The sequence below is a fragment of the Rhodococcus sp. 66b genome, from assembly GCF_002076325.1.
Taxonomy (GTDB): Bacteria; Actinomycetota; Actinomycetes; order Mycobacteriales; family Mycobacteriaceae; genus Rhodococcus_F; species Rhodococcus_F erythropolis.
In genome coordinates this window covers 329760-387430 of the sequence record NZ_MUZB01000003.1, presented here as the reverse complement: position 1 = coordinate 387430, position 57671 = coordinate 329760, and the positions used below count along the sequence as shown (strand labels likewise).

General features: G+C 62.7%; 56 protein-coding genes (2 of these 56 cut by a window edge). 26 read left to right on the top strand and 30 right to left on the bottom strand.

Going from position 1 to position 57671, the window contains the following annotated elements; translation table 11 throughout:
* The 5 genes in view from B0E55_RS07515 to pdhA are tightly spaced (at most 24 nt apart) and all read right to left on the bottom strand, a layout consistent with a single transcriptional unit that may run on beyond the window.
* A protein-coding gene (locus B0E55_RS07515) for a Glu/Leu/Phe/Val dehydrogenase family protein (RefSeq protein ID WP_069146759.1) crosses the window boundary here: on the bottom strand, positions 1-336 show its start. The gene continues 771 nt to the left of window position 1, outside the view; the window shows 336 of its 1107 coding nt (coding positions 1-336); its start codon is at positions 334-336; its stop codon lies off the left edge, out of view.
* A gap of 24 nt (positions 337-360) precedes the next feature.
* Positions 361-1770 carry a dihydrolipoyl dehydrogenase gene (lpdA, locus tag B0E55_RS07510; protein WP_198538401.1) on the bottom strand — a complete coding sequence of 470 codons (1410 nt, stop codon included), beginning with the start codon at positions 1768-1770 and terminating at the stop codon, positions 361-363.
* Positions 1771-1784: 14 nt separating this feature from the next.
* Positions 1785-3008 carry a dihydrolipoamide acetyltransferase family protein gene (locus B0E55_RS07505; protein WP_080909394.1) on the bottom strand — a complete coding sequence of 408 codons (1224 nt, stop codon included), beginning with the start codon at positions 3006-3008 and terminating at the stop codon, positions 1785-1787.
* The gene (locus B0E55_RS07500; protein ID WP_080909393.1) at positions 3005-4009 is read right to left on the bottom strand and encodes an alpha-ketoacid dehydrogenase subunit beta; all 1005 of its coding nucleotides are present in this window, start codon (positions 4007-4009) and stop codon (positions 3005-3007) included. The genes B0E55_RS07505 and B0E55_RS07500 overlap by 4 nt, the downstream gene beginning before the upstream one ends.
* A gap of 2 nt (positions 4010-4011) precedes the next feature.
* Positions 4012-5139: a pyruvate dehydrogenase (acetyl-transferring) E1 component subunit alpha gene (gene pdhA, locus B0E55_RS07495; protein WP_080909392.1), complete on the bottom strand. Its 1128-nt coding sequence runs from the start codon at positions 5137-5139 to the stop codon at positions 4012-4014.
* 154 nt (positions 5140-5293) lie between these two features.
* On the opposite strand from pdhA, the gene B0E55_RS07490 reads away from it, so the two are divergent.
* From B0E55_RS07490 to B0E55_RS07480, 3 genes are read left to right on the top strand one after another with little or no spacing between them, the layout of a single operon-like run.
* Complete coding sequence (locus B0E55_RS07490) at positions 5294-5764, top strand: Lrp/AsnC family transcriptional regulator (RefSeq protein WP_080909436.1); 471 nt, start codon at positions 5294-5296, stop codon at positions 5762-5764.
* 46 nt (positions 5765-5810) lie between these two features.
* Positions 5811-6635: a DUF692 domain-containing protein gene (locus tag B0E55_RS07485; protein ID WP_019746169.1), complete on the top strand. Its 825-nt coding sequence runs from the start codon at positions 5811-5813 to the stop codon at positions 6633-6635.
* The gene (locus tag B0E55_RS07480) at positions 6632-6958 is read left to right on the top strand and encodes a hypothetical protein (RefSeq protein ID WP_019746170.1); all 327 of its coding nucleotides are present in this window, start codon (positions 6632-6634) and stop codon (positions 6956-6958) included. Before B0E55_RS07485 ends, B0E55_RS07480 begins: the two co-directional genes overlap by 4 nt.
* Here B0E55_RS07480 and B0E55_RS07475 read toward each other — a convergent pair.
* From B0E55_RS07475 to leuS, 8 genes are all read right to left on the bottom strand, one after another.
* Positions 6947-7741 carry a family 1 encapsulin nanocompartment shell protein gene (locus B0E55_RS07475; RefSeq protein ID WP_020909834.1) on the bottom strand — a complete coding sequence of 265 codons (795 nt, stop codon included), beginning with the start codon at positions 7739-7741 and terminating at the stop codon, positions 6947-6949. The genes B0E55_RS07480 and B0E55_RS07475 overlap by 12 nt on opposite strands.
* Complete coding sequence (locus B0E55_RS07470) at positions 7738-8796, bottom strand: Dyp-type peroxidase (protein WP_044480584.1); 1059 nt, start codon at positions 8794-8796, stop codon at positions 7738-7740. The genes B0E55_RS07475 and B0E55_RS07470 overlap by 4 nt, the downstream gene beginning before the upstream one ends.
* Positions 8797-8864: 68 nt before the next feature.
* Positions 8865-9821, bottom strand: a complete 957-nt coding sequence (locus B0E55_RS07465; protein ID WP_020971457.1) for an SMP-30/gluconolactonase/LRE family protein — start codon at positions 9819-9821, stop codon at positions 8865-8867.
* Positions 9822-9854: 33 nt separating this feature from the next.
* A complete protein-coding gene (locus B0E55_RS07460; RefSeq protein ID WP_080909391.1) occupies positions 9855-10811 on the bottom strand; it encodes an alpha/beta fold hydrolase in 957 nt (318 codons plus the stop codon).
* 1 nt (position 10812) lies between these two features.
* A complete protein-coding gene (locus B0E55_RS07455; protein ID WP_021332592.1) occupies positions 10813-11187 on the bottom strand; it encodes a nuclear transport factor 2 family protein in 375 nt (124 codons plus the stop codon).
* Positions 11188-11252: 65 nt separating this feature from the next.
* Positions 11253-11933, bottom strand: coding sequence for a hypothetical protein (locus tag B0E55_RS07450; protein ID WP_080909390.1), 681 nt, complete (start codon positions 11931-11933; stop codon positions 11253-11255).
* Between the two features lie 63 nt (positions 11934-11996).
* Positions 11997-13502, bottom strand: coding sequence for an MFS transporter (locus B0E55_RS07445; RefSeq protein ID WP_020909838.1), 1506 nt, complete (start codon positions 13500-13502; stop codon positions 11997-11999).
* 279 nt (positions 13503-13781) lie between these two features.
* Entirely contained in the window at positions 13782-16628 is a 2847-nt protein-coding gene (leuS, locus tag B0E55_RS07440) for a leucine--tRNA ligase (protein WP_080909389.1), read from the bottom strand.
* A 101-nt stretch (positions 16629-16729) separates the two neighbouring features.
* Between leuS and B0E55_RS07435 the strand changes: the two genes are divergently transcribed.
* Both B0E55_RS07435 and B0E55_RS07430 read left to right on the top strand, forming a co-directional pair.
* Positions 16730-17224: an SdpI family protein gene (locus B0E55_RS07435; protein WP_024487923.1), complete on the top strand. Its 495-nt coding sequence runs from the start codon at positions 16730-16732 to the stop codon at positions 17222-17224.
* Between the two features lie 5 nt (positions 17225-17229).
* On the top strand, positions 17230-18189 hold the full coding sequence (locus tag B0E55_RS07430) for a DUF1648 domain-containing protein (protein WP_241896028.1): 960 nt from the start codon (positions 17230-17232) through the stop codon (positions 18187-18189).
* On the opposite strand, the gene B0E55_RS07425 is transcribed toward B0E55_RS07430, so the two are convergent.
* Positions 18158-18853: a FadR/GntR family transcriptional regulator gene (locus tag B0E55_RS07425; protein WP_020909842.1), complete on the bottom strand. Its 696-nt coding sequence runs from the start codon at positions 18851-18853 to the stop codon at positions 18158-18160. The two genes, B0E55_RS07430 and B0E55_RS07425, sit on opposite strands and share 32 nt — an antisense overlap.
* A gap of 162 nt (positions 18854-19015) precedes the next feature.
* On the opposite strand from B0E55_RS07425, the gene B0E55_RS07420 reads away from it, so the two are divergent.
* Positions 19016-20185, top strand: a complete 1170-nt coding sequence (locus B0E55_RS07420; protein ID WP_080909387.1) for an MFS transporter — start codon at positions 19016-19018, stop codon at positions 20183-20185.
* Between the two features lie 4 nt (positions 20186-20189).
* Positions 20190-21170: a bile acid:sodium symporter family protein gene (locus tag B0E55_RS07415; RefSeq protein WP_003942582.1), complete on the top strand. Its 981-nt coding sequence runs from the start codon at positions 20190-20192 to the stop codon at positions 21168-21170.
* Here B0E55_RS07415 and B0E55_RS07410 read toward each other — a convergent pair.
* The 3 genes from B0E55_RS07410 to B0E55_RS07400 are packed head-to-tail and all read right to left on the bottom strand — an operon-like array spanning position 21163 to position 22791.
* The gene (locus B0E55_RS07410; RefSeq protein ID WP_046379710.1) at positions 21163-21381 is read right to left on the bottom strand and encodes a hypothetical protein; all 219 of its coding nucleotides are present in this window, start codon (positions 21379-21381) and stop codon (positions 21163-21165) included. The two genes, B0E55_RS07415 and B0E55_RS07410, sit on opposite strands and share 8 nt — an antisense overlap.
* A gap of 55 nt (positions 21382-21436) precedes the next feature.
* Positions 21437-22042, bottom strand: coding sequence for a YqgE/AlgH family protein (locus B0E55_RS07405; RefSeq protein WP_020909845.1), 606 nt, complete (start codon positions 22040-22042; stop codon positions 21437-21439).
* Positions 22043-22095: 53 nt separating this feature from the next.
* The gene (locus B0E55_RS07400; protein ID WP_080909386.1) at positions 22096-22791 is read right to left on the bottom strand and encodes a TetR/AcrR family transcriptional regulator; all 696 of its coding nucleotides are present in this window, start codon (positions 22789-22791) and stop codon (positions 22096-22098) included.
* Positions 22792-22925: 134 nt separating this feature from the next.
* On the opposite strand from B0E55_RS07400, the gene B0E55_RS07395 reads away from it, so the two are divergent.
* Genes B0E55_RS07395 through B0E55_RS07380 form a run of 4 tightly spaced genes read left to right on the top strand, consistent with a single transcriptional unit; the run spans position 22926 to position 27497 of the window.
* On the top strand, positions 22926-23867 hold the full coding sequence (locus B0E55_RS07395) for an NAD-dependent epimerase/dehydratase family protein (protein WP_080909385.1): 942 nt from the start codon (positions 22926-22928) through the stop codon (positions 23865-23867).
* A 54-nt stretch (positions 23868-23921) separates the two neighbouring features.
* Entirely contained in the window at positions 23922-24545 is a 624-nt protein-coding gene (locus tag B0E55_RS07390) for a TetR/AcrR family transcriptional regulator (protein ID WP_080909384.1), read from the top strand.
* On the top strand, positions 24529-26166 hold the full coding sequence (locus B0E55_RS07385) for an acyl-CoA dehydrogenase family protein (protein ID WP_080909383.1): 1638 nt from the start codon (positions 24529-24531) through the stop codon (positions 26164-26166). The genes B0E55_RS07390 and B0E55_RS07385 overlap by 17 nt, the downstream gene beginning before the upstream one ends.
* Positions 26167-26189: 23 nt before the next feature.
* Positions 26190-27497, top strand: coding sequence for an MFS transporter (locus tag B0E55_RS07380; RefSeq protein WP_080909382.1), 1308 nt, complete (start codon positions 26190-26192; stop codon positions 27495-27497).
* Here the strand turns inward: B0E55_RS07380 and B0E55_RS07375 are convergent.
* Positions 27481-28932, bottom strand: coding sequence for a CCA tRNA nucleotidyltransferase (locus tag B0E55_RS07375; protein WP_029256806.1), 1452 nt, complete (start codon positions 28930-28932; stop codon positions 27481-27483). The genes B0E55_RS07380 and B0E55_RS07375 overlap by 17 nt on opposite strands.
* Before the next feature lie 111 nt (positions 28933-29043).
* On the opposite strand from B0E55_RS07375, the gene B0E55_RS07370 reads away from it, so the two are divergent.
* Genes B0E55_RS07370 through B0E55_RS07350 form a run of 5 tightly spaced genes read left to right on the top strand, consistent with a single transcriptional unit; the run spans position 29044 to position 37442 of the window.
* Complete coding sequence (locus tag B0E55_RS07370) at positions 29044-29631, top strand: NUDIX hydrolase (protein WP_019746192.1); 588 nt, start codon at positions 29044-29046, stop codon at positions 29629-29631.
* A complete protein-coding gene (locus tag B0E55_RS07365; RefSeq protein ID WP_020909854.1) occupies positions 29628-31982 on the top strand; it encodes a DUF6049 family protein in 2355 nt (784 codons plus the stop codon). The genes B0E55_RS07370 and B0E55_RS07365 overlap by 4 nt, the downstream gene beginning before the upstream one ends.
* Positions 31979-35998: a lipid II flippase MurJ gene (locus tag B0E55_RS07360; protein ID WP_080909381.1), complete on the top strand. Its 4020-nt coding sequence runs from the start codon at positions 31979-31981 to the stop codon at positions 35996-35998. Before B0E55_RS07365 ends, B0E55_RS07360 begins: the two co-directional genes overlap by 4 nt.
* Positions 35999-36045: 47 nt before the next feature.
* Positions 36046-36672 (top strand): RNA polymerase sigma factor SigM, encoded by a 627-nt coding sequence (sigM, locus tag B0E55_RS07355; RefSeq protein ID WP_080909380.1) that lies wholly within the window; start codon positions 36046-36048, stop codon positions 36670-36672.
* Positions 36673-36725: 53 nt separating this feature from the next.
* Complete coding sequence (locus B0E55_RS07350; protein ID WP_080909379.1) at positions 36726-37442, top strand: hypothetical protein; 717 nt, start codon at positions 36726-36728, stop codon at positions 37440-37442.
* Positions 37443-37453: 11 nt separating this feature from the next.
* On the opposite strand, the gene B0E55_RS07345 is transcribed toward B0E55_RS07350, so the two are convergent.
* Positions 37454-38020 carry a helix-turn-helix domain-containing protein gene (locus B0E55_RS07345; protein WP_020909857.1) on the bottom strand — a complete coding sequence of 189 codons (567 nt, stop codon included), beginning with the start codon at positions 38018-38020 and terminating at the stop codon, positions 37454-37456.
* 98 nt (positions 38021-38118) lie between these two features.
* On the opposite strand from B0E55_RS07345, the gene nox reads away from it, so the two are divergent.
* The 4 genes from nox (at position 38119) to B0E55_RS07325 (ending at position 42150) form a co-directional block, all read left to right on the top strand.
* Positions 38119-39330: a 4,4'-dithiodibutanoate disulfide reductase gene (gene nox / locus B0E55_RS07340; protein WP_080909378.1), complete on the top strand. Its 1212-nt coding sequence runs from the start codon at positions 38119-38121 to the stop codon at positions 39328-39330.
* 131 nt (positions 39331-39461) lie between these two features.
* Entirely contained in the window at positions 39462-40469 is a 1008-nt protein-coding gene (gene trxB / locus B0E55_RS07335; protein ID WP_020909859.1) for a thioredoxin-disulfide reductase, read from the top strand.
* A gap of 38 nt (positions 40470-40507) precedes the next feature.
* Complete coding sequence (trxA, locus tag B0E55_RS07330; RefSeq protein ID WP_003942530.1) at positions 40508-40831, top strand: thioredoxin; 324 nt, start codon at positions 40508-40510, stop codon at positions 40829-40831.
* A 128-nt stretch (positions 40832-40959) separates the two neighbouring features.
* Entirely contained in the window at positions 40960-42150 is a 1191-nt protein-coding gene (locus B0E55_RS07325) for an N-acetylmuramoyl-L-alanine amidase (RefSeq protein ID WP_020909860.1), read from the top strand.
* A 20-nt stretch (positions 42151-42170) separates the two neighbouring features.
* Here B0E55_RS07325 and B0E55_RS07320 read toward each other — a convergent pair whose 3' ends face one another.
* The 4 genes from B0E55_RS07320 to rsmG form a co-directional block, all read right to left on the bottom strand.
* Entirely contained in the window at positions 42171-42854 is a 684-nt protein-coding gene (locus tag B0E55_RS07320; RefSeq protein ID WP_080909377.1) for a hypothetical protein, read from the bottom strand.
* Positions 42855-43109: 255 nt separating this feature from the next.
* Positions 43110-44150 (bottom strand): ParB/RepB/Spo0J family partition protein, encoded by a 1041-nt coding sequence (locus tag B0E55_RS07315; RefSeq protein ID WP_019746202.1) that lies wholly within the window; start codon positions 44148-44150, stop codon positions 43110-43112.
* Position 44151: 1 nt separating this feature from the next.
* The gene (locus tag B0E55_RS07310) at positions 44152-45156 is read right to left on the bottom strand and encodes a ParA family protein (RefSeq protein ID WP_020909862.1); all 1005 of its coding nucleotides are present in this window, start codon (positions 45154-45156) and stop codon (positions 44152-44154) included.
* 81 nt (positions 45157-45237) lie between these two features.
* Complete coding sequence (rsmG, locus tag B0E55_RS07305; RefSeq protein ID WP_019746204.1) at positions 45238-45918, bottom strand: 16S rRNA (guanine(527)-N(7))-methyltransferase RsmG; 681 nt, start codon at positions 45916-45918, stop codon at positions 45238-45240.
* A gap of 719 nt (positions 45919-46637) precedes the next feature.
* Between rsmG and B0E55_RS07300 the strand changes: the two genes are divergently transcribed.
* The gene (locus B0E55_RS07300) at positions 46638-46901 is read left to right on the top strand and encodes a hypothetical protein (protein WP_080909376.1); all 264 of its coding nucleotides are present in this window, start codon (positions 46638-46640) and stop codon (positions 46899-46901) included.
* Between the two features lie 176 nt (positions 46902-47077).
* Here B0E55_RS07300 and B0E55_RS07295 read toward each other — a convergent pair whose 3' ends face one another.
* From B0E55_RS07295 to rpmH, 7 genes are all read right to left on the bottom strand, one after another.
* Positions 47078-47569, bottom strand: coding sequence for a DUF6301 family protein (locus tag B0E55_RS07295; RefSeq protein ID WP_019746206.1), 492 nt, complete (start codon positions 47567-47569; stop codon positions 47078-47080).
* Positions 47570-47825: 256 nt separating this feature from the next.
* The gene (locus B0E55_RS07290) at positions 47826-48152 is read right to left on the bottom strand and encodes a hypothetical protein (RefSeq protein ID WP_080909375.1); all 327 of its coding nucleotides are present in this window, start codon (positions 48150-48152) and stop codon (positions 47826-47828) included.
* 122 nt (positions 48153-48274) lie between these two features.
* Positions 48275-48838 (bottom strand): Jag family protein, encoded by a 564-nt coding sequence (locus B0E55_RS07285; protein WP_003942504.1) that lies wholly within the window; start codon positions 48836-48838, stop codon positions 48275-48277.
* Between the two features lie 20 nt (positions 48839-48858).
* Positions 48859-49965 carry a membrane protein insertase YidC gene (gene yidC, locus B0E55_RS07280; RefSeq protein WP_019746208.1) on the bottom strand — a complete coding sequence of 369 codons (1107 nt, stop codon included), beginning with the start codon at positions 49963-49965 and terminating at the stop codon, positions 48859-48861.
* A 4-nt stretch (positions 49966-49969) separates the two neighbouring features.
* The gene (gene yidD, locus B0E55_RS07275) at positions 49970-50350 is read right to left on the bottom strand and encodes a membrane protein insertion efficiency factor YidD (RefSeq protein ID WP_007729147.1); all 381 of its coding nucleotides are present in this window, start codon (positions 50348-50350) and stop codon (positions 49970-49972) included.
* Positions 50347-50727 (bottom strand): ribonuclease P protein component, encoded by a 381-nt coding sequence (gene rnpA, locus B0E55_RS07270; RefSeq protein ID WP_019746209.1) that lies wholly within the window; start codon positions 50725-50727, stop codon positions 50347-50349. The genes yidD and rnpA overlap by 4 nt, the downstream gene beginning before the upstream one ends.
* 26 nt (positions 50728-50753) lie before the next feature.
* Positions 50754-50897 (bottom strand): 50S ribosomal protein L34, encoded by a 144-nt coding sequence (gene rpmH, locus B0E55_RS07265; protein WP_003942540.1) that lies wholly within the window; start codon positions 50895-50897, stop codon positions 50754-50756.
* 780 nt (positions 50898-51677) lie between these two features.
* Here rpmH and dnaA point away from each other — a divergent pair.
* The 5 genes from dnaA to B0E55_RS07240 form a co-directional block, all read left to right on the top strand.
* A complete protein-coding gene (dnaA, locus tag B0E55_RS07260; RefSeq protein ID WP_003942491.1) occupies positions 51678-53240 on the top strand; it encodes a chromosomal replication initiator protein DnaA in 1563 nt (520 codons plus the stop codon).
* 584 nt (positions 53241-53824) lie between these two features.
* On the top strand, positions 53825-55009 hold the full coding sequence (gene dnaN / locus B0E55_RS07255; protein ID WP_007729165.1) for a DNA polymerase III subunit beta: 1185 nt from the start codon (positions 53825-53827) through the stop codon (positions 55007-55009).
* Between the two features lie 44 nt (positions 55010-55053).
* Entirely contained in the window at positions 55054-55962 is a 909-nt protein-coding gene (gene gnd, locus B0E55_RS07250; RefSeq protein ID WP_080909374.1) for a phosphogluconate dehydrogenase (NAD(+)-dependent, decarboxylating), read from the top strand.
* A complete protein-coding gene (recF, locus tag B0E55_RS07245; RefSeq protein WP_020905610.1) occupies positions 55963-57192 on the top strand; it encodes a DNA replication/repair protein RecF in 1230 nt (409 codons plus the stop codon).
* Positions 57185-57671, top strand: the 5' portion of a protein-coding gene (locus B0E55_RS07240; protein ID WP_003942471.1) for a DUF721 family protein. The gene runs 59 nt beyond the window's last position; 487 of the gene's 546 nt are visible here — the first part of the coding sequence; the start codon lies at positions 57185-57187; the stop codon falls past the right edge of the window. The genes recF and B0E55_RS07240 overlap by 8 nt, the downstream gene beginning before the upstream one ends.

Sequence of the window (57671 nt, the reverse complement as noted above, 5' to 3'; positions counted from 1 at the left end):
TCCCTCGAGCTTGTCGATGTTCTCCGCGTGAATGTCGAGGATACGAGACCAAGTCGCCGAGTCGATCCGATTGCGCGGTGCGGGCAGTGCTATCACCGACTTCCCGCCACCCATCGGCAGGTCGGAGACCGCCATCTTCAAAGTCATTGCGCCGGACAACTTCCCGGCGTCCGCCAGCGCGTGACCGATCGAGGGGTAATGCGCCGCCCGCGTGCCACCCGACGCCGGTCCCAAACGGGTGGAGTCGATTCGGATCACAAAGGTCGTGCCGGTCTCCCGATCATGTCGGGTGACGGTCAGTTCACCGTCCCAGCGCAGTTCGTCGTCGATGCTCATTGCAGATCCTCTTCTGGTCATGGTTCAGCTGTGCGCGTGCAGTGGTGTTCCCGCGAGTGCGAGCATGGCCTCGCCCAACGCCTCGTTCTGGCTGGGGTGTGCGTGGATGAAACGCCCCACCTCATCGGGAAGTGCTTCCCAGGCGACGGCCAACTGCGCCTCACCGATCAGTTCACCAACCCGGTCGCCTACCAGGTGGACGCCGACGACGGGACCTCTGGTTCCGCTGCGAATCACTTTGATTCCCCCGGTGGTTCGCAGGATCTGACTCTTGCCGTTACCCGCCAGGTCGTAGACGACGGTGGAGATGTCGCCGTACTGCGTGCGCGCCGCCTCTTCGCCGAGTCCGACTGATGCAACTTCGGGATGTGAGTACGTCACGCGAGGAATCAAGTGTTCGGCGACCGGTATCGGATCCTTCCCGGCGATCTGTTCAGCCACAAAGTTTCCTTGTTGGAAACCTCGGTGCGCCAACGCAAGACCGGGCACGATGTCGCCGACCGCGTACACACCGTCCACGGACGTACGGAGGCGTTCGTCGGTAACGACAAAACCCTTGTCGAGGCTGATTCCGTTTTCTTCGAAACCGTTACCGTCCGTGCGGGGTCCGCGGCCGACGGCGACCAACAGTAGTTCGGTATCGGATATCGTTCCGTCGCCTAGTTCGACGCGGACCGAATCGGCTGCTTCTTTCGCGGAAACGATCTTTGTGTCTGTCTTACAGACGATTCCGCGTTTCCGGTAAGCCCGCTCCAGCTGCTTCGACGACCACGGGTCCTCCGCGGCGATCAGTCGCGGGAGTGCCTCGACGATCGTGACTTCGGCGCCGAACGAGCGCCAGAGGCTCGCGAACTCGACGCCGATGACACCGCCACCGAGCACTGTCGCGCTGGTGGGCACCCGGTCGAGTTCGAGCGCCTGGTCACTGGTGAGGATCCGGCGGCCGAGTTCTATGCCGGGCAGTTCCCGCGGATACGAACCGGTGGCCAGAACGAGTGATGTTCCGGTATAGCGGGTTCCGTCGACGTCGATGCTTCGCCCACCGACGTACGTTCCGTATCCGTTGACGATAGTGATCTTGTGTTGCGCCAACAAACCTTGCAGACCGCTGTACAGCCGCTCGACTGTCCCGTTTTTGTAGTCGTGCACCTGCGCGACGTCGATGCCGTCAAAAGATGCTCGGACTCCGAATTGCTCACTGGTGCGTGCCGAATCGGCGACCTCGGCGGAATGCAGCAGCGCCTTGGTCGGGATGCATCCGCGGTGCAGGCACGTTCCGCCGACCTTGTCCGCCTCGATCAGCGTGACCGACAATCCGAGTTGGGCGGCGCGGATGGCGCAGGCATAGCCGCCCGATCCTCCACCGAGGATCACGACATCAATGTGCTGTTCTGCAGTTGTCATCGGAGCCTTGGTCATCGGAGGCTTGGTCATCGGAGGCTTGGTCATCAGAGCCTTCCCAGGACGCGGATCGGGTTCTCGATGTAGTCACCGAACAGCCTCAGGAATCCGCCGGCTTCGCCTCCGTCACAGACGCGGTGGTCGAAGCTCAACGAGATCTGAGTGACCTTACGGACGGTCAACTCGCCGTTCACCACCCACGGCTTGTCGATGATGCGCCCGATCCCCAGAATTGCCGCCTCGGGGTGATTGATGATCGGAGTCGATCCGTCAACCCCGAATACCCCGTAGTTGTTGAGCGTGAACGTGCCGCCGGTCAGGCGGGCGGGTTCGAGTTTGCCGTCGCGCGCAAGGTCGGTGGTCACCCGAAGTGCTTGTGCGAGTTCGACGGTGCTCAGGGCGTCCGCATTTCGAATGACCGGTACCATCAATCCCTTCGGTGTCTGTGCGGCAATTCCCAGGTGGATGCGGGCGTGTCGAACGATCTCGCCTCGAGCAGTATCGACCGACGAGTTCAGTTCGGGGTACTGCGCCAACGCCGCGATGGTCAGCCGAGCCAGGAGCGCCATCAGGCTGATCTTGTCGGAATCGGGCAGTGACTTGTTGATCTCGGCTCGCGCCGCCAACAGTTCGGTGGCGTCGACGTCGACCCAGGTTGTCGCGTCAGGGATCTCACGGCGGCTGGTGGACAGCTTGTCGGCCACCACCTTGCGAAGCCCCTTGATCGGGATGCGTTGGTCGCTCACGTGCGACGTTTCCGTCTCCGGGCCGGTGCTCGACCCGGCCTCGACGTCAGCGCGCGTTATCACCCCGCCGGCACCGGATCCGGAGAGCAAGGAGAGGTCGATATCGTTGTCAAAGGCCAGTTTACGAACGATTGGTGAGATCACGCGTACCGCCGAAGGAGTCCGACGTCGGCGTCTCGGTGCATCCTCGCTGGTGCCGTAGCCGATCAGGACATTGCCCGAACCCGCGCGTTCCTCTTCACGGTAACGCTCGTGGTTGGCCGAAACGACCGCGTCGACACTCTCGCCACCACTCACAGTGATCAACGGCGTGCCCACCTTCAAGGTGTCGCCGTCCTTGCCATGTAATTCGACGACGGTCCCGGCGAACGGGATAGGCACGTCCACAGCAGCTTTCGCAGTCTCGACCTCGACGACGATCTGATCGATGGTGACCACGTCGCCGACCTTGACGTGCCACTCCGCAATATCGGCCTCGGCCAGACCTTCACCCAGGTCGGGGAGCATGAATACCTGATTGCTCATGCCGTCACCGCCCAACGGGTGTCCGGGGCGTCGTTCCACTGCAGACGGTCGACGGCGTCCAGGACCCGGTCGACGCTGGGCAGGTGGTGACGCTCGAGCTTCGGCGCGGGGTAGGGGATGTCGAATCCGCTGACCCTGAGCACCGGAGCGTGGAGATGGTGGAAGCATCGCTCCTGCACGCGAGCAGCAATTTCCGCAGCAACACCGGCAAAGCCCTGCGCTTCTTGGATGACGATGCAGCGTCCGGTCTTTCGCACCGACGCGGTGACCGTCTCGTCGTCGAACGGAACTATCGAGCGGATGTCGATCACCTCGATGTCGCGGCCCTCGGCCGCAGCGGCCTCGGCGGACTTCAGTGCAACCTCCACGGACGGACCGTAGACAACGAGCGTCGCGTCACGACCGGGGCGCCGGACGACGGCGCACCCGATCGGCTCACGTGCGGTCAGTTCGACATCTGCACGGGAGAAATACAGCTTCTTGGGTTCGAGGAAGATCACCGGGTCGGGGTCCTCGATCGCCGAACGTAGCAGTGAGTACGCATCTTCCACCGTGGATGGCGCCACGACCTTCAGGCCGGGGGTGTGCGCGTAGTAGCCCTCGCTGGAATCACAGTGATGCTCCACCCCGCCGATACCGCCGGCAAAAGGAACACGGATGACTATCGGAATCGACAGTGCACCCTTGGTGCGGTTGCGGATCTTTGCGACGTGGGAGGCGATCTGCTCGAATGCCGGATAGGCAAACGCGTCGAACTGCATTTCCACGACCGGACGAAAACCGGCCATGGCCATGCCGATTGCGAATCCGATGATGCCGGACTCGGCGAGGGGAGTGTCGAAGCATCGGTCGTCGCCGAAGTCGCGGGTGAGGCCGTCGGTGACGCGGAAAACGCCGCCCAGGGTGCCGACGTCCTCACCGAAGACGATAACGTTGTCGTCCGCAGCCAGAGAGTCACGTAGCGCGGTGTTGAGGGCCTGAGCCATCGTGAGCATGGGCATGGTCAGTGTCCCCCTGTGTCAGCGGCTTCGGCGGCAAGTTCGGTTTCGAGTTGGGCTTGTTGCTCACGCAATTGCGGTGTCTGCTCGGCGAAGACGTACCGGAACAGATCGAGCGGATCGTGCGGGCGGTCGACGTTCATGCCGGCGCGAAGTGTGGCGGCCTCGGCTTCTGCCTCTGCGGTCAGTGATTCCACGAACGCGTCGTCGATCAGATCGTGTGCGCGCAGATACTTTTCGAGACGCGGCAACGGATCTCGCCCGAGCCAGCTTTCCACCTCGGCACTGTCGCGGTAGCGGGAGGCGTCGTCGGCATTGGTGTGTGCGTCGATGCGATAGGTGTGTGCCTCGACGATCACCGGTCCGTTTCCGCTGCGGACGAAGCGCGCCGCCTCGTCCATGACGGCCATCATCGCAACAGGATCGTTGCCGTCGACCTGCTCGCTGCCGATCCCGTAGCCGACGCCCTTGTGCGCCAACGTCGGTGCTGCGCTTTGACGTGACAACGGGACGCTGATCGCAAATCCGTTGTTCTGCACCAGAAAGACGACCGGCGCCTTGAAGACGGCGGCGAAGTTCAGCGCTTCGTGGAAATCACCCTCACTGGTGGCCCCGTCACCGCAGAGCGCGAGCGCGACGGTGTTCAGGCCCCGTCGGGACTCCCCGTAGGCCACCCCCGCTGCATGCAGCAATTGCGTTGCCAGCGGGGTGCACTGCGGCGCACTGCGCAGCGCTACCGGGTCGTACCCGCAATGCCAGTCACCGGCAAGCATGCTCAGAATCTGCACCGGATCGACACCCCGGGCGGTCAACGCCATCGAATCCCGATAGGTGGGGAAGAGCCAGTCACTCGGCTCCAGACTCATCGCTACCGCGATCTGACATGCCTCCTGCCCTCGCGAGGACGGATACACGGCCAGGCGCCCCTGTTTGGTCAGCGCCGTCGCCTGCTGGTCGAAGCGTCTGCCCAGGAACATCTTTCGATACATCTCGATCAGGCGATCGTCGCTCGGTTTTGCGTAGCGGGCCTCGCTGCGCGTCAGTTCTCCCGCAGGGTCGAGGTACTGCACTGCGGAATCGGCCGGCAGGAACTTTTGATACCGCAGTTCCCCCAAGGGCTCGACAAGAGTCACTTCTACCTCCAGAAGACGTTGTGTCCATCAGTATTCGCACTTCGGCGACGTAATGGCAGAAGGCGTCGAAAATTCAAGACAAACGGCCTATCATGAGGATTCGGGCAGCAATATGTCCATCAACCGACTCGACTACCGAAGCAGGAATGGACAGATGGCCACCGAACCGCACGCTCTCGATGCGATCGACCGCCGCATCATCGCCGAACTGGTCGCAGACAGTCGCACCTCCATGCGTGCACTGGCCGAGAAGGCGCACATATCTCGCGCTCACGCCTACGTCCGCATCGAAAGGCTCGAGGACGCCGGAATCATCACCGGATTCACGACGCGGATCGCCCATGAGAAGGCCGGACTCGGCTCCTCGGCGTACGTGGCGCTCTCGATCAGGCAGCACTCGTGGCGAGGTCTGGCTGCGTCGTTGAAGGCACTGCCGTTTGTCGAGCACTTCTCCCTCCTCGGCGGCGACTTCGACGTTCTGGTGCTGGTTCGAGCCCCGGACAACCAGGAACTACGCCACACCGTTCTCGAAGAACTCCAGGGACTCGACGGGGTTCTCTCGACCAAAACGTGGCTGATCTTCGAAGAAGGCAACGGTCCGGGACCCAACTGGTTGCCCGGCTGATCCGTCTATAGTCGCCGTTAGCAGTTGCACACGGGAGGTGACTCGAATGACCCTGTACGGCCTGGGAATCGGTTGGCGTCCCGAGGTATCCGGAATCATCGCGCAGCTAGACGGCCTGGCATTCTGCGAAGTCATTGCCGAATCCATCGGAACCGAGATACCGCCGCACCTCGGTTCGCTGGGAGTTCCGGTGATCCCGCACGGAATCTCGCTCTCCCTTGGCGGGGCCGAGGCGGTAGATCAGGCTCGGGTCGATCACCTTGCGCATACAGCCCAGCTACTGGACGCCCCCTTGGCGAGCGAGCACATCGCATTCGTGCGGGCGGGCGGCATCGAGGCCGGGCACCTGCTCCCACTACCACGCACCTACGAAGCCGTCGACGCCTTGGTACGCAACATCACCCGGACTCAGGACGGTCTACCGGTGCCGTTTGCCGTCGAAAACGTTGCCGCCCTTTTCGACTGGCCCGACGACGAGTTGACCGAAGGGGAGTTTCTCTCGGAGATCGTCGACCGCACCGGGGCTCTGCTGGTTCTCGACATCGCGAACGTCTATGCCAATGCCCTCAACCGAGGGCGTGATCCCTGGGCCGAGCTGAGCCGGCTACCACTCGAGCGAATCGCATACTGCCACATCGCCGGTGGCAGCATCAGCGACGGCAAATACCACGACACGCATACCGATCCTGTGCCCGAAGCCGTGCTGGAACTCCTTGCGCAGTTCACCGCCGCCGGTCACCATCCCGCGATCATGCTCGAGCGCGACGGAAACTATCCGCCGGCACTGGAATTGCTCGACGAGCTCGATGCCATCGCCGACGCAGCGGGTCTGGATCGCATCACCGCGGGCACCGATTGGTCACGCACATGAGCACGCTCGGTGAGCGTCAAGAAGCGCTTATTCGCGCTCTGGTGGCGGGTGGCGAACTACCCGAAGGCTTCGACAAAGACGATGCTGCCGTTGTCTCGACGGCACTGCTCCGAAAGCGCGCAGGAGAAGTGGCGCACCACCTTCCGGTCGTGCGCCACACTCTCGGCGATCGCTATCTTCGGTTGTTCACAGCGTGGGCCGACGGACGGCCGAAGACGTCTTCCCACGCGGACGCCCAGGCTTTTGTCGCCCACCTCCAGGACATCGGCGAACTGCCTCGCTCGCCCTGGCATCAGAGGTTTCGAAGGCTCTTACGCAAGTGAGACAACGGCTTCGCTGGTGTACATGAGGAACGTCATCGATTCCTGGAAGTACAGCTCGACGGAGTTCGCATCGTGCGAGAGGTAACCGATGGACAGGTCCTGGCCCAGATGCAGTTCGTAGTCACCACCACGCGTCGACAGCAGGAAAGCGCCGTCGATGGCCGGGGCCCAGATGATCTCGCCGTCGAGAACGCGTCGCAGGTGCTCGCGGATGGGGTAGCCGTGATCGGAGGTCTCGTTGATCGCGGTGAACGCGTCGGCGTTCAGGAGCAATGAGTACGGTCCGTTGACACCGGCCAGGCGCAGCGACGTGATCGCCTGGCTGATGGCCTCCGGGTAGTCCTTGGCGTCGATGGGGAGCTTCAATTCCGGGTTGGAACCGCTCGCCCGCACGCCGGTGATGCTGGCTGCGGGGTATCCCTCGAAGATGGCGCGGTCCTCGGCGAACGCGATCTGCTTGGCGGCATCCTTGACCGGCTGCCAGTCGGAGTCCTTGGCGCCGCGTTCGACGTCGTCGATGGCCTGACGGCTGACGGTGAACGGGACCCGCAGTTCGATGACCGGCTGCGACTGACGAGCGTGTGCGATGACGCCGTCGGCCAAGGGATTGATCGGCACCTGATGTCCGAGCGGGATGGCCGCAAGATCGTCACCTGACGGGCCCTCCACGTCCACCACACGACGACCGGCGACGTGGCGCTTGAAGGTACGGCTCGCCTCTTCTTCGATCTCGGCCCAGGCTGCTGCCGAAATGGGTGCTAGGTCGCGGTGCAGGTTTGTCATTGCTGGGCACTCCTTTTGAGGCTGCCGATTCCGAGAGAACCGTCAGAGATGGGCGCTGTGAACGTCGCTTCGGGAACGAGCCTGGTCGGCGCGTCCGGGGGATCGTCGAGAAAGTCCGCCGTCGGAACGAAGAAATTGATTCCGGTGACGGCGGTCGAGAAATCGAGAATGCGGTCGTAGTTGCCGACGGGATTCCCGATGAACATGTTGGTCAGCATCTGCTCGGTGACCGTCGGCGACGCCGAGTAACCGATGAAGTAGGTTCCCATTTCAGCGGAGCCGACGTGGCCGAACGGCATGTTGTCGCGCAGAATCTGGATCTGCTCACCGGATTCGTCTTCGATGACGGTGAGCGCGGTGTGCGAGTTGGCCGGTTTCGTGTCGTCGTCCATCTCGAGATCTTCGAGCTTGGAGCGTCCGATGACGTTCTCCTGCTCCTCGACGGGCAGTGAGTTCCACTCCGACATGTCGTGGAGGTACTTCTGGACGATGACGTAACTGCTGCCTGCGAAGTCCGGATCCTCGTCACCGACGGTGACCGCGACGTATGCGGCCTGCCCGGACGGGTTCTCGGTGCCGTCGACAAAACCCATGAGGTCGCGTTGTTCGAAGTACTTGAACCCGTGGACCTCGTCGATCACCGACGCGGCGCCGGCCAACCTGTTGGTCACAACCGTGGCGAACTCGAAGCACAGGTCCATCTGACGGGCCCGGATGTGGAACAACAGATCGCCCGGTGTGCGGGGAGCGTGGTGTTTGTCACCGGTCAACTCGACAAAAGGATGCAATTCTGCCGGCCGTGGACCCTCGAACAGACGGTCCCACGCATCCGAACCGATGCCGACGACGGCGGCCAAGCCACCGGCGGGAACCCGGAAACCGATCGAGCGTTGCAGTCCGGAAATATCGGCCAGAACGTCGTGAACTGCCTGCTCACCACCCTCGTCGATGGTGAAAACCAGGAAGATCGCAGCTTCGGTGAGCGGGGTCAGCAACGGCTGCGGTATCGCGGGAAGGGCCACTTCGGCCTCGTCGATCTCACTCGTTTCCGCCATGCAGACCAGTATGGACGATTCCGGCAGTCCCGGCATCAGTAGTGGGTAAGACGAGTGAAGGTGTCGCGTTACGGTGTCGCGGCCTGGGCACCCGCATCGAAGCCAGCCGGAATCTCGAAGATCTTTCCGTCGAACCCAGCGCGGTAGAGATGCCCGCTCGCGAATCCGGAATTGCCGCGCCCATAGGTCAACACACTCGACGCCTGCAGTCCGCTGGTGAGCGAGCAGTACTGGCCGGGTCCGTCGATCCGCCACACCTCACCACTGATGTCCGTGGGAACGATTGCGCGATCTCGCGAGTCCAGGGTCAAACCATCTGGAGCAGAGAAGGTTTCGAGACCGCCGAGATCGACCAACGATTCCGAATACCCTGGATTGTCGACGGAGATGCGGCTGACACCCGGGTTTGCGAACGTGCGCGAGACGTAGAGCCAGCGATTATCAGCGCTCAGGGCTGCGCCGTTCGCACTCGGGAAAGTCGCCCACGCCGGGTCGACGGCACCGCCTGGACTGACCTTACCGATCAACGAACCGAAATCGTTGGTGGCATAGATCGTTCCGTCGTGCGCGACGGCGAGGCCGTTTGCAGCGCTCAGACCACCGGCGATCGGCGTCACGGCACCCGAGTTCACGTCCACCCGCGCGACCGACGCAGCACGCGTCAGATCGCCGATCAGCACGCCGGCGTTTGCTCCGGTTCCCACCAGCAGTGAACCGTCCGGGCTCCACGCGAGTGCGCCCGCACCGCCGGGAACCGTCGCGATCGGAACTGCGGCCTGACCAGGCGCGTCGACGCGGAAGATTCGACCACTCACCAGGTCTGTCGTGTACAGGCGACCCTGCCCGTCCACGGTGACACCCTCGAGGGCTGCGCCCGGAATCTGGGCGCTGAGGATTGCGGGGGACGATCCAGGGCAGGGCGGCGCGGCCGCGGCACCGGACACACCCAGAGCCAGAAGCGAACCGGCAACAAGAGCACCGGTGATACCTACCCGAATACCGCGATCGAAGATCCTGGTGCGCATCTGCGCAACGCTAGACCTTCGGCCCGATTTCGCCTAGAGCGACCGAAGGAAAGAGATCAAAAGTTCATTGACCTCGGAAGCACGTTCCTGCTGTACGAAGTGCCCCGCGCCGCCGAGAAGGTGCACACCCCGCAGGTCGGGGACGGTGTCCTTCATGCGGTCCAATGCCTTGGGGCCGCTCATCGCGATGACCGGATCCTCGGCGCCCGCGACGAAGAGCGTCGGGACGTTCACGTGCGCGCCGTCCAAATCCGCACTGCGTTCCCAATTGGCGTCGTACGCCCGGTACCAGTTCAAACCACCTGTGAAACCCGTTGCAGTAAAGGTCTTTACATAAACATCCAGATCGTCCTCGGTGAGCCACGACCACGGCAATGCAGGCGCCTCGGGCAGTACGTCGAGGTAGCCGTTTCCTTCGGCCGGGTTCTTCCAGACGTCGAGGTACCGGTAAGCCCCGGAGAGGGCATGGAAAAGCCGTTGAAGGAACTCACGTGGACGGGCGTCGAGTTCGCGCTCCGCGACACCCGGTTCCTGGAAATAGTGAATGTGCAGAAAATGCTTGCGCGCCATCGCGGCGTAGATGGTCGAGGGTTTTGCGGGAAACCTGTCGGGCGCATAGGGGACCGCCAACGAGACAAGCCCCGCAACACGATCGGGATGGCGCAGAGCGGTGGTCCACGCGACGGGCGCGCCGAAATCGTGGCCGACGACCACCGCTTTGTCGATTCCGAGAGCGTCGAGTAGGTCGATCAGCCGGTTCGCGACGGCATCGTTGGTGTAGTCCTCGACCGCTTCGGGGCGGGTAGTGCCGCCGTAACCGGGCATGTCGAGTGCGATCGCCCGAAAACCCGCTTCCGTCAACGCTGCCGACTGATGCCGATAGCTGTGCCCGAGGCCGGGAAAGCCGTGACACATAACCACAGCTGTCCCAGAACCGGAATCGTCAATCTGCCAACGGAATCCGTCGACATCGATCGTCTTGACCGTCATGTCAGGCGGTGATCATGTCTTCCTGGTTCCAGAATGCACGCATCGACAGGATCTTTCCCTCGTCGTCGAAGGTCATGACGTCGATGGGTGCGATGGTCAGGGTCTGCTCGCCGAGCTTGGTGATCAGCGAGAAGTGGAATGCCGCTTCGTTTCCGGCGATGCGGAGGGTCTGAAGGTGAGCTTCCTGGTCGAAATTCTCGATCACGGAGTAGAACTCAAGAATGGACTCGCGGGTGGTGCGCACGTCGGTACCAACCGGGTCTTCAACGGTTGCACCCTCGGCATACAGGGCCACAACCTGGGCGGCAGTGCCCGTGGCAACTGTCTCGATGTAGGCGTCGACGGTCTTGCGGATTACCTCTGCGGACGGTGCCATGGTCTACCCCTCGTAGTTAGAACAGGTTCTAATTCTGAGGATAACCTACGTCTCCCGTCCGCGAGTCAGGTTTCGAGCACCTTGCGCAAGCGAGCCTTCTTCCGGTTCTCCCGGACGATCCAGACGACATCGGCGTCGTCCGACGCCCCCAGGGAGACGAATGCCGGCAAGGCGTTCTCCGGATCAGCCGCGGCCGCGACGCTCCAGCAGTATCCGAGCGCCTGCCGGAGAGTACGTGTGTCGGCTTCACGACGGGAATCAGCTGGTTGCGAGACGATCCACTCGGTAGCGTCTCGGCACACCCGGACGGCCAACACAGCGTTGGTCTTGTCCTTCAGCAACCGTGGCTCGCAGATCCCGGCAGCCGCTGCGCGCAGCGTCAAAGGATGGGCCGAGCGTGCCCACTGCTCGATGATCGCCCGGAACAATTCCGGATCCGTGTCGCCTATCGCTTGAACGGCCATCGCGGCAGCTTCACGTGCACGCCACGACGCACTGGTGGTTGCCTCCGTCAGGCTGTCCAGAACAGCCTCGTCGCGTGAACGAACGAGAATGAATCCGAGCCCGACGATCCCACAACAGCGGATGTATTCGTCTTCGGACTCCACCGCCCGCAGGATGTCCTCGTTATCGGCGCCGCGCGCGAACTCGAGCATGAGCGCGAGGTTCGCGCGCGGGCCGGGCAATCCTGAACGCTCCTGCAGATAACTCCACAGTTCATCGCCGTCCAGATCCGCGAATGTCATGGGCGTCCTTTCCTCAGTACACCCAATCCTGTCAGCCCGGATCTACACGCGCAGCATTTCCGATCAGTGAGCAGGGAGAAGGGACGTCTCCTGCGCCGCGCCGTCTTCTGCGCCGATCTGGACGATGTTTCGCGGCAGGAACACGGCTGCTATCGCACCGAGAACTGCTGCAGCAGCACCGATCAGGAACGCGATACGCATGCCCTCGTCGGTGTAGAACACAGCGCCCTCCATCGCCATCGCGATGTGCGAGTTCAAGACCGTGAAGGCGATGACGGGAAGCACTGCGGGGAAGATGCTCTGGAAGACCGCAACCATGCTCGCCGTGGTTGCCTGCAACTGCGGCGGCACTGCCTCGATGAGCAGGTTCGGAATGGAGGCGTAACCCATACCCATTCCGACACCGAAGATTCCGGCAAAGATGATGAGCAGCGGCTTGTTGTCGTGAATGGTGGCCGTCAAGGTGAATCCGACTGCCATGAGTATCATTCCGATGATCATCAGCAGACGGGGTCGAATGTTGCGGCCGACCAGGAAGCCCACGATCAAGCCGCCGACCACCACCATGCCACCAAGGGGCGCCTGGAAGATCGCGAATCCCTCTGCTGTCACGCCGAATCCGTATCCCAGGCCGAGAACTGCTGGCGTCATCACCATCATCGGCAGCAAAATCGTGAAGACTCCCGACGCGCCGTAGCAGAACCCGGCACCGACGGCGGTGAGCATCACCGAACGCTTGCCGAAGTAGCGCAGGTCGATCAAGGGCTCACGGATGGCTCGGGCAGAGGCAACCCAAGCCGCCAGCAGTGCGACGCCACCGATCAGATAGGCCAGTGTCGAGCCGTTCTTCCAGCCCCAGGTCGGTCCGAAGCTGACGCCGATCAGAATTCCGGCGATGCCCGATCCGAGCAGTACTGCACCGATCAGATCCAGCGAAGAGCGCAGTCGCACAGCTGATTCCGACGTCGAAGCGAAGATCATGACGCCGAGCAGAACCAAACCGATGACGAAGAACCAGAAGATGCTCCGGAACCCGTGGTTGTCGATCAACCAACCGGTGAGGAACGGCGCCGGAATAGCGATCAGGCCCATGCCGGAGGTTGCAATACTGACAGCCAGCGCAACGGTTTTCGGCGGAAAGACATCTCGAATGAGGGAGTAGCTCAGGAAGAGGCAGGGAACGAGCAGACCAGTCAGGGACCGGCCCAGAATCAAGACGGCATAGCTCGGCGCAATCGCCGAAATGAAGGATCCGACCGCTGCGCCGGCGACCGCAAAGAGCAGGACTTTTCGCTTGCCGTACATATCCGCGAGCTTGCCGAGCAGCGGAGACGCGACCGCCCCCAGCAGCAGGAACGACGTGAGCAGCCAAGCTCCCTGCGTCGTTTGATAATGCACCGAGATGGCGGGCAGCGCAGTGGAAATCATCATGTAGCTCACCGCGAGCATTTCGAGAAGAAGAACGATCGACGCCAGCGAGAACACCAGTCGCGGAGTCCACCGCTCCGGTATCGACGTCGATTCGGGCAGACTGGGAGACGAACCGTCGCTGTGGACATGAGACGCCATGGCTGAAGAATCCTTTCGGGACACCTGCGAATTCGATTGACCCCCTGCCGAATACCGTCGGCCGGGGCCTTGCGGGGAAGTGCAGTGGAACGACAGCTACCGTTCTCGGCAACGTGTTACCTGCATCACAGCCCTCGCGTCGAACGCGCGCTACAGAATGTTCCGCGGAGCGGGACAATCAGGACAACGACTGATTGGCACCCCGGATACAGCCCCAGATACGACTGTGCGCCGTTTCGGTAGCGGTAACTACCGAAACGGCGCACGTGCGCGAAGCGCCTACAGAACTATGTTCACCATCTTGCCCGGCACAACGATCACCTTGCGCGGTGCGTTGCCCTCGAGCAGAGCGACGATCTTCTCGTCGGCCAGGGCGATCTCCTCGACAGCCTTGCGATCGGCATCCGCCGGCACGCTGATGCGGCTACGAACCTTGCCGTTGACCTGGATCGGGTACTCGACGGTGTCCTCGACAAGCCACTTCTCCTCGACAGCGGGGAAGGGGCCGTGTGCAAGAGATTCCGCGTGTCCAAGACGCGACCACAGCTCTTCCGCGAGGTGCGGCGCCAGGGGAGCGAGCATCAACACCAACGGCTCGACGGCAGCACGAGGCGCGCCACCCGGGAAGGCCTTGGTGAGGTGGTTGTTGTACTCGATCAGCTTCGCAGCGGCCGTGTTGTCGCGCAGCGCGGTGTAATCCTCGATGACACCGGAAATCGCCTTGTTGAGCGCACGCAGCGTTTCCTCACCGGGCGCTTCGTCGGTGACACGGGGCTTGCCGGTCTCCTCGTCGATGACGACGCGCCACACTCGCTGCAGGAATCGAGCAGCACCGACGACGTCCTTGGTCGCCCACGGACGCGAGGTGTCCAGCGGACCCATCGACATCTCGTACACACGCAAGGTGTCTGCACCGAACTCGGCGCAGATCTCGTCCGGCGCAACGGCATTCTTGAGGCTCTTGCCCATCTTGCCGTACTCGCGGTTGACCTCGGCGCCCTCGAAGAAGAACTTGCCGTCACGCTCGACGACCTCATCTGCCGGCACGTAGACGCCGCGGGCATCGGTGTACGCGAATGCCTGGATGTAGCCCTGGTTGTACAGGCGACGGTACGGCTCGCTCGAGGACACGTAGCCCAGGTCGAACAGAACCTTGTGCCAGAAGCGCGAGTACAGCAGATGCAGCACCGCATGCTCGACGCCGCCGACGTACAGGTCGACTCCACCGGGATCGTTGGGGCCGTGCAGTTCCGGACGCGGACCCGTCCAGTACGCCTCGTTCTGCGGATCGCAGAAGGCGTCCTGGTTGGTGGGATCGATGTAGCGCAGCTGGTACCACGAGCTACCTGCCCACTGCGGCATGACGTTGGTGTCGCGGTGGTAGGTCTGCAGACCGTCGCCGAGATCGAGCTCGACGTTGACCCAGTCGGTCGCCTTGTTCAGCGGGGGAGAGGGCTCGGAGTTGGCGTCGTCCGGATCGAAGGACACCGGTGCGTAGTCCTCGACCTCCGGAAGCACCACGGGCAGAGCCGAATCCGGCAGGGCGTGTGCGTTGCCGTCCGCGTCGTAGACGATCGGGAAAGGCTCGCCCCAGTAACGCTGACGCGCGAAGAGCCAGTCGCGCAGCTTGTACTGGATAGTGCCCTTGCCCTGCCCGCTCTCCTCGAGGCGGCTGATGACGGTCGCCTTGGCCTCGGCTACGTCCAAACCGTCGAGGTAGTCGGAGTTCACCAGCGGGCCGTCACCGGAGTACGCAGCCTCCGAAACATCGCCACCGGCAATAACTTCGAGAATTTCCAGTCCGAACGCGTTCGCGAACTCCCAGTCACGGTGATCGTGTCCCGGAACTGCCATGATCGCGCCGGTGCCGTAGCCGGTCAGCACGTAGTCGGCGATGAAGATCGGGACCTTGTGGCCGTTGACCGGATTGACGGCGTAGGAACCGAGGAAGACGCCCGTCTTCTCCTTGTTTTCCTGACGCTCCAGGTCGGTCTTGGCGGCAATCGACTTGCGGTATGCAGCAACAGCTTCCGCCGGAGTCGTGGCACCGCCAGTCCAGCGTGCGTCGACACCGTCGGGCCACTCGTCCGCGACGAGCTTGTCCACCAAGTCGTGCTCAGGAGCCAGCGTCACATAGGTGGCGCCGAACAGCGTGTCGGGGCGCGTCGTGAACACATCGACGCCGTATCGGCCTGCGGCAAAGGTAACTTCGGCGCCGTAGGAGCGTCCGATCCAGTTGCGCTGCATCGCCTTGACCTTGTCCGGCCAATCCAGGTACTCGAGATCGTCGACCAGGCGATCGGAGTACGCGGTGATGCGCATCATCCACTGCTGGAGGTGCTTACGGAACACGGGGAAGTTTCCGCGGTCACTACGACCGTCGGCGGTGACTTCCTCGTTGGCCAGCACGGTGCCCAAACCGGGGCACCAGTTGACCATCGAATCCGACTGGTAGACAAGGCGGTACGAGTCGACGACCTTTGCCTTCTCGGCGACTGTCAGCGACGCCCACTCGCGTCCGTCTTCCAGAGCGCGCTCACCGGAATCGAACTCGGCTTCCAGCTCGGAGATGCGACGGGCCTTGCCGGCAGCCTTGTCGTACCAGGCGCCGTGGATCTGCAGGAAGATCCACTGCGTCCAGTGGTAGAAGTCGACGTCCGTCGTCGCGAGGCTACGACGCTCGTCGTGCCCCAGACCCAGGCGTCGCAGCTGGCGCTTCATGTTGGCGATGTTGGACTCGGTGGTCGTCCGCGGGTGGGTACCCGTCTGCACGGCGTACTGCTCGGCCGGGAGACCGAAGGCATCGTAGCCGAGGGTGTGCAGGACATTGCGCCCCTGCATGCGATGGAAGCGTGCGAAGACGTCCGTAGCGATGTATCCGAGCGGGTGACCGACGTGCAGGCCCGAACCCGAGGGGTACGGGAACATGTCCTGAACGAAGAGCTTGTCGGCGGGAACACCGTCGGGCGAGGAGAGCGGACCGACCGGATTAGGCGCGTTGAACGTGCCGTCCTCACTCCAGCGGTCCTGCCAGTGCTGCTCGATCTGGCCGGCGAGCTCCGCGGTGTAGCGGTGCTGCGGAGTTGCGTCGGCTGGTGAATCGGGGGACTGCGGAGACTCGGTCACTGTGGTCGCTATCTACTTGGCTGACGGAAATACCGATAACCAGGGTAGAGCCTGTGCGACCCGGGCATACCATCAACTCCACTCGCGCCTATCCTGTATGGGTGATCGTTGTCGCTGTGGTGCTATTCGTGCTCGCTGTCGCCGTCGGTGGAGTTGGTGTCGCCGGACTGATCGGCAAACTCCCGCGCAACCGCTGGGCCGGTGTCCGCACCGAGGATTCCCTGCGGAGCGAGGAGTCGTTCGCCCTCGCCAACAAGGTGGCCGGTCCGACCATGCTCGCGGCCGCTGGAATGTTGGTCATCGGCGGAGTCGCAGCACTGACCATCGGCGGAGTCTTCGGCGTCGCGGTCGCGATCATCGCCGTCGTCGTCGCCGTCCTCACTGCCGGTTTCGGTGGAGGCATCGGCACCCGCGCGGCCGCCGCGCTCCCACAGCAGAGCGGATGCGGTAACGACTGCAACTGCGGCGGCCACTCCGAGCCTGCCGCAGACGAGCCGGTGGCGGAGACCCCCGAGGCCAAGGCGAACGCTGCCGCTTGCGGTACCGCTTCCTGCGGTGCCTGCGCGCTCAAGGATGCTTGCCAGCCGGCTCATTGATTCACGTGAAACATCGCGTGGTCGACCCGGCCGGGGTCGTATTCGGACTAGTGGTTCCGCTGTTGTGTGCGGTCTTCGGCTTCGTCCTGACAAAAATGTGGGAGCCTCGCCTCCCGGAACAGATCGCGACTCACTGGACCACCACCTCGCCGGACGGCTTCTCCACCCCGTCGGCCAACGCATGGACCATTGCACTTTTGACACTGCTCTTCGGTGGCGGTCTCAGCGCGATTGCTGCTCTTGCTCCCGCGATGTTGATGATGCGTCGCTTCATGCTGGTTGTCGGGCTGAGCGTGGTCGGGCTCATCACGACAGTGAACTTCGCTTTGCTCTACACCCAACTCGATGTCGCCGATCCGTCCACGACGTCACTCCCGCTGTGGTCTATCGGTGTCGGCTTTGCAGTCGGCGGGGTGCTGGGGTGGATCGGCGCCTCGTTCCTGCGTGACTACCGCGTCCGCACTCTTGCCACGATCGAACCCTCGGCCGGGTTGCCGCGAAGCAGCTGCCCTCTCCCCATCTCCGACGACGTCGGATTCAGCACCAAAGGCTCGGTGATACTCACTGCGATCACTCTGGCGCCCGGAGTCATCATGGCGTTGGCGACCCGGTCACTCTGGCCGCTGTTCATCTTCGGGGCACTCGGACTGCTCGTCGTCAGCCTGGTTCGCTTCCGGGTGATCGTCGACGAACGGGAAATTCGGGTCATCAACATGGGGATGGCTGCGATGACCTACGGCATCGACGAAGTTGTCGGAGCCGACGTCGCGGAGATCAAACCGTTCGCGGACTTCGGCGGCTGGGGACTCAAGACCAAGGGTCGTCGTAACTACGGCGTCGTCACCCGCACCGGGCCAGCGGTGGTCGTCACGTTGGCCGGTGGCGACCGCCTCACGATCACGACACCGAAGGCCGAAGACATCGCCGGGTCCCTCAACCGATTGGCCGACGCCCGGACTCGGTAACCGCCGAACCTGAACCGATCGCTTCCTGAGTCTTCTCGAGATACCCGCATGCCGCCGCCCTGGCTTTGGTGACATCGCGTTCGGCAATGGCTTCGGCAACTCCCTGATGATGCGAAGACGTCAGCGACGGCGGATGAACGCCTTCGGTCACCTCGTAGGTGGCGCGGACCGTTTCGAGGATTCCGGCAAACAGATCGGTCAGAACCGGATTGTGAGCGGCATCGACGACGGCAATGTGAAACGCAAGATCGACGTCGACGAAGTTCTCGGCCGGCACGTCACGCTTGGCGGCCAGCTCACGAAGTATCCGAACGTCGTCGTCGCTGCGACGCTCACACGCCAACCGGACCGCTTCCATCTCGAGCGCACGACGCACTTCGAAGACGTATTTCATCTCGTCGACGGACGCGTGTTTGCCGAGCAGTCCGCCGATGTCGGTCCGTGCCCGAACGAAGGTCCCTGATCCACGACGGATCTCCAGGACTCCCGTCGACGTCAGTGTCTTGATCGCTTCGCGCACGGTGTTCCGGCCGACGCCGAGAACACTCATCAGTTCCGGCTCGGTGGGAACACGGTTCCCGACGGTCCAGGCGCCGTCGGAGATCTGCGCGCGCATCCAATCGAGGGATTGCTCGTACGCGGACTCCTTGCGAACAACGGTCATCTACTCATCCTCACAGCATTCGCGACGATCATTCCACTCACCTACGATACGTAGGACGACCCATGTATTTTCGAACTCTGTCATCAGGAGGGGCTTCCCACGTCCGCCACAGTTGTCGCCACCGAAGAACGCACACGCCGCACCAATCGACACTTCTACGGCGTGGGCTACGTCCTCACCGTGATCCTTCTGGGCGCGAACATGCCCACCTCCGTCTACGGGCTGTACCGGACCGAGTTCGGATTCACGCCAACCATCCAGACGCTCATCTACGGCGTCTACGTCGCCGGCCTCGTTCCGGCGTTGCTGTTCTTCGGACCGCTGTCCGACGCCCTCGGCCGACGCACCGTGCTTCTGACTGCACTCGCGCTGAGCGTCGTCGGCACGCTCGTTCTGGCATTCGCCGACGCGACGGTGTGGTTGTTCGTCGGACGCGTTGCTCAGGGAATCGCGGTGGGCGCGGCCAGTGCGGCGGGCAGCGCCGCGTTGGTCGAGCAGGAACCGAAGTTCGATCATCGACGGGCAGCGCTCGTATCGACGGTGACGGGCGCGTTAGGCGGTGCACTCGGACCACTCGTGTCCGGTGCGATCGCCGAGTACCTTCCGCAACCGCTGCGGTTGCCGTATCTGATCTTCCTCGTCGCGTTCATCCCGGCACTGATCGTGTTGCTGCTACTGCCGCGGATCGGGGACATCACACGCCCGAAGCGGTTCTTCCAGATGCCGCATGTTCCCGCCACCATCCGAGAGACGTTCTGGCTCAGCTCGCTCGCCGTCGCGCTGTCGTGGGGCGCAGTCGGACTCTTCCAGTCGGTGGTCCCGTCGTGGATGACCAGCCTGCTGAACATCGACAACCTCCTACTCGGCGGCGGAGCAGCTGCACTGGTCATGATCTGCTCGGTGATCGCGCAGCTCGGCGGGAGTCGTATGGACCCGCGGACGTCCGTCACCGCCGGCCTGGGAATCCTCGCTCTAGGAATGATCGGCCTACTCGTGGTCGACCTCGTCCCCAGCCTTGCGCTGCTGGGCGTCATCACCGTGGTGGTCGGCGCCGGGCACGGTCTGGCGTTTGCCGGCGGCATGAAACGCGTCAACGCCGCCGCCCGAATCCACGCCCGCGAGAGCCACGGCGGAGTCCTGGCGGCATTCTTCACCGTCAGCTACGCGGGACTGGCGATCCCGTCGATCATCGCGGGTATCGCCATCACCATCCAGGGAATGCAGACGGCCATCATCGAACTGTCGATCGTCGGGACGCTGCTGTGCCTGGCCGTGATGGGCTTCAACCTTCGTGGGGCTCGAGAGCCCGTCGACGCACGCCGTTATCCTTAGCCAGGTGAAGTTTCTCAGTAGGTTCTACATCGACGGGTTCATCCTCGGCATCATCATCGCCGGCGTGCTCGGAAGTGTGTTCCCGGTATCGGGTACCGCGGAGAGCATTCTGAACTGGGCCACCAAGATCGCCATCGGCTTCCTGTTCCTGCTCTACGGCGCACGGCTCTCGCCGCAGGAAGCGTGGAAGGGCGTCAAGCACTGGCGACTGCACACTGTCGTCCTTGCCGCGACGTTTGTGCTCTTCCCGCTCATCGGCCTTGCGCTGCGATTCCTGTCGCCGACCCTGATCAGCGACGAGCTCTACACCGGCATCCTCTACATGTGCCTCGTTCCGTCGACGGTTCAGTCGTCGATCGCGTTCACTTCGATTGCCAAGGGAAACGTCGCCGGCGCGATTGTCAGTGCGTCGTTCTCCAACCTGATCGGCGTCTTCGTCACCCCGTTGCTGGTGGTTCTGCTGATGAATACAACGGGCCAGGCGACGGTCGACTTCTCGTCGATCCTCGACATCGTCGTGCAGCTGCTGATCCCGTTCATCGTGGGCCAGCTGATCCGCCCGCTGGTGATCGGATGGCTGCAGAAGTATGCCGAGCCCACCAAGTACGTCGATCGCGGATCGATCCTCCTCGTTGTCTTCGCCGCCTTCAGCGAGAGCATGAAAGAGGGGATCTGGAGCACCATCACGATCTGGCAGATCGTGATCCTCACAATCGTGTGCTGCCTGATCCTCGCGCTGGTTCTCGGCGTGACCACTCTCGCGGGGCGCAAGCTCGGGTTCGACCTTCCCGATCAGATCGTCATCATCTTCTGCGGGTCGAAGAAGTCCTTGGCGACAGGCCTACCGATGGCGGCTGTACTGTTCGCGGGCCAGCCCGTCGGCCTGATCGTGTTGCCGCTGATGATCTTCCATCAGATCCAACTGATCGTCTGTGCTGCGATGGCGCAACGCTTCGCGAATCGGGATCCGGTGAGCGTCAGCTAGCGAGCAACTCGTCTCGGGTCGCCTCGACGCAGCCACAACCGCCCTGCAGTTCAGCACAATCGATGGACAACGCATGGCGACTCGATGCCAGGTCGACGCAGTTCACGCCGGTGCATTCGAGTGATCCGTCCGCATGTCGCAGCAAAGAATCGTGGCAGTGATCGACATCCGAAACACAATCCGCGCACTGGATCTGACGCTCAGCGATCATTGCTGCCACCTCTCTCGAAAACGATGACACAGGAATATCATCGACCTCCGACAGATCAGTTTCGTTCCACTTCGATGGGATGGCTGGCCAGCATTGCCACGGGGAGCGGTTGGCGTCGTAGCACCCGTGCCCAGACATCGACTCGGGGCGGCGTCAGCACATCGGACGGCAGTGAGCTGATCACCATCCAGTCTTCACGTTCGAGCTCCGAATCCAGCTGGCCCAGAGTCCAACCCGAGTAACCGGCAAAAATGCGGATCCCTTCGACCAGAGGAGCGATGACCTCCGGGTCCGAGTCCAGATCCACCATGACAACTTTGCCGTCCACCCGCCGCAGGCCGGCGACGCCGTCGATTCGTGCACCGTTGCGAGCGATACCCAGGCAGAGCGCGGAGTCACGCTTGACGGGTCCACCGATGTACAGGGCCGAAGGATGCGCGGTCAGCGGTGACCACTGCGGCAACACGTTCTGCACGGCCGTCTCACTCGGCCGATTGACGATGACACCAAGGCTCCCGGCGTCGTTGTGCTCGATCATGTAGATGACGGTGCGGCGAAATGCAGGTTCCGTGAGATCGGTCGACGACACCAACAAACTGCCCGGACGAACCTCCGGTTCTATCCAGGCCATTCGATCCTCGGGTTCTTCTGCGTGCGCCACAAAGACATCATCTCACCGACAACTGCGTGCGGAGGAACGAGACACAGGCGTGTTCAGGTCAGACCCGCCACATCGGCAAGTAGTGCCACATGCCGCTCGAAAATCTCACTCGCATCGGTGAACGTATCGCTTCCGTACTGCCCGAACACCTCGAAGTTCACCGAACCGAACAGCGATACCCAGACGAGAGTTGCGCGCACCGCGGCATCCGGCGGCAGGTCGGTGCCCAGTTCTTTCCGCACTCCCTCGAGGTCCGTTGCCAGCGTGTCACTCAGGTCCGGGCCCTCTCGCACCGTGAGTGCACCCGCGCGATGGGCGGCGTCGATGATCCCGATCAGCCGGGTCACGACGAGGGTGCCAGGGCCGGTGGTCTGCTCGCCCGGAGCGTCGTAACCGGGGACGGGGCTGCCGAACAGCAGACCGTATCGAGCCGGCTCCCGGATCGCCCAACTCCGGACGGCACGTCCGAGAGCAATGAACTGTCCGCGAAAATCTTCTGCTGCAACGGCATTCACGGCGGAGTCCACTTCCGCGCCCAGTTCCGTGTACCCGTCCACCACCAGCAAGGTCAGCAGTTCGTCGCGACTGGCGACGTAGCGGTACACCGCTGAGGACACGACTCCCAGATCACGCGCGACGGCCCTCAAGGACAACGCGGCGGCGCCGACGGCAGCAAGATGCTCGCGCCCGATCCGGGTGATGTCCTGCAGCGTCTGTTCGCGCGCCCGCTCTCGGGGAGTCCCAACCATGAGTCCATCTTGCCCCATGACCGAGAGCAGTATCAACAAAAGAGAGCACTGCTCTTGACAGCGCTGAGGCGCGGGTGCATTCTTAAAAACGAGAGCAGTGCTCTCAGTTCACCCGAAACGAGAAGGAGCACACCATGTCGAACCTCGAAATCGTCACCGGAGCAGGACCCGTCGGATCCGCCGTCGCGCTACAGCTCGCCGAGCAGGGAATCAACGTCCGGCTCCTGACCAGGTCCGGCAGCGGGCCCGAGCACCCGCTGATCGACCGCCGACGCGTCGACGTCTCGGATTCCGAGGCCCTGCGCTCGGTCAGCGAGGGCGCCACGGCCATCTACCACTGCATCCACGCCGCCTACAACGCAGCCGATTGGGAGCGGGAACTCCCGGCGGCCGAGAAGGTTGTGCTCGACGCAGCCGCATCCATCGGAGCCGTCGTGGTCTTCCCCGAAAGCCTCTACGCCTACAACTCCGACACCCTGATGACCGAATCCGATCCACGCAACGCCACCGGCGGCAAGCGCGGAGTGCGCACCGCGCTGCTGCGTGCCCGCGAGGCCTCCGCAACACCCACCGTCAGCGTCGTGGCCTCGGACTTCTTCGGCCCCCGCGTCCGCACCGCCCACGCCGGCGAGCGCATGGTTCCGAAGGTCATGGCAGGTAAGAAGATTCGTGTCATCGGTTCCACAGACCAGCCGCACTCCTTCACCTACATCCCCGATCTCGCGGCGGCGATGATCGCAGCAGCACACAACCCCGAACTCTGGAACTCCGTCATCCACGCACCCACCGGCCCCGCGCTCACTCAGCGCAAGATCGCCGAGGCCTTCGCTCGAGCCGCCGGGGCGACCCCCGCCAAGGTGGGTGTCCTGCCCGCCTGGGTGCTCGACGCCGTCGGCAAGATCAACACCGACAGCCGCGAACTCGCGGAGATGAACTACCAGTTCACCAAGCCGTTTGTCATGGACTCGAGCGCCAGCGAAGTGCTGCTCGGACTCTCGCCGACGCCGCTCGATCGGGCCGCCGAAGAGACCGTCGCGTGGTGGCGCGCGGAACAGGCTCGCACCACTGCTGCCTGAACCTGCAGGTGGGGGCTCTTGACGCAAGAACGGAACGGGTGTTCACTTCTTCACATGGCCTATCGCCGCACTCCGGCAGTACAAGAAAGACTGGACGCCCAACGCGCCCGACTGCTCGACGCGGCCACGACGGCAGTGGCAACCCACGGTTATGCGGGGTGTTCCATCGCCGCGGTGGCCAAGAACGCCGGCGTCGCCACCGGGACGCTGTATCGACATTTCGACGGCAAGGGTGAACTGTTCGCCGAAGTGTTCCAATCAGTCTGCAGCCGTGAGGTATCCGCGGCCCGGGACGCCGGAGACAATGCCCGAAGTCTGGAAGGCAACCACCGCTCCGCGGTATCGGCGTCGGTTCGCACCTTCGCCGAACGTGCCATGCGTGCACCGGTTCTCGCCTATGCACTGCTGGTGGAACCGGTGGATCCACTCGTCGACGAACAGCGACTCATGTTTCGCGAATCGTTCCGCGATTGCCTGGCCACCGCAATCCGCTCGGCAGTCGACACCGGTGAGATACCGTCGCAGGACGCCACTCTGACGGCAGCGTGCATCGTCGGGGCAATCGGCGAGGCCCTGATCCTTCCGCTGCGCGGCGGCACCACGGATCCCACTGCGATCGACGCCATCCTCGCCTTCACCCTTCGATCGTTAGGGAGTTTCGATGACACCCACGCATGAAGTCACCAATCAGGTTCCGCCCCTGATCGATTACGACGCAGCCGAATACGCGCCGATCCTCGAGGCACTACACCGCGAGGGAGCTTCGGACGCAGCCGAAGAGGTTCATCGCGTCGGGGTCCGCGCCGGCAGCGCGCAAGCTCAGGAGTGGGGCGACCTGGCCGAGGAGCACCCACCTGTCCTGAGAACCCACGACCGCTACGGCAACCGCATCGACGAGGTCCGCTACGACCCTGCCTATCACCGACTCATGAGCACCGCAGTGGAATTGGGACTGCACGGCGCTCCGTGGGCTGACCCGAATCCACACGCACACCTCGTCCGCGCCGCGAAGATGGCCGTGTGGGGTCAAACCGACGCCGGCCACGGCTGCCCCATCTCCATGACGTACGCCGTGATCCCAGCGCTGCGGCACAACGCGGATCTTGCCGCTCAGTACGAACCCCTCCTGACCACCCGCCACTACGATTCGGCGCTGAAAGCTCCCCTCACCAAACCCGGATTGATCGCCGGAATGTCGATGACGGAAAAACAGGGCGGTTCGGACGTGCGTGCCGGAACCACAAGGGCAGTGCCACAATCCGACGGTAGCTATCTCCTGACAGGCCACAAGTGGTTCACCTCCGCACCGATGTCGGACGTGTTCCTCGTCCTCGCCCAGGCGCCGGGCGGTCTGTCGTGCTTCTTCCTTCCTCGGGTCCTGCCAGACGGCTCGCTCAACAACATGTACCTGCAGCGTCTGAAGGACAAGTTGGGAAATCATTCCAACGCGAGCAGCGAGGTCGAATACCGCGACGCTCTCGCGTGGATGGTGGGCGAGGAAGGCCGGGGCGTGCGCACCATCATCGAGATGGTCAACATGACCAGGTTGGACTGCACGATCGGCACGGCCACCGGCATGCGCGTCGGCACGCTGCAGGCAGTTCACCATGCGAATCATCGAAGTGCGTTCGGCGCCAACCTGATCGACCAACCTTTGATGCGCAATGTTCTCGCAGATCTGGCGGTGGAATCGGAAGCGTCGACTACCGTCGCGATGTGGCTGGCCGCGCTGACCGACCGCGCAACGTCGGGCGATGCCCACGCGGGCGCACTACGACGCATTTCATTGGCCGTGAGCAAGTACTTCGTCTGCAAGCGCGGACCGATCCACGCTGCCGAGGCACTCGAGTGTCTGGGCGGAAACGGATACGTGGAGGAATCCCGGATGCCGCGCCTCTATCGCGAGGCTCCGCTGCTCTCGGTGTGGGAAGGGTCGGGCAACGTCGCGGCGCTCGACACACTGCGGGCGATGGCGAAGCAACCCGAAACGCTGCAGGTGTTCTTCGACGAACTGAAACAAGCGAGTGGCGTGGACGCCCGCTTCGATCAGGCAGTGCGGGATCTCGAGGCGGCATTCGGCGATTTCGACGACATCGAATACCGGGCGCGAAAGATCGTCGGTGACATGGCACTCGCACTGCAAGCCTCGCTGCTGCTCCGCTACGGGCACCCCGCGGTGGCGGACGCGTTCTGCGCGAGTCGGCTCGGAAATAGCTGGGGGAGCGTGTTCGGAACCCTGCCGAGGGGGATCGACATCGCGCCGATCCTCGAGCGGGCCACCGTCAAAATCGGCGCCTGACCCACCCACTACAGTTTCCGCTTATGAACCGAGCCTCGAACCGCCGCGAGGCCTGGCAGCGCGTACTGCACACCCTGCGTGAATCACCCGGCCTGGGAAGGCTGGCGCTCGTCCGCTTTTCCAGCCAGTTCGGCGACGGAATGTTCCAGGCCGCGCTCGGCGGCGCAATCCTCTTCAACCCGGAACGCGAAACCGATCCGGTGGCGATAGCGGCCGGCTTTGCCGTACTGCTCCTTCCCTATTCGGTGATCGGCCCCTTTGCCGGCGCTCTGCTGGATCGTTGGGACCGCCGCCTGGTGCTCCTGTGGGCGAGCGTGCTCCGCGGGCTCTTCATCCTGACCACCGCGGTGCTGCTGGTCGCCGGCGGCGGTGACACTCTGTTGTTGACGTGTGCGCTTGCTGCGATCGGGGTCAGCCGCTTTGTCGGGGCAGGCGTATCCGCAGCCCTGCCGAAGGTCGTCCGACAATCGTGGCTGGTGGCAACCAATTCCGTTCTCACAACGGCTGGTTCGGTGGTAGCCGCTCTTGGTGCTTCGGCAGCGGTGGCGATCATCGGCGTGATCGGCGCGGGGGATCGAGCGTCAGGCGCCGCCGTGGCCATCGCAGCACTGGGATCGGTGATCGCAGCCCTCGCCGCGGCCAGGTTCACCGCCCGCTCACTTGGTCCAGTGGCCGACGAAGTGACTCGTGCCAGCGCCGTCCGTTCGGTAACGGCCGGACTGCGCACCGGGGCAACCGCTGTCTGGGAGGCGCCTGGCGTCACCACGGCAATGATCGGGATCGGAGCGCACCGCATCTGCTTCGGCATCAACACCCTCATCATGGTGCTGGTCCTACGCGACACCTCGAACGGCTCCCAATTACCTGGAGGGATGGCCGGATTCGGCGTCGCCGTCGGCGCAACGGCCATCGGAATGCTGATCGCGGCATTGATCACACCGTTCCTCATCCCGCGGATCGGTCGCTCACGGACGATCACGTACGCCCTGGTGTGCGCGGTGGCCGTCCAGCTCGTCTTCGTGACCACCCTGACGCAGGGATCGCTGCTGATCGCCGCCTTCCTGCTCGGCATCGCCGGGCAGTCCGTGAAACTCAGCGGCGACGCGGCCATGCAGATCGACATCGACGACGACCGTCGTGGCCAGGTATTCGCCTTGCAGGACACCGTGTTCAACGTCGCGTTCATCGGTGCGATCGCGGCAGCGTCGACGGTGATCGCACCCGACGGCAAGAGCGTCGGCCTGGCCCTTGCCGGCGCGGGTGTCTATGCCGCCGGATTGTCAGCGGTGCTGATCAACCGCAAGAAACGAGAAACTAACCCTGCTGGGTAGCCCACCACTTCAGCAGTTCGGCTTCGGCCTCGTCACGTTCGAGCGGGCCGCGATCCAGACGTAGTTCCTTGAGGAACGTCCATGCCTTGCCCACCTGCGGGCCGGCCGGGATGCCGAGCAGTTCCATGATGGCGTTGCCGTCGAGGTCCGGACGCACGCGAGCGAGGTCTTCCTGCTCCGCGATGCGCGCAATCCGCTCTTCGATGTCGTCGTACGTGGCCTGCAACTGCGCGGCGCGGCGCTTGTTACGCGTGGTGCAGTCGGCCCGGACGAGCTTGTGCAGCCGGGGGAGCAGCTCGCCCGCGTCGGTGACGTACCGCCGCACCGCGGAGTCGGTCCACTGCCCCTTGCCGTAGCCGTGAAAACGCAAGTGCAGGAACACGAGTTGCGAAACGTCGTCGACCATCTGCTTCGAGAATTTCAAGGCACGCATGCGCTTGCGCACCAGCTTGGCGCCAACCACCTCGTGGTGGTGGAAGCTGACGCCGCCGCCCGGTTCGTTGCGCTTGGTGTCCGGCTTGCCGATGTCGTGAAGCAGTGCAGCCCAACGCAATACGAGATCGGGATCGCCTTCTTCGAGGTCGATCGCCTGCTGGAGCACGGTGAGGGAGTGCTGGTAGACGTCCTTGTGTTGGTGATGCTCGTCGATCTCGAGCTTCATCTGCGGAACCTCGGGCAGCACGTATGCAGCCAGTCCGGAGTCGACCATCATGTTGATGCCGTCCACCGGGTACATGCCCAGCATCATTTTGTTCAGCTCCACCTGCACACGCTCGGCGGTGATCCGCTCGATCTGCGACGCCATCTCCTTGATGGCCTCGAAAACACGATTGTTCAACGTGAAACCAAGCTGCGAGACGAACCTGGCTGCGCGCAGCATCCGCAGCGGATCGTCGTTGAACGAGTTCTCCGGCGCCGACGGCGTATCGAGTTCCCCGGCCAGCAGGGCGTCCATGCCGTTCAGCGGATCGACAAACGTGTAGGAACCGTCCGCGCCGATCTTCATCGCCATCGCGTTGACGGTGAAATCGCGGCGCACCAGATCGTCGGCCAACGTCGTTCCGTACTCGACTATCGGATTACGTGAGACACGGTCGTAAGCGTCGGCCCGGAAGGTCGTGATCTCGATCTCCTGGCCGTGCTTGATGGCGCTGATGGTCCCGAACTCGATGCCGGTGTCCCACTGCTTGTCCACCCAGCCCTTGAGCAGAGCCTGAACCTTCTCCGGCCTGGCGTCCGTCGTGAAGTCCAGATCGCCACTGAAGCGGCCCAGGATCGCGTCGCGAACACTGCCACCCACCAGGAACAGCTCGTGACCGGCCTCGGCAAAACGCTCACCGAGCGGGTTCAACACGTCGGACAACGTGCCGAGCGTTGCAGTGGCGTCGGCAAGCAGTCGTAGGCGGCGATCAGCGTCGGAGGTAGGGACAGTCACGTGAAAGGAGCTTACTTAAGGTGCGCAAATAGCAGAACGCGCATACGAACGCGATAGACCGCTTTGCGCGGGTTACCGGGCAACGCTGCAAGGCCAACTAGTATCGATGAGGTGTCTGGTGCCGAACGAACAAACAGGAGTCGCCGCAACCCGCGGCGTCGACCTGCCGTCGGCAACCCCGATAAACCTTTGATGCGAACCGTCCGTGAAACGTCTGCGGGCGGCTTGGTCGTCGACGGCTGGGGCGGACCTCCCGAACGCCTCTGCGCTGCACTGATCGGCCGAACCGACCGCCGCGGACGCCTGCTCTGGTCGCTACCCAAGGGCCATATCGAGCAAGGTGAGACGGCCGAACAGACCGCAATGCGTGAGGTCGAAGAAGAAACCGGTATCCAGGGAACCGTCCTGGCACCGCTGGGCAGCATCGACTACTGGTTCGTGACCGAAGGTCGACGCGTCCACAAGACCGTGCACCACTATCTCCTCCGCTTTCTCGGCGGTGAACTCTCCGACGAGGACATCGAGGTCACCGAAGTCGCCTGGGTGCCGCTGACGGAACTGCACAAGCGACTCGCATACGCCGACGAGCGCAAGCTGGCCGAACTTGCATCGCAGATGATCGCCGAAATGCCGCGACCTGAAATGCACCGACCTGAAATCCCGCGAGTACAGCACCCGAAGGAACCGGACGCCGGATGAGAATGGCTCTGCGGCGGGCCGGTGTGGCCGCTTTGGTGATGGCCGCTGTCGGTTTCGGGCCCGCGACGACGGCCGTCTCCTGGGCCGCTCCGTCCAGCCAGCCCAGTGAGCGTGCACCGGCGCGAAACACCAACGATGCCAAATTTCTGCAGCTGACCATCGACTCCACCGCACCGACCACCGTGACGACAACCAGCGACCGCAACGTCGTGGTCAAGGGCACGGTGAAGAACGTCGGTGACCGTCCCGTCGAGGACGTCGGAGTGAGGCTGCAACGCGCTCCCGCGATCGACTCCAGTTCCGACGTGCGCGCAGCACTCGATTTCGACCAGGCTGTTTTCGACACGGTCGGCGAATTCGACACCGTTGCCACCACCCTCGACACCGGCCAGTCCAAGCAGTTCACACTCACCTTGCCGCTCCGGAGCACAACCGGGTTGTCTCTCGACATCACCGAACCGGGCGTCTACCCGATGCTCGTCAACGTGAACGGCACCCCGGAATACGGCGGGGCCGCCCGACTCGACGACGCACGCTTCCTGCTCCCAGTGCTCGGTGTGCCGGCCGCGGCCGAATCGAACGCCACATCCGGAACACCCAGTTCGTCGGCGACGGCCGTCGTTCCCCCCGACACGTCCGCCCCGATCGGCGTCACGCTCATGTGGCCGCTGGCCGACGCGCCACGACTCGTCGGCGGAATCCCGGGCGCGGTCAACGAGCCCGTGCGCCTGATCGACGACGAACTCGCCACCGAACTTTCCGACGGCGGGCGCCTGGACGCGTTGGTCGATGCGGTGGAGAACGCCACCAAGCCCGAGAGCGATACCGATCGCCGCGTCACGGATGCGCTCTGCCTGGCAATCGACCCCGACCTTCTGATCACCGTCGAGAACATGACTCGCGGATACCTCGTGGCCGACAACTCGTCAGATCCCACCGGACCGTCGCACGAAGGCCGTGGCAGCGACGCCGCCAACCAATGGCTCGGCCGGGTGAAGACCCTCGCCTCCTCGATGTGCACTACGGCGGTTCCGTTCGCCCAGGCCGATCTCGCCGCGGTCACCTCGGTGGCCAATCCGGAGTTGACGGCTACCGCGCTCGCACGCCCGGCAGACATCGTCGACAACATCCTCGGCGTGACGTCACTGCGAGATTTCGTCTGGCCGGATTCGGGTGTCCTCGACTCGGCCACCGCAGAGGTGCTGAGCGTGAATCCCACCACAGCGATGGTGGCTGACACCTCCGTCGACTCGGCAGCCCCGCAACTGTCGTCGCGGATAACCGGCTCACTCGACGCGCTTGCGTTCGACACCTCGGCAGCCGCAGCCTTGGCCGCCACCGGCTCGGAGCCGCAGGTCCCGTCGTACATCCCCGACGACACCGCGCCGACCATCGACATCGAATCGCGCAGCGCCCGGCGTCAGGACGCGCTGGGAGCGATGGCCTGGGCCGCGCTGACGCCGACCTCTCTGCCGCGCAATCAGATCTTCGCGCCGCCGCAACTGTGGACCGCGGACAGCAACGACGCCACCGCCGTGCTCTCGATGCTCGCGACCCTCATTCGCTCCGGCCTCGCCTCACCTCAGGCCCTGCCCGCACTACTCGGCAGACAACCGGGGGCCACTGACGCCGCCACGCTCGACTACCCGGACCGAGCCACCCAGGACGGTCCGCAGACGTCCGTCGTCGAGACCGCAACCACCCAACTTCCGCGTATCGACGGGCTCGAAGCATCGCTCGTGGACGATCCGGCGGCTTCGCTCACCCCCCGGGGATTCACGGCACCGCTCCGCGAAGATCTACTTCGCTCGATGACCTTGGCGGATCGCCGCAACGTCGACTCCGCATCGGTCAATCGGGCGGAGCGGGCTGCGACCATCCGCGCCGACAACGTCACCGAAGCCGTCGACGGGATGTACCGGGCCGTCAGTGTGGTGTCGCCGGGCGGCGTCTACACCCTCGCGTCGGGGCAGAGTCCGCTCCTGCTGGTGGCGCGCAACGAGTTGCCCATCGCCATCAACGTCGACCTGCGTGTGGAAGCCCCACCCGAGATGCAGATCAGTGACATCGGTCCCAAACAGCTGCCGCCGCGAGGTAGCCGACAGTTGACTGTGCCCGCGGAAATGAACGATTCTCGCAAGCTGGAAGTCAACTTCTCGCTGACCACGACAGATGGCCGCCAATTGGGTACGCCGACCAGCGTGACCGTACGGTCGAATGCGTACGGTCGTCCCCTGGCCGCCGTGACGGCGACAGCGGGAGGGTTGCTGCTGTTCCTGGCAGGGCGACGGCTGTGGCATCGATTCAAGGGTCAGCCGGACCCAGCAGATGAAGGGTACGAACGCTCATGACCGGGAATCCACCCGAGGAGGGTCGCCGCTCGGCGATCACCCGCAAGAGTGCCACGACCCGTTCGCATCCTCGGATGCCACCGTGGGAGCGCGGCTACCCTATTCAGCCGGTCAACCCCGACGCACGTTTCGACGACGCACCCACCATGACCATCCCGGTGATCCGCGACTACCCCAGGTACCGCGAAGCCGAGATGGAATTCGCCGATCGGCAGGCGACCAAGTCGGACGAGTTCGACACCGACGCGCACGCCCTGGTCGGTGATCGTAAGGAGACGAACTCCCGCCTCCTCGCGGCGACGGGTTCCATCGCGATCGCGACGCTGACGAGCCGCATCACGGGATTCGCCAAGCAGTTGATGATCCTGATGGTCCTCGGCCCGGCCATCGCCAGTTCGTTCACCGTGGCCAGCCAGATCCCGAACATGATCGCGGAGCTCGTCTTGGGCGCCGTTCTGACCGCGATCGTCGTCCCAGTGCTGGTCCGCGCCGAGCGGGAGGACGCCGATCACGGCGAAGCATTTGTCCGACGCCTCTTCACGGCATCGCTCGTCCTACTGGGCATGGCCGCGCTGCTCGCGACCCTGGCAGCACCCGTACTCACCAAATACGTCTTCCTGTCCGAAGACGGCAAGGTCAGCACCGACCTGACCACGGCGCTGTCGTATCTACTTCTGCCGGCGATCCTGTTCTACGGGCTGTCGGCACTGTTCACAGCGTTTCTGAACACCAGGCAGATCTTCAAGCCCGGAGCCTGGGCTCCCGTACTCAACAACGTCGTCGTCCTCGTGGTGCTCGTGGTCTACCGCCTGACTCCGGGCGAGATCTCGCTTGATCCGGTCTCGATGGGCGACGCAAAGCTGCTCACCCTCGGTATCGGAATCACCATCGGCGTCATCGTGCAGGCAGCCAGCCTGATCCCCGCGCTTCGCCGCGAGAAGATCTCGCTCAAGCCGCTGTGGGGTCTCGACGATCGCCTGCGTCAGTTCGGCGGCATGGCCGTCGCCATCGTCTTGTACGTCCTCATCAGCCAGATAGGCATGATCTTCGCGACCAAGATTTCCTCACATGCCGACGAAGCCGGCCCTGCCATCTACAGCCAGGCCTGGTTGCTCCTGCAACTCCCGTACGGCGTGCTCGGAGTGACGGTTCTGACCGCGATCATGCCGCGCCTGAGCCGCAACGCTGCGGCCGACGACACCCCGGCCGTCGTGGACGATCTGTCGGTCGCAACGCGTCTGACCATGATCACGCTGGTTCCGATCATCATGTTCCTGACCTTCATGGGTCCGCAGGTCGGTGAAGCGCTCTACGGTTACGGCCGCTTCGGACCCGAACAGGCCGAACGTCTCGGTACTGCCGTGAGCTGGTCGGCATTCACGTTGATTCCGTACGCGCTGGTCCTGATCCAACTTCGTGTGTTCTACGCCCGCGAACAAGCCTGGACGCCGACGTGGATCGTTCTCGGCATCACTGCCGTGAAAATCGCTTTCTCGGCGCTCGCTCCGGTCTTCGCCTCCAACAGCGATCAGGTCGTGATCCTGCTCGGTGCGGCCAACGGTCTCGGATACATCACCGGCGCCGTCATCGGCGGATACCTCCTGCACCGCAGCCTCGGAAACCTGCAGATGGCCAACGTGGGCAAGACAGTCTGGTCCGTCGTACTCGCCTCGCTGGCCGGTTCGCTGACCATGCTCGCGGTCGACCGCGTCCTCGGATTCGATCAACTCACCGAGCGTTTCGGCGGACCCGGCTCGATGGTTCGCGTCGCCGTCGGCGGCATCCTGATGCTCGCGATCACCTTCACGATTCTCTACTTCAAGAAGGTTCCGGAAGTTCTGTCGGTAACGGTTGCGGTCTCCCGCAAGATTCGTTCACTGACAGGTCGCGCCGAACCGGACACACGTAACAACACCGACGACGACGTCACCGAGCTGATTCCTGCAATCAGAACGGAATCAAACGAGCAAGAACGACCGGGTGCGCTCCCGTACCCTGGTCATGGGCGTACAGGATCGCAACCCGCGCGTATTCGGGGACGGGCTATCGATGGAGAAGGAGCGAGGGTGAGCGACGACAACGTTTCCGGCAACAAGAGTGCCGGGACTTCTGCCGTGAAAGCGTCCGAACAGAAGTCAACGGCATCGTCGGGCACACCTGCATCCACGAGTTCCTCCGCATCTGCCGGCCAGAAGCCACAGCAGGGTCAGAGGCCACAGCAGCCCGCGCAGCGGCCGGTCCAGAAGCCACAGCAGGGCCAGAAGCCACAGCCGCCGGTGCAGAAGGCCGCACCGCCGGTGCCTCCGGTCAGTGTGTCGAAGACACCTTCAGCACCTGTGTCGAAGACACCTTCAGCTTCCGTGTCGAAGACACCCGCGTCGAAGACGCCTGCTTCGGACAAGAAGGCACCCGAACCTCAGAAGACGGCTGCAGCTCAGACACCGCCGCCCGCTGCGCCTCGCACACCTGCCGCCGGATCCGCATCACGACCGGCCCAGCGACCGATGCCCCGTGGACCCAAGCTCATACCGGGCGCATCTGTCGCCGGCGGACGCTACCGTCTGCTCGCGCCGCACGGTGGAACCCGCGGACTGCAGTTCTGGGAAGCTCTCGACGTCAAGCTCGACCGTGAAGTAGCCCTGACGTTCGTCGACGCCGATCAACGCGGTGACGACGACAGCCAGTCCGGACCGCAGGCAGTTCTCTCGCGCACGCTGCGCCTGGGAAGGATCAACTCGCCCGGTCTGGCTCGCGTCCTCGACGTCGTCCGCGGAAGTTCGGGCGGCATCGTCGTCGCCGAATGGACTCCCGGTCGCTCGCTGCGTGAGATGGCCGAGACCACGCCGTCACCGATCGGTGCAGCCCGCGCCATCCGTGCCCTCGCGGCCGCTGCCGAAGCTGCTCACCGCACCGGCGGTGCGCTGTCCATCGATCACCCGGACCGCGTTCGCATCAGCATCAACGGTGACGCCGTACTGGCGTTCCCGGCGACGCTTGCCGACGCCGATTCCACCAGCGACGTCCGCGGTCTCGGCGCCATGCTGTACTCGCTCATCACGGCGCGCTGGCCGCTCGCCGATCCGTCCGCCGGTCCCGTCGGTGGTTTGCTTCCCGCCGGCCGCGGCGCCGACGGCAACATCGTCGAGCCTCGGGTCGTCCGTCCGGAGGTTCCGTTCGACATCTCGGCCGTGGCAGTTCGAGCGTTGCAGTCGGAGAGTGGAATCCGCACTGCTGCCACCGTGCAGCACATTCTCGATCAGGCGTCCGTCGTCAACGACAAGACGGAAATGATTCCGGCACTTCGTCTCGGCCACCGCGAACAGGGTGCGTCGGGTCACGCACTGAACGACCCTGAAGCCATCGAGGCCGAGAAGAAGAAGTCGACGCGGATGCTCGCGGCACTGACGGCGCTCGGTGTCTTCACCGTGATCGTCCTGATTCTCCTTGTGGTGTGGGTAGCGAGCTTCCTTTCGGGCGGCAGTAATGACACCCCGCTCAGCGAGCAGAGTTTCGGCCTGACCACCGAAGCTACTGCGCCCGAGAACAATTCACCTGCCCCCGCACCGGCGGCGGCAACCGTGCCGGTAGCCGCCTCGGCCGTAACGGTGTTCTCGCCCCAGGGCACGCCGGATCAGCCGGCAACGGCGAAGAACGCCATCGACGGCAATCCGGCCACCGCATGGTCGTCGGACTCGTACTTCCAGCCCTTTCCGTCCCTGAAGAACGGCGTCGGCCTGATGGTGACGCTCGCCGATGCGGCCAACCTGAAAAACATTGCGATCACGTCCGATTCGCCCGGAACCGTCGTTGAAATCCGTTCTGCCCCTTCTGCGAATACTTCGCTGGATCAGACCAAGGAAATCGGATCCGGTGTACTGAAGAACGGTGTGACCGACATTCCGCTCTCGTCGGACGGCTCGGGTCAGTATGTCCTGGTTTGGATTACGCAGCTCAGCACCGAATCCGGACAAAACCAGACATCCATCTCGGAGATTGCATTCACTGCTGCAAAGTGATCGCCCTTGGCCCTTCTGAAACCTACCGACTGGGCTAATATCCGCCCGTGCACAGTTATCGGGGGGGCACCGGGGGCGGAGCCGGAAATTTCGAATCCAGAAGTTTCGAGAACAAGAATCTCGAGGCGACGGATTTCGAATTGTTGACCGCTCATGTCGCGGGCGATCGACACGCGTTCCGTGAACTACTGGTCCGGCATCAGGATCATCTGTGGCACGTTGCCCGGCGTACGAGTTACTCGGACGAGGACGCGGCAGACGCACTCCAGGAGGGTCTGCTCTCCGCGCACCGCAAGGCGGCGAAGTTCCGCGGCGATGCGGCGGTGCGTAGTTGGCTCCACACCATCGTGGTCAATGCCTGCCTTGACCGGATCCGACGCAACAAATCGCGGGCCGCGTTCTCTCTGTCTTCCGAGAATGCGGAGGAACCCCGTGATCACCGCGATTACGCGGCGGGAGTGGACATGAGCCTGACCGTCGAACAAGCGCTGGCATCGCTGCCCCCTGAGCAGCGCGCTGCCGTCGTCGCCGTCGATGTCGAGGGGTATCCGGTGGCCGAGGCCGCCGAGAGGTTGGGCGTGCCCGTAGGGACCGTGAAGAGTCGCTGCGCCCGCGCGCGCAAGCGCCTCGCCGCCCAGTTGGAGGACTTTCGCGAAGGCGGGAACCATTCGTGAACCGGCCGCGTCCTATCTTGTAAGCGTCCACACCGACTGCCGAGGGAGGGTTCATGACAGATCCGTCTGTTCGCGTTCCGTCGCCTCCGTTTTCGGAGGACCTCTTGGCGGATCTTCACGCCGGGGTTCTCGATCCCCAAACCAGTGCAGCTCTGTGGCCGCTGGTACACGCAGACGCCGACGCCCATGCATTTGTCACTACTCTCGACAGCGTCACAGCATCACTCGCGACGCTGAACTCGCGCGAGGCCTCTCACGAACGGATTCCGAATTCGCTTGCCGAGCGAATCAATTCGGCACTGGATCTACAGTCCGGCCAGGTCGAGCCGTCAGCAGGGACAACCGTCGTGCCGTTCCGGCGACGCCCACAAGCGTGGCTGCTCGGTGCCGCAGCAGCCGTGTTGGTGGCCTTCGTGATCGTTGTGATCGGAACCCGAGATTCCGAACCTGCCGAAAGCGTTGTCGCTCAACCAAGCACATCGGTGACATCTGCTGTCGACGATCCGGATTCGGCGTCCCTGCTTTCACTCATCGGATCCAAAAACCTTGGACCACTGGATGATCCGTCCAGGCTTGCCGGCTGCCTGAGCGCCAATGGCATCGACGAGGGCAGGCCGGTGCTCGGTTCGGGTGAGGTTCGCATCGACGGTGCACCGGCGATAGTCCTACTCTTCACAGGATCGCAGCCGCGTCAGATCACTGCACTCACTGTTGGCATCAACTGCAGCGACGGTAATCCGAATACGTTGTCAATCAAGAACATCGGTTGACGTCGACGGTGTCAGCGCGGTGTTGCCGCGGGCAGCAGGAGCTCGAGGATTCTCCCGCGCAATGCATCCGTATCGTCCTCGACCGCTATCAGACTCGAAAACATCGCTGCTCCGGCCGCCAATACCAGCACGGCCTTGGCATCGAGCAGTGCCGATTCGGGATCTTCGGCATTCTGAAGGAACAGTTGCGTGCTCGGCCCACTGAACCCGCGCCACAATTCGTTGCGTAGGTCGTCATGGTCGCGCAGCGCAGCCAGCAGTCCCGGCGACGCAGCACGAACCTCGGGCCGCGAGAAGAGCTGAGCACTTCCCTCCACCACCCAACGGATCCAGCCGTCGCGATCGGTGCCCTCGAACGGTGTCAGGTCAGGTGTCGCACCCAGGATCGACCCGAGAACTAGATGTGCCTTCGACGGCCATCGTCGTGACATCGAGGCTCGGCTGACCCCTGCCCGTGCCGCGATCGCCCGGAGACTGAGTTGCTCCCATCCGACCTCGAGGAGCATCGCTCGGGTGACCTCGAGGACTGTGTCGTCGATGCGTGGGTCTCGTGGGCGACCTGATCCTGTGGCGTTCATCGTGTCGAATTGTCGGACAGATTGGGAGTAGGCGCTATATCGTCGTAGTTACGAGTCCACTGGCATCGTAAAGATCAGGCCGCCGCAGGAAGTTGAAAATGACCACAGCGCCCACACCGTCGATATTCGAACCCGCACGTCTCGGCCCTCTGACCTTGCGCAACCGCATCGTCAAAGCTGCAACGTTCGAGGGCGTCATGCCCCGGGGAGCGGTCTCGGACGATCTGATCAACTTCCACGCCGAAGTGGCTCGGGGCGGGGCCGCGATGACCACCGTCGCCTACTGCGCCGTCTCACCAGGTGGACGAGTCCACCGCGACACCCTTGTCATGGACGAGCGCGCACTGCCGGGACTACGCAGACTGACCGACGCCGTCCACTCAGAAGGCGCGCTTGCCGCGGCGCAGATCGGCCACGCGGGACTGGTTGCCAACACGCTTTCCAACAAGACGAAGACCCTGGCGCCGTCGACCCGGCTGAGTCCGCCCGCAATGGGCCTCGTCAAAGGCGCGACACTTGCCGAACTCGACGGTGTTGTCTCCGACTTCGAACGGGCCGCCCGCGTCGCAGTGGACGCAGGATTCGACGCCATCGAGGTCCATCTCGGTCACAACTATCTACTCAGTTCGTTCATGAGCCCCAATCTGAACAAGCGCCACGACCGATACGGTGGCAGCGTCGCCAAGCGCGCCGAGTATCCGCGTCGAGTCATCGAAGCGGTGCGAGTGGCCGCTGGATCCAGCGTGGCGGTCACCGCGAAATTCAACATGTCCGATGGGGTGCCGAAAGGTCTGTGGCTCGACCAGAGCCTGCCGATCGCCCAGATCCTCGAAGCCGACGGCCACCTGGACGCGATGCAATTGACCGGTGGCAGTTCACTTCTCAACGGAATGTACTTCTTCCGCGGCGAGGTCCCACTGGCTGAGTTTGTCGCCTCCCAACCCAAACTCGTCGGGTATGGGCTGAAGTTCTACGGTCCCAAACTCTTTCCGACGTACCCGTTCGAGGAGGGTTTCTTCCTGCCCTTCGCCCGCCAGTTCCGACAGGCGCTGAGGATGCCACTGATCCTGCTCGGCGGCATCAACCGCGTCGACACCATCGAGCACGCACTGGATGAAGGATTCGAGTTCGTCGCCATGGCGCGCGCACTGCTCAGGGACCCACAACTGGTCAACAAATTTCAGGCCGAGAGCGTCGACGAGGGTCTGTGTATCCACTGCAACAAGTGCATGCCCACCATCTACACCGGCACGCGCTGTGTGGTTCGGGACGCGCTGGTGGTTCGGGAGGCACCGCGCCCCGCCCAGTGAGTCCCGCGCTGTGAGCTGCCGGCTGTGAGCCACTTTCCAGCGGAGTGCGGGAACAACACCCCTTATCCTGGTGTTGATCGGTACGGCTCTCCAAGAAGCGGAGGGTCTGCACTCACTATTGGAAGGCTCGCATGACCACCCAGCTGGAAACCACGCCCGCGGTCCATGACGTCATCATTGTCGGTTCCGGACCGGCCGGCTACACCGCTGGTGTCTACACCGCGCGCGCTGAGCTCCAGCCCCTGCTCTTCGAGGGAACCCAGTTCGGTGGCGCCCTCATGACCACCACCGAGGTCGAGAACTTCCCCGGATTCCGCGAAGGAATCATGGGCCCCGATCTGATGGAACAGATGCGCGAGCAGGCACTGCGCTTCGACACCGACATCCGCACCGAGGACGTCGAAGAGATCGACCTCAGCGGCCCGATCAAGACCGTCGTCGCGAACGGCGAAACCTACGCCGCGCACGCGATCATCCTCGCCATGGGCGCAGCAGCCCGCTACCTGGGCATTCCCGGTGAAGAACGCCTCCTCGGCCGCGGCGTCAGCGCCTGCGCCACCTGCGACGGCTTCTTCTTCCGTGACCAGGACATCGTCGTGGTCGGCGGCGGCGATTCCGCGATGGAAGAAGCAACCTTCCTCACCCGCTTCGCTCGCTCGGTCACCCTGGTGCACCGCCGCGAGGAGTTCCGCGCCTCACGGATCATGCTCGAGCGCGCCAAGGCCAACGAGAAGATCCGCTTCCTGACCAATGCCGAGCCCGTCGAGGTGCTCGGTGAGAACAGCGTCACCGGCCTTGTCGTGCGCGACACCGTCACCGGCGAGACCTCCACACTCGAGATCACCGGCATGTTCGTCGCCATCGGCCACGACCCGCGCAGTGAACTCGTCAAGGGCCAGGTCGATCTCGACGACGCCGGATACGTGCGCGTCGCTCCCGGTTCTACCGCGACCTCCATCGACGGCGTCTTCGCTGCCGGTGACCTGGTCGATCACACGTACCGTCAGGCGATCACCGCTGCCGGCACCGGATGCTCCGCAGCAATCGACGCCGAACGCTGGCTGGCCGACCGCGGCGACATCACCGCCAACACGCTCGACGCAGCCGGCCACACGGTCGACGTCGTCGGCGCTCCCTGATTCACCAAGCTGTCGTACCCAACCCTCGAGGAGTAACAGTGTCGAATACCGTCACCATCACCGACGATTCCTTCAAGCAGGACGTCCTGGGCAGCGACAAGCCCGTTCTGGTCGATTTCTGGGCAACCTGGTGCGGCCCGTGCAAGATGGTCGCCCCGGTCCTCGAGGAGATCGCCGGCGAGAACAGCGAGAAGCTGACCGTCGCCAAGCTCGACATCGATGCCAACCCCGCGGCCGCGCGCGATTTCCAGGTCATGTCGATCCCGACGATGATCCTGTTCAAGGACGGCAAGCCGATCAAGACGATCGTCGGCGCCAAGGGCAAGGCCGCGCTGCTCAAGGACCTCGCAGACGTTCTCTGACGGCTGGGTGAGCATCGTGGATTCTCGCAATCCACAGAATTTCTGAGATAATCGATCGATGTGCCTGATCGGGTCTACGACCAGGCACATCGATCGAATTCGTTAACCGATCCGAGAGGCTTTCACGCATGCACAGACTCCGACACGGCGATCACGGCCCGGCCGTCGCCGAGATTCGGGGCACATTGACGAAGCTGGGATACCTCCATCACGGAACTTCCGGCATTCGACGTGAAAGCGCCGACGGTGCCCACTGGGTTGCACCCGACGCCATCTTCGATCATCAACTCGACAGCGCCGTTCGTGCCTTCCAGCAGCAGCGTGGGCTTCTTGTCGACGGCATTGTGGGCCCGGCGACCTATCGGTCACTTCGTGAGGCCTCGTACCGCCTGGGTGCCCGTACGTTGATCTACCAGTTGTCCGCGCCGCTGTACGGCGACGACGTCGCAGCGCTGCAGGCAAAACTGCAAGATCTGGGCTTCTACGCAGGCCGGGTCGACGGTTTCTTCGGTCCGCAAACCCACGAATCTCTCTCGTCTTTCCAGCGTGAAATCGGGATCGCCGCCGACGGTATCTGCGGCCCGCAGACACTCCGTTCGCTGGAACTTCTGGGAACCCGCGTCACCGGTGGTTCCCCACATGCGATCAGCGAAGAGGAACTGGTGCGGCGCAAGGGCCCGCAACTGGGCGGTAAGCGCATCGTCATCGATCCCGGCCTCGGCGGGCCGTCGACGGGCAACATCGTCAACGGCATCTCCGAAGCTGACATCCTCTGGGATCTGGCTATGCGCCTCGAGGGGCGGATGGCTGCAACCGGGATGGAAACTTTCCTCTCCCGCCCGCACAACGCCGATCCCACCGAGGCCGAGCGCGCACTGACATCCAATGCGTTCGACGCGGATCTGATGATCTCCCTGCGTTGCGACAGCAACTCGAGCCCGTCGGCAAACGGCGTCGCGAGCTTCCACTTCGGAAATTCGCACGGTTCGGTCTCGATGATCGGGCAGGTGTTGACCGGTTTCGTTCAGCGCGAGATCGTTGCGCGAACTCCGTTGCGGGACTGCAGAACTCACGGTCGGACGTGGGAGTTGTTGCGCCTCACCAACATGCCGACAGTGCAGATCGATCTCGGCTACCTGTCCAACGCGTCCGACGTTGCGGTACTGACGAATCCGCGGATGCGTGACACCATCGCCGAAGCCATCTTGATCTCGGTCAAACGGCTGTATCTGCTCGGTCAAGACGATCAGCCGACCGGCACCTTCACCTTCGCCGAGCTTCTCGCAGAAGAACTTTCGGTAGCCGACCGCATTTCGTAGGTCCTGCGGTCGGCACCTGCTCACACTCTGGCGAGCTCGCTGATCTCCACCATTTCGAGAGCTGCGGCCTTCAGTAGACGGTCGAGGGCTTCTTCGACGTCGACTTTCCATTCGTGATCTCGATTGAGTTCGAGACGAAGCCGCGGATAGCGATGGTGCGGTGCCACGACCTCGAAACCGTAGTCCTCGAGGAACTCGGCACTGATCATGCATTCTGCGGGTGAACATTCCAGAGCGGCAGTTGCACTGGCCACGTCGGAAGCAGGTCCCAAGTCGTCGCTACGGATACCGAATGCCTCGAGCGCACGAACTCCGCGTCGAACCAGATCTGACACGACAGCGGCCAGCAGGCTTGGCCCCAGTTCTTCCTCTACGCCCGAGGGCTCGAGGCGAAGGCTTGTCAGAAGCACTGCGTCCGAGCTGACCGGGCTGGTCGGAAACAGTTGCGCGCGCGGGATCATGCGGGGAGGGGCGTACAACGCACTTCCGAGCGGCTTTCCGTCGCGGACGGCGACCTGTCCGCACGAACCCCACTCGAGCATGACCATCGACAGCCAGGCTTCCTTCTCGAATTCCTGATCGCAGAATCCTCGGGCATCGTGAAGCGCGCCCGGGTCCATCTCCCAGAACACGCATCGACGCGCATGGGCGGAAAGCTGATCGAGGCTGTCGAGCGTGAGAGAGGTGATGACGTGAGTCGACACTGACTAACTCACTCTCCGTAGGTCCCCGAAGCGGTTTTGATGTCCGCCCGCCGCTTTTTTCTTCTCCAGGATAGGCCAGCTGTACCGAGTCGGCAGTGGCGCGAGAGTTGATCGCTCTAATGTATTGCTGTTCAACATCTTTCGTCCCGGTTCAAGATTTCGAGAAGCTCGGACCACCTAAATTCGTCACAGTGACGAAAATAGGTGGTGTGCCCGTTCATCGTCATTACGTCACCAAACGGGCATCCGAGTTCACTACGTCGATTTCTGCGCTTCCATCATTCCGACGATGCGTTGTAGGTCGTCGACCGAGCCGAATTCGACCACAATCTTTCCCTTCCGCTTGCCCAGACTGACAGTCACCCGGGTGTCGAACGAGTCCGACAACCGCTCGGCCACATCCTGCAGACCCGGCATCACGATGGGCTTGCGCTTCTGCGGGGGAGCGATCTCATTGTCCGCCCGGTTGGCAAGAGTGACGGCTTCCTCCGTCGCGCGAACCGACATTCCTTCGGCGACGATGCGTGCCGCCATGACTTCCTGAGCGTCGGCACCCGCCTCGAGGGACAGCAGTGCGCGAGCATGGCCGGCCGAAAGTACTCCAGCCGCAACGCGGCGCTGAACCGCCACCGGCAGCTTCAGCAGACGAATCATGTTGGTCACGACGGGACGCGAACGTCCGATCCGATTGGCCAATTCTTCGTGGGTTACTTCGAACTCCTCGAGCAACTGCTGATACGCCGCTGCCTCCTCGAGGGGGTTCAACTGCACTCGATGGATGTTCTCGAGGAGCGCGTCGCGCAACATCGAGTCGTCATCGGTTTCACGAATGATCGCCGGAATCTTCTCCAGCCCGGCTTCCTGGCTCGCGCGCCAGCGACGCTCACCCATGACAAGTTGGTACTTGTCACCGTGACGACGGACCACGATCGGCTGCATCAAGCCGAATTCGCGGATCGAGTGAACCAACTCCGCGAGCGCTTCCTCGTCGAAAACGCTGCGGGGCTGCTTCGGGTTCGTCTCGATCAGGCTCGGTTCGATCTCTAGATAGACCGCGCCGGTCGGCTCGAGTTCGGTCTCCGGCTCAGCTTCCACCGGAGCCTTCGCCGCCGTCGCCTTGGTGGCTTTCGGCGTTTTCGGAGCTGCCTTAGTCGGTGGGGGAGGGGAGGGGTTGCGCTTGTCTACGCCGATTACGACGTCCGCTGCAGCAGATCCCAGACCCGGTGCCGTGGCCGGCCCAGTGGGGATGAGAGCAGCCAAGCCGCGGCCCAATCCACCTTTGCGTGCTTGACTCATCTCACTGCTCCTGGGTCGTCGTGGTGGCAGAGCGGGCGGCAAGTTCTCGTCCGGCGTCGAGGTAACTCATGGCGCCACGTGAACCCGGGTCGTAATCGAGAACTGTCATTCCGTATCCGGGAGCCTCGGACACCTTCACGCTGCGCGGAATCACAGCGCGCAGGACGGCCTCACCGAAGTGTTTGCGTACTTCTTCGGCGACCTGGTCGGCGAGCTTGGTCCGTCCGTCGTACATCGTCAGAAGGACGGTGGAGACATGCAGATCCGGGTTCAGATGAGCCTGGACGAGTTCGATGTTGCGGAGCAACTGACCGACCCCCTCGAGGGCGTAGTACTCGCACTGGATCGGGATCAGGACTTCCTTGGCAGCGACCATCGCGTTGACGGTCAGCAGCCCCAGCGAGGGCGGGCAGTCGATGAGGACGAAGTCGACGTCGAGCTCTGCGAGCACCTTGTCGTTGAGCGCGCCTTTGAGTCGATTCTCGCGGGCAACCATGGAGACCAATTCGATCTCGGCGCCCGCCAAATCGATCGTTGCCGGGATGCAGAGAAGGCGCTCACTGTGCGGGCTGGTCTGGATCGCCTCCGGGGCCTTCACTTCGCCTATGAGCAACTCGTAACTGGAGGGGGTGCCCGACGTATGGACGACGCCCAGAGCCGTGCTGGCGTTGCCCTGAGGGTCCAAATCGACCACGAGGACAGTGAGCCCTTGAAGAGCGAGCGCCGACGCAAGGTTCACCGTGGTCGTTGTCTTACCGACGCCGCCCTTCTGGTTCGCGATGGTGATCACGCGGCGGAACGCCGGCTTCGGCAGCGTCACCGAATGGGGGTGAAGCACCTGGCTCGCTCGATGCGCGGCCGCCCCGATGGGAGTCTCCTCCGAGGAGATCGCCGCGTAGGGGGCGGTGAAATTGTCGTCGTCGTCGTTGACGATCTGATCCGCACCCGCGCCCGTGTGCTGCTTCGGTGTTTCACGTGAAACGGCGGATTCAGATCGACCCGACATTGACTGCTCCTTCGATTGGGAATCGATCACTAGGTGCTCTCATCATCTGTACATTGCTCTCGATTGCATGCGTGTAAATCATCAACGCTGGCGACGCTTCGGGAGACGTTCGGCCTTCACCACCACGGTGGGGGTGCGGAGAATCTTGGCTCCACATTCGAGTATTTCCAACTTACCTGCGCCCAATTTAGTGAGCGCCGTTCGGTCCCGCTCGATCTCCTCGGCAGCGCTCGAACCCTTGAGTGCCAGCATCCGACCGTGCTCGTGAATGAGTGGGAGGGACCAACGTGCGAGCTTCTCGAGAGGCGCCACGGCCCGCGAAGTGACCACGTCCGCACCCCCCGCTTCCTTCACAACACCCGATTCCTCGGCTCGCCCTCGGACAACCAATACGTCCAATCCGTTGGACTCGATGAACTCCGCGAGGTACACCGAGCGTCGAAGCAACGGTTCGACGAGAGTCACCTTCAAGTCCGGGCGGGCGATCGCGAGAGGGATTCCGGGTAGGCCGGCACCGCTTCCTACGTCCACAACCGACTCACCTTCGGCGATCAGTTCACCGATCACTGCGCAGTTGAGAAGGTGACGCTCCCACAGTCGGGGAACCTCACGGGGACCAATGAGCCCGCGCTCGACACCATCCGTTGCAAGGGATTGGTAATACCGTTCCGCGATCTCATATCTGTCACCGAACACTGCGCGCGCAGTCTCTTGTTCGTCCCAGTCAACCGACGCCGCACCATTCTGTTCCACGTGAAACATCCTCCCGCGTAAACCGCGAAATCAACAATCAAGACCGAAATCATTATCCGCTCTGGAGCCGACATGTGTTCGCTTCTGCACACCGACTCGCTGTGAGTCTGCCGACTCGTTCATTCTTTGGGAAGTATTCCGCCCAAAATTCAAGTGGGGGAGGGGAGGGGTTCACGTTCCACGTGAAACATTGCGCTGATAATTCTCCGAGTTCTGACCCGTTTCACGTGAAACATAGCCGGGCGATCGAACGCAGATAGGAGGTCGATTATCAATATCATCACAGTGACGAAACTGCCATGGGTAGTTACATGGATGGAATTCGGGCCCGAAATGGGCAATTATTTACGAAAAGTGGTTGTAGAGAATTGCTGCCGTCGGACAGCCGAACGGACTCGGTCGGTCTGACGCAATCTGTTGTTCGACGCGGATGAGCTTCGAGTCCAAGTCCCGGACAGCATCGTTATCTCACCGCCGGTTGTTGCGAGCCATACATCCGTCGGCTTGACACTCCTGTTGCGGGACACCGGAGACTTGGCATCACAAACCGCGAATCAATCAAGGAGCTTCGCACCACAGGATGCGCATGGCGAGTTCGCCTTCGATGTGGATACCGGTGTCGGCGGGAAGATCAAAGTCGAGCAGGGGACCTGCCCGATGCGCAGGATGAATTCCTGCGCCTGGACTCGAAAGCGCTGCAGGCTCTGCGCGATTAAGATCCGCGCTTGGTGCAGGAGTTGTTGGACGGCAAAGACTACGACTACCCGTTGGTGCATACCGAACCCGGAACCAACAAGATCATCGCTTACGAGTTCGATCCGGGCACCGCGAAGTCCTTCCACCTCGTACAGCCCGGATCCGCCCTCATGACGAGACCAGGAGCGGGTGTGGGCGCGACGCCGATCGCGCACACCCCGCGAGTCAACCGAACTCAGGGCGGTCCCGTGATTACCCCGACGCGGTCCGCAGTCTATGAACCGGAGCCCGTGTAGATGAGGTCGATTCCGGTTTGCTTGGCAAAGTAGTCGCCGCCGATCTCACCCCGAAGCCCGCAACAGCATCATCGACTTTGCGTGGCGACGAAGCCCACTCGATGTGATTGGTCCGATTCCTGTGAGAGCGCGCAAACCTGTTCCCACACCGGATTCGATCTCGCCGACCTCGATCGCTAGTCCTCGTCCTCATACTCCGGTTCGGGCTCATCCACCCATGCCTGATACCCCGGACTCGTCAGTCGCAGGTGGATCGCGCTGGGGCTCATACTGAGTATGACGACCACTTTGGGCAGGTCCCACCGGATAGTTGCCTCAGGTCCGGGCTCGGAGTACGTGGGTATCGGAAGGACGGAAGTCAGTGCCGCAGTGAGATTCGCGAACCCTGCGTTCCGCAGCGGGCGCACCACTGTCATGGGCGTAGCATCATCTGCCACGTCCGTGACGAAGATCGAGATCCAATCCATTCTGTGTTGCCGCCCGAACATGTTCGCCTTCGGCCGGCAGACATGAAGGTTCGTTCGTATCGAGCCGCCACCTTGCCTGAGTTCGACGAGCTCCCATCCCGCTTGTGCGCAGAAGGGTTCCAGGTCGTCGACGGCCCAGGTCCAGTCGAATTCTGCGGCGAGGCGGGCGATCCGGGTGGCGCCTTCGATGTCGACGTGCATGTGCGGATGCTGCTCCTTCTTGATCGTTGTTGATGACGCCCCAATCCGGGGCCCTCGAAGTGAGGGCTGGCGGGTTGTCGGTCATCGGATGCCAGCGCCGAAGGTAAGGACCTTGCCAGCAGGCCTGACGACATCAGGTCGGTGATCCATTGTGGCGGGCAATCTGGGGCGGAGATCGAGGGCTCGGGGCAACAACCATCGATCCGGTTTCACGTGAAACGAAGGCCGGCTATTCGGTCTGGGGGAGGGGAGGGGCTCACATGTAGTACGGCATGTCGTCGATCGAATATCCGAACATGCACAGTGCACCCCCGACGAACAAGAAGGCAATCGCGAAGCTGAGCGTGACCGGTCGCCCGGATCGCCATGCCAGTGCAAGTGGAATGAATACGACGGCGACTACTCCCAGCGGCAACAACCAACAGAGCCAATACTTCAGACCGCCCGGCGGGAAAGACTGGACTTTCATTTTCTGCTGCAGTTCGAAGACCACGGGCCAATAACTCAGGCCACACACGAGCATCCCTATCAAGGCCCCAAGGGTCATCAATCCGAGAGGGAATCCGGAGCGCTCGTTGGACATGTCGACAACGATAGGCACCTGACCTTCACCGTGCCGCCGGATTCGGTTTCACGTGAAACACCTCTCGTACGCGAATGCGGGCCCCGGAAAATCCGGGGCCCGCATTCGATCAAGGGGGAGTGTCAGTCCTTGAGGACAACCACTCGACGAGACGGCTCAGCGCCTTCGCTCTCGCTGGAAACACCGGCGACCTTGGCGACAGCGTCGTGCACGATCTTGCGTTCGAACGGCGTCATCGGAGCAAGCTCTTCGCGTTCGCCGGTCTCGAGAACACGCTGTGCAGCTTCCGCACCGAGAGCACTGAGTGCCTCGCGGCGGCCCGCCCGCCAGCCGGCGATGTCGAGCATCAAGCGGCTGCGCTCGCCGGTCGACTGTTGAACAGCCAGACGAGTCAGCTCCTGGAGAGCATCCAGAACCTCACCCTTACGTCCCACAAGCTTGGTCAGGTCGTCGCCGCCGTCGATGCTGACGATCGCCCGATCGCCCTCGACGTCAAGGTCGATGTCTCCGTCGAAATCGAGCACGTCGAGCAACTGCTCGAGGTAGTCGCCGGCGATCTCGCCCTCTTCGATCAAATCGTCATCGGAATCGTCGATGTCTACATCCACATCGGTAACCGGCGCAGTGGTCTCGGTGCTCACGTCTGCGTTCTCTCCATCCACAACGATGTCAGCTTCACTGGACATTGGTCGTTCTCTTTCCTGGATCAGCGCCGTTTATTGCGCTTGGGGGAGTTGCCGCGGTTGCTCTGTGGCCGGTTCTGTTTCGGTTTCGACGTAGAACCACCACTGGAACCCGAGGGCTTCGGCTGAGGCTTCTTGAGCGAAACTTCCGGGGCGTCACCGTCGTCGTCGGCTGAATCCGCGGTCTTCAGCGCAGCCGGGGATCCCTTCTTCTTACCGGGATCGGGACGGGCACCGGGCTTGGGCGCATTGTCGTTGCGGCGAGTGATCGCTTCCTGCTTCTTCGCTTCTTCTTCGGCATCGATCTTGCGGAAGACGAGGTGCTGCTGACCGTAGGTCCAGATGTTGTTCGACACCCAGTACAGGAGGATCGCGATCGGAAGGAACGGTCCACCGACCAGAACACCGAGCGGGAAGACGTACAGCGCGAGCTTGTTCATGATCGCGGACTGCGGGTTCGCGGCAGCTGCTTCGCTCTGACGGGCAACCGAAGCGCGTGAGTTGAAGTGGGTCGCGATGCTGGCAATGATCATCAACGGAGCGGCCACGAGAATGATGTTCAGGCGTGACGGAAGCTCGGGAACGTTCTCGGTGACATAAGCCTGAAGCTGCGCAACCGGCGTCGTGATCGCGGCCGAGATGGGCGCGCCGAACAGACGAGCATCCAGGAACGACTGGACGTCAGTGGCCGAGAAGACGTAGTTCGGGGTGTTGAGGTTGTCCTCGGCGCTCATGCCCAGCTGGCCCATGCCGGTGCCGGTGCGGTTGAACGAGCGCAGGACGTGGAACAGACCGATGAACACCGGAGCCTGAGCCAAGACCGGAAGACAGCCCATGATCGGGTTGAATCCGTGCTCCTTCTGGAGCTTCTGCATCTCGACGGCCTGGCGCTGACGGTCGCCCGAATACTTCTTCTGCAATGCCTTGATCTGCGGCTGCAGTTCCTGCATCTGGCGGGTCGTGCGGACCTGCTTCACGAACGGCTTGTACAGAACCGCACGCAAGGTGAACACCAGGAACACCACGGAGAGCGCCCAGGCTATTCCGTTGTCCGGGCCGAGAATGAACCCGAAGACCTTGTGCCAGACCCACAGAATCGCGGATACCGGATAGTAAATGAAATTGAGCACGGCTCTAAGTACTCCTCTGTTCGTCCGTCGGACTGTGACACGCTGCGCGTGCTTCCGGACAGCTATGGCGGCTACCCGCATCACGGTCACGACGGGCAGGGACAGGGTCCCACCCTCCAGAATGCCAGGGGGCACACTTCGCCAACCGCACCACAGTCAAGAAAAGGCCTTTGATCGCCCCGTGAGTGCGCAGCGCTTCGACCGCGTATTCACTGCAGGTGGGGGTGAACCGGCAGGTCGGCATCCTCAAGGGCGACACATACGTCCGGTACAACTCGATACAGAAGATGAGAACAGTGGCGGGAGCGCGACGCACAGCCTTCAACACCGTGATGACACGGGAGGCTCTGGGAGTCTCGATCTGCTCAGAGAGCGGAGTACTCATGGCTCTTCACTTACCGACACCAATAGGTTCATTTTGGTCAGGCCCCCACGCAACTGCTTGGCCAGTTCGGCTGAACTGGCGGTAGCTGCGCCCGGAAGTGCGCGGATAACCACGTCCGTCTCCGGCGAAACCTGCCCGACGAAATCTGCACAGATATGACGAAGCCGGCGTGCGACTCGATGTCGAATCACCGCCGGCCCGACAGCCTTGCTCACGATCAGCCCGAAACGGGGACCGTGATTTGTTACTACCAGTGCCTCTACTTGCTCGCGATCGAACGCGTGCACGACAAGGTCGCGTCTTCCCATACGACGCCCGCGTCGCACCGCCACGGAGAAATCCGCGTGGCGACGCAACCGAGACGGCTCAGGCAACACCCCGAGCTCCTGAACTCGAAATCAGATCAGGCGGTGAGGGAATCGCGGCCCTTACGGCGACGCGCCGAAACGATTGCACGACCCGCACGGGTACGCATACGAAGACGGAAGCCGTGAACACGCGCGCGGCGGCGATTATTCGGCTGGAACGTCCGCTTGCCCTTGGCCACGGTCAACACTCCTCGAAGTTCATTGACGCCTCCCGGCGTCATTCAGTGATCGACGCCTTACGGCGCCTTTGGATCCAACAGGTACAGAACAATCAACTTCACTCGTTGTGGCTTGGAAGACCGATCCGACCTGACATATGTAGCCAGCACGAAGCGATCACCACCAGCGGGTGACCGTTCGAGGTTACTTACCACCGTTGCCAAGGTCAAACCAGCCCGATTCGGAGCCCTCTCGCGGCAACCGCGACGACACGCCGATACTTCCATCATTCCGCAGATTCCATTCGCGGTGTGCATACGGCCGTGACCTCGAGCGAGGCGGCAAGTGTGACCTTGGCAACAGTTCCGCTACGGACTGCAGGTGACCTGAAGGCAACCCGGACAGTTCCACCGGCGCATGCTCCCGACAAGGCCTCATCAGCACATACGGGCACGAGCGCCGGACGCGACCCCGAATCCCGAGTTTCCACATTCATCCACAGGGCTGTGAGTGTTGACGCATCCCCGACACCAAGTGGCGAACGCCTCGAGTTCCGACAAAGTTGCAGGTAGATCAATTTCTCGATCACTTTGACGAATTTGGTTGACGAAAAAACCGACTCAGTGCAGGTTTGTCCACATCTGTGGATAATTGTGTGGAAACACAGCCCAGGTGGCATATTCGTAGCCTGTTACGGGGTTCTCACCCCGGGTGGTAATCCACCGAATCATTCGACGCCGCAGCCATACGCTCGGCAGCTGCAGCACACCCACTGTCGGCGAAACACGGGAAGGAACCACGTGAACGACGATCCCAACGCGCTCGCACGGGTCTGGGTCGACGTGGTTGCAGAACTCACGAGTGATGACCCCGGAAGTAATCTTCCGGCTTTGAGCAGCAAGCAGAAGGCATTTGTCCGTCTGGTGAGGCCTCTCACACTTGCTCAGGGTTTTGCACTCCTCTCGGTTCCATCGCCATTTGCTCAAGAGACGATCGAGCGCGATCTACGCGAGCCGATCCTGCAGGCACTCGGACGCCACCTCGGCGGCCAGGTCGAGGGACTCGGTGTCCGCATCGCACTCGAAGACGATGCCGACGCACCCGCCGAACCGGTCGAGGAGCGCACGGGCAGCCGTCAGTTCGAGTCGGTCAACTCATCGGGCGCATACCGTCGGCGCAGATTCACCGAAGGCGACGGAGAACCTTCGGACTCCGAGACTGCCGAGACCGAAGAAGTCGACGACGACCGCGAAGCACTCGCGAGCGTTCACGAATCGTGGCCGTCGTACTTCACGAAGCCGCCCGCTACTCCTTCTGCTTCTGGGTCCGGCGCGAACAGTCTCAACGCGAAGTACACCTTCGACACTTTTGTGATCGGATCGTCCAACCGATTCGCTCATGCCGCTGCCGTCGCGATCGCGGAGGCGCCGGCGCGTGCGTACAACCCCTTGTTCATCTGGGGAGCTTCGGGCCTGGGCAAGACGCACCTTCTTCACGCCGCCGGCCACTACGCACAGCGACTGTTCCCCGGCATGCGGGTCAAGTACGTCTCGACCGAAGAATTCACCAACGACTTCATCAACAGTCTTCGTGACGACCGCAAGGTCGCGTTCAAGCGTCGATACCGGGAAACGGACGTCCTGCTGGTCGACGACATCCAGTTCATCGAAGGCAAGGAAGGTATCCAGGAGGAGTTCTTCCATACCTTCAACACCTTGCACAACGCGAACAAGCAGATCGTCGTCTCCTCGGATCGTCCGCCCAAGCAGTTGGCAACCCTCGAGGAGCGTCTGCGGACGCGCTTCGAATGGGGCCTGATCACCGACGTTCAGCCGCCTGAGCTCGAGACGCGTATCGCGATTCTGAGCAAGAAGGCGAGGATGGATCGCCTCGAGGTCCCGCACGACGTCCTCGAGTTGATCGCCAGCCGTATCGAGCGCAACATTCGTGAACTCGAGGGCGCGTTGATCCGCGTCACCGCTTTTGCCTCGCTCAACCGCCAGCCGTTGGATCTGACGTTGGCCGAGGTGGTCCTGCGCGATCTGATGCCCGATTCGTCGAGCCTCGAGATCAACGCGGCGACGATCATGGCGGTGACGGCCGAATACTTCAACATGTCGATCGACGACCTGTGTGGGCCGGGTAAGGCCCGGCCGCTCGCTCAGGCCCGCCAGATCTCGATGTATTTGTGCCGTGAGCTCACTGATTTGTCATTGCCGAAGATCGGTCAGACGTTCGGCCGTGACCACACGACGGTCATGTACGCCGACAAGAAGATCCGTAAGGAAATGACGGAACGCCGCAAGGTGTACGACCAGGTTCAGGAGTTGACCGCAAGGATCAAGCAGCGCTCCAAGCGCTGACCTGCACTTATTTCGATCGATGCCGCTCGAGGCAGAGGTTCCCTCGAGCGGCATCGGTGTATTCGAAGGGTTACACGTGCGGTCCCCTCGAGGGCGGTTGTCCACCTCGAGGGACGACACGCCGGAGTCGGACACGCCGATGAGAACAAACTCTTCGTTTCTTGTGAAAAGTATTCACATCTGTGGATAACTGTGTTGATAACTCCGAAAGTCTGTGGAGTTCTCGAGGAGGAATCCGAAAACTTTCAGAGAGTGCACAGAGGGGGTCGATTGGTCCTCGAGTCTGTCCTCGAGAAGTGCACAGGCCCTCGAGGGGACCTACCAGCGTCGACAACCGTTGCTCCACAGATTGCACAGGACTTATTACTACTACTGAGAATTTCCTAGGAAAAGCTCTTTGAAAATAGTTCTGGGGACAACTCCTGTTGAGAACCTCGCCTCAGGCTGCGCTCGTCCCGGCTTCGGCTTTCCACTTGCGCCCTCGAGGGCATACGGTGGGCATCGCTTGGTCTGTGTCAGACTTCAAGTGAGCTGATGCAGATCCGCAGCAGACGAACATGCCTACCGAGAGGAATAACCCGGCGATGGAGCTTGGAAGCCTGAAGTTTCGCGTTTCCCGGGAAGAGTTCGCTGATTCAGTAGCGTGGGTTGCTCGTAGCCTGCCCTCGAGGCCGCCTGTGCCGGTTCTCGGCGGAGTTCTTCTCGACGCAACCGAAGCCGGCCTCACCGTTTCCGGGTTCGACTACGAGGTATCTGCGCAGGTCCGCGTCTCGGCAGATGTCACGACTGCAGGTCAGGCACTCGTCTCCGGACGCCTCCTTGCCGATATCACCAAGTCGCTTCCCAACAAGCCGGTCGATGTGACCCTCGAGGGCACTCGCGTGCTCATCTCCTGTGGAAGCGCCAAGTTCTCCCTGCCCACGATGCCGGTCGAGGACTACCCCCAGCTTCCGACGCTTCCGCAGCAGTCCGGGTCCATTCCCGTCGACCTGTTCTCCGAAGCCATCAGCCAGGTAGCCGTAGCAGCCGGCAAGGACGACACCCTTCCGATGCTCACGGGTATCCGTGTCGAGATCGAACAGAATTCGATCGTCCTCGCCGCTACCGACCGCTTCCGTCTCGCCGTTCGTGAACTCGAGTGGACTCCGGCAAACCCCGACGTCCAGGCTGCTGTTCTCATCCCTGCCAAGACTCTGTCTGAGTCCGCGAAAACGCTTGCCGGCAATGCAAATTCGCCGGTCGAGTTGGCTCTCGGTTCCGGTACGACCATCGGAAACGACGGACTCCTCGGCATCGTCAACGACGGACGCCGCACCACGACGCGCCTCCTCGACGCCGAGTTCCCGAAGTTCCGTCAGTTGCTGCCTGCTCAGCACACCGCGATGGCAACGGTCGAGGTCACGCCTCTCATCGAGGCCATCAAGCGTGTAGCACTCGTCGCCGAGCGCGGCGCACAGGTTCGCATGCAGTTCTCCGCTGACGGCCTGCTCCTCTCTGCGGGTGGCGACGACGCCGGCCGCGCAGAAGAGACACTCAACGCGTCGTTCCAGGGCGAAGCACTCACCATTGCGTTCAACCCCGGTTACCTGATCGACGGGTTGAACTCGCTTCACAGCGAAAACGTTCTGTTCGGCTTCACCACTCCCAGCCGTCCGGCTGTTCTTCGCCCCGCGGCCGAGGAAGAGCCCACGGCAGACGAGTCCGGTAACTTCGCTGCGCCCTCGAGCGAGTACACGTACCTGCTGATGCCGGTTCGCCTCCCGGGCTGAGTGGTACCCCGCACTTCAGTTCGCGCCTGACCAGGGAGAACAGTATGAAGATCGGACTCGTAGGTCTCGGCAAGATGGGTTTCAACATGCGTGAGCGCTTACGCGCGCATGGCCTCGAGGTGATCGGATACGACCCTCGACCGGAAGTCACCGATGTCGGGTCACTTGCCGAACTCGCTGCTTCCCTTGAGGGACCTCGAGTCGTCTGGGTGATGGTTCCGGCCGGTGAAATCACCCAGAGCACCATTGCCGAGCTGGCGGATGCCCTCGAGGGTGGCGATCTGGTCATCGACGGTGGGAACTCGCGTTACACCGACGATGCTGTCCATGCCGAGCTTCTGGGCGCCCGTGGGATCGGTTTCCTCGACTGCGGTGTCTCCGGTGGCATCTGGGGCCGTGAGAACGGATACGGCCTGATGGTGGGCGGATCCGAGCCCGACGTGGCGAAGGCAATGCCGATCTTCGACGCCCTTCGCCCCGACGGCGACGCTGCAGACGGTTTTGTCCACGCCGGCCCCGTCGGTGCTGGTCATTACGCGAAGATGGTGCACAACGGCATCGAATACGGCCTGATGCAGGCGTATGCCGAGGGGTACGAGCTCCTCGAGGCGGAAAGCCTGATCGCGGACGTTCCCGGTGTGCTTCGAGCCTGGTCGAAGGGGACCGTCGTACGTTCGTGGTTGCTCGATCTGCTTGTCGACGCCCTCGCGGAGGATCCGGAGCTTGCGCAGATCACGGGCTATACCGAGGATTCCGGTGAGGGCCGCTGGACGGTCGAGGAAGCTATCAAGCACGCTGTCCCTGCTCCCGTCATCTCCGCTGCTCTGTTCGCGAGATTTGCTTCACGACAGGATGATTCACCGGCCATGAAGGCGGTGTCGGCCTTGCGTAATCAGTTCGGTGGTCACGCGGTCAAGAGCGCTTCGCCCAAGAATTCGGCTTCTGGAAGCTAAGTGTTCGTTCGTAGATTTTCGTTGCGGGACTTCCGATCCTGGGATTCGCTGACGCTGGACCTCACGCCGGGAACAACTGTCTTCCTCGGTTCGAACGGGCACGGTAAAACCAACGTCCTCGAGTCACTGGGGTATCTGTCCACGCTGTCCTCTCATCGGGTGTCCACGGATGCACCGATGATCCGCAGCGGTTCCGCCAGTGCTTTTGCCGGTGCAACGGTGGTCAACAATGGGCGCGAACTGACCATCGACGTCGAACTGATCGAGGGAAAGTCCAACCGCGCCAGGATAAATCAGTCGCCGACGCGTCGTCCGCGGGAAGTACTGGGAATTCTGCAGTCGGTGATGTTCGCGCCGGAAGATCTGTCGTTGGTTCGCGGAGATCCTGGCGATCGTCGACGCTATCTCGACGAGTTGTTGACGTCGCGGATTCCCCGAATGGCTGCTGTCCGTGCGGATTACGACAAAGTGCTGCGTCAGCGCTCAGCCCTACTCAAAACTGCTGGTGCGGCTTTGCGCCGCGGTTCTCGTGGTGGCGAGTCCGACAACGTCCTCTCAACCCTCGAGGTGTGGGACGGGCATCTGGCCGCTCACGGCGCACAATTGTTGGCCGGGCGCCTCGAGTTGGTCCATGATCTGGCGCCCCACCTGGCGGAGTCATATCGTTCCATCGCACCCGAGTCCCGGCCGGCGTCGATCCGATACAAGAGCAGCCTGGGTTCGTCATTGGATCCCGAATTCACCGATCCTGCAAGGATTTCCGGAATCGACGACGTTGCATACCTCGAGGAGAGATTCCATCTCGAGTTGGCACAGATGAGGTCGAAGGAAATCGATCGCGGAGTGTGTCTGGTCGGTCCGCATCGGGACGACCTGGAGCTGGTTCTCGGCGACAGTCCGGCGAAAGGCTTTGCCAGTCATGGTGAATCGTGGTCGTTCGCGCTTTCGCTGAGACTGGCAGGTTTTGCCCTGTTGCGCGCGGACGGCAGCGACCCGGTCCTGATGCTCGACGACGTATTCGCGGAATTGGACCGTCGTCGGCGTCGTGCGCTCGCCACCGTTGCGGCTACCGCAGAACAGGTGCTGATCACGGCCGCCGTTCCCGAGGATGTACCGGACGAACTCGAGGCGGCCAAGTTCGGCGTCGAAGCCTCCGATACCGGAGACGGTCGGATATCCCGGATAGTGCCCGTAGGCTCGACGGATCAGGAGGTCGAGTTCGATGACTGAAGACAGCAGCGCGGCCCCGGAGCCCGAGCTCAAGGGGATCGATCTGGCGCGCCGTGCCCTCGAGGAGGCACGCGCGACAGCCAAAGCCAACGGCAAGGCCGTCGGGCAGGGGCGCTCGTCGCCCAAATACGGAAGTGGCCGCCCGCGTCGACGCAGCGGTTGGTCCGGCCCCGGCCCGGATGCGCGGGACCCTCAGCCGTTCGGTGCTCTCACCAGCGCTATCTCCAAATCGCGTGGGTGGTCCCCCAAGGTGTCCGAGGGCACGGTCCTCGGTCGGTGGCCGCAGGTCGTCGGAGAAGACATCTCCGCGCACGCCGAGCCGATCTCTCTGAAAGAAGGTGTTCTCAGCATCTCCGCCGAGTCGACGGCGTGGGCTACCCAGTTGCGCATGATGCAGTCCCAGATTCTGGCCAAGATCGCTGCTGCCGTCGGTGACGGCGTCGTGAAGACACTGCGCATCACCGGTCCGAGTGCGCCTA

Excerpts from the sequence above, each read along its gene's own strand:
- B0E55_RS07310 (WP_020909862.1), bottom strand. The coding sequence starts at position 45,156 with ATGTCGGGTCGATCTGAATCCGCCGTTTCACGTGAAACACCGAAGCAG.
- dnaN (WP_007729165.1), top strand. The coding sequence starts at position 53,825 with ATGGAGCTTGGAAGCCTGAAGTTTCGCGTTTCCCGGGAAGAGTTCGCT.
- B0E55_RS07390 (WP_080909384.1), top strand. The coding sequence starts at position 23,922 with ATGGCCTATCGCCGCACTCCGGCAGTACAAGAAAGACTGGACGCCCAA.
- B0E55_RS07460 (WP_080909391.1), bottom strand. The coding sequence starts at position 10,811 with ATGACGGTCAAGACGATCGATGTCGACGGATTCCGTTGGCAGATTGAC.
- B0E55_RS07295 (WP_019746206.1), bottom strand. The coding sequence starts at position 47,569 with ATGCACGTCGACATCGAAGGCGCCACCCGGATCGCCCGCCTCGCCGCA.
- nox (WP_080909378.1), top strand. The coding sequence starts at position 38,119 with ATGACCACAGCGCCCACACCGTCGATATTCGAACCCGCACGTCTCGGC.
- gnd (WP_080909374.1), top strand. The coding sequence starts at position 55,054 with ATGAAGATCGGACTCGTAGGTCTCGGCAAGATGGGTTTCAACATGCGT.
- B0E55_RS07380 (WP_080909382.1), top strand. The coding sequence starts at position 26,190 with ATGAACCGAGCCTCGAACCGCCGCGAGGCCTGGCAGCGCGTACTGCAC.
- B0E55_RS07400 (WP_080909386.1), bottom strand. The coding sequence starts at position 22,791 with ATGGTTGGGACTCCCCGAGAGCGGGCGCGCGAACAGACGCTGCAGGAC.
- B0E55_RS07410 (WP_046379710.1), bottom strand. The coding sequence starts at position 21,381 with ATGATCGCTGAGCGTCAGATCCAGTGCGCGGATTGTGTTTCGGATGTC.
- B0E55_RS07290 (WP_080909375.1), bottom strand. The coding sequence starts at position 48,152 with ATGTCCAACGAGCGCTCCGGATTCCCTCTCGGATTGATGACCCTTGGG.
- B0E55_RS07365 (WP_020909854.1), top strand. The coding sequence starts at position 29,628 with ATGAGAATGGCTCTGCGGCGGGCCGGTGTGGCCGCTTTGGTGATGGCC.
- B0E55_RS07485 (WP_019746169.1), top strand. The coding sequence starts at position 5,811 with ATGACCCTGTACGGCCTGGGAATCGGTTGGCGTCCCGAGGTATCCGGA.
- B0E55_RS07360 (WP_080909381.1), top strand. The coding sequence starts at position 31,979 with ATGACCGGGAATCCACCCGAGGAGGGTCGCCGCTCGGCGATCACCCGC.
- yidD (WP_007729147.1), bottom strand. The coding sequence starts at position 50,350 with ATGAGTACTCCGCTCTCTGAGCAGATCGAGACTCCCAGAGCCTCCCGT.
- B0E55_RS07450 (WP_080909390.1), bottom strand. The coding sequence starts at position 11,933 with ATGACATTCGCGGATCTGGACGGCGATGAACTGTGGAGTTATCTGCAG.
- B0E55_RS07455 (WP_021332592.1), bottom strand. The coding sequence starts at position 11,187 with ATGGCACCGTCCGCAGAGGTAATCCGCAAGACCGTCGACGCCTACATC.
- B0E55_RS07285 (WP_003942504.1), bottom strand. The coding sequence starts at position 48,838 with ATGTCCAGTGAAGCTGACATCGTTGTGGATGGAGAGAACGCAGACGTG.
- B0E55_RS07325 (WP_020909860.1), top strand. The coding sequence starts at position 40,960 with ATGCACAGACTCCGACACGGCGATCACGGCCCGGCCGTCGCCGAGATT.
- B0E55_RS07425 (WP_020909842.1), bottom strand. The coding sequence starts at position 18,853 with ATGACCGTTGTTCGCAAGGAGTCCGCGTACGAGCAATCCCTCGATTGG.
- trxB (WP_020909859.1), top strand. The coding sequence starts at position 39,462 with ATGACCACCCAGCTGGAAACCACGCCCGCGGTCCATGACGTCATCATT.
- B0E55_RS07445 (WP_020909838.1), bottom strand. The coding sequence starts at position 13,502 with ATGGCGTCTCATGTCCACAGCGACGGTTCGTCTCCCAGTCTGCCCGAA.
- B0E55_RS07315 (WP_019746202.1), bottom strand. The coding sequence starts at position 44,150 with ATGAGTCAAGCACGCAAAGGTGGATTGGGCCGCGGCTTGGCTGCTCTC.
- rsmG (WP_019746204.1), bottom strand. The coding sequence starts at position 45,918 with ATGTTTCACGTGGAACAGAATGGTGCGGCGTCGGTTGACTGGGACGAA.
- B0E55_RS07465 (WP_020971457.1), bottom strand. The coding sequence starts at position 9,821 with ATGCGCACCAGGATCTTCGATCGCGGTATTCGGGTAGGTATCACCGGT.
- B0E55_RS07480 (WP_019746170.1), top strand. The coding sequence starts at position 6,632 with ATGAGCACGCTCGGTGAGCGTCAAGAAGCGCTTATTCGCGCTCTGGTG.
- B0E55_RS07345 (WP_020909857.1), bottom strand. The coding sequence starts at position 38,020 with ATGAACGCCACAGGATCAGGTCGCCCACGAGACCCACGCATCGACGAC.
- B0E55_RS07475 (WP_020909834.1), bottom strand. The coding sequence starts at position 7,741 with ATGACAAACCTGCACCGCGACCTAGCACCCATTTCGGCAGCAGCCTGG.
- lpdA (WP_198538401.1), bottom strand. The coding sequence starts at position 1,770 with ATGACCAAGCCTCCGATGACCAAGGCTCCGATGACAACTGCAGAACAG.
- B0E55_RS07490 (WP_080909436.1), top strand. The coding sequence starts at position 5,294 with ATGGCCACCGAACCGCACGCTCTCGATGCGATCGACCGCCGCATCATC.
- B0E55_RS07505 (WP_080909394.1), bottom strand. The coding sequence starts at position 3,008 with ATGAGCAATCAGGTATTCATGCTCCCCGACCTGGGTGAAGGTCTGGCC.
- B0E55_RS07385 (WP_080909383.1), top strand. The coding sequence starts at position 24,529 with ATGACACCCACGCATGAAGTCACCAATCAGGTTCCGCCCCTGATCGAT.
- B0E55_RS07500 (WP_080909393.1), bottom strand. The coding sequence starts at position 4,009 with ATGCCCATGCTCACGATGGCTCAGGCCCTCAACACCGCGCTACGTGAC.
- B0E55_RS07470 (WP_044480584.1), bottom strand. The coding sequence starts at position 8,796 with ATGGCGGAAACGAGTGAGATCGACGAGGCCGAAGTGGCCCTTCCCGCG.
- B0E55_RS07395 (WP_080909385.1), top strand. The coding sequence starts at position 22,926 with ATGTCGAACCTCGAAATCGTCACCGGAGCAGGACCCGTCGGATCCGCC.
- B0E55_RS07350 (WP_080909379.1), top strand. The coding sequence starts at position 36,726 with ATGACAGATCCGTCTGTTCGCGTTCCGTCGCCTCCGTTTTCGGAGGAC.